Below are 55,205 nucleotides of genomic sequence, written 5' to 3'. Positions count from 1 at the left end.
CAGCAGCCAGGGCGCCAGGGCGCGGGACGGGCTAGTCGTAATAGCCATAACCGTAGTACTCGTTGCCTGGAAATCCCTTGGTCTTGTTGTAGATCAGATTGATGTGCTCGCACGATTCGATCTGGCGCAAGGCTTCCTTGACCGCATGCTGGGTGGTGGTTTCCGCTTCGACCACCATCACCACCTGGCCCATCTGGCCCACCAGCGCATGGGCTTCGCTGGTGATCAGCAGCGGTGGCGAATCGAACACGACGATGCGGTCCGAGTAGCGGCTGGCGATTTCGCTCAGCATGCGGCTCATGGCGCGGCTGGCCAGCAGCTCGGTGGCGTGCTTGTTGCTGCGTCCGGCCGGCAGGATGCTGAGCGTGGCGACATTGGTTTTCAGGATCACGTCCGACATTTCCAGGCGCTCGTCGAGCAGCACGTCCATCAGGCCAGGTTCGGCCGGCAGGCCCAGCACTTTCAGTACCGACGGGCGCGCCACGTCGGCGTCGACCAGCAGCACCGTCATGTCCATTTCCATGGCGATGCTCATGGCCAGGTTGACGGCGCAATAGGTCTTGCCTTCGCCGGGCATGGCGCTGGTGACGACGATCAGGTTGCCGTGGCGGATGGCGTCAGCGCCGGTGGCACGCGCATTGCGCAGCAGGGGCCGCTTGATGATGCGGAAATCCTCGGCCACCGCGGTGCGCCCGCCATCGTGGGTGACCATGCCCTGCGCCTGCAGCTTGGCCAGGTTCAGGGCGCGGTAGTTGGGTGCGGCCGGGGCGGTGCCGTCAACCTCGTAAGGCGCCGCTGCCTCCGCCACTTCGAGCGGGGCGCCACTGCCGGCCTGGCTTGCGTCGTTTGCATTTGTATCCATGATATCTCCCGTGCCAGAGCGGCTAGAATTTGAGCAGGGCGGCGGCCACCACGCCGCCGTACAGCATGAACAGGCTGCCGACGCAGGCGCTGAAGGCATAGCGGGCGCGGCGCTGCCGTGTCTTCTGCCGCTCGGTCCAGTTCATCGCCACCGTGCCCAATACCGTCAGGCCGGTGGCGTCGCGCAATTCGGCCGGACTCAGGAACGTCGGCCGGATCTGGCTGATCAAGAGCGCGGCGGCCACGCCGGCCACCAGCGCCGCCGCCAGCACCACGCTGAACAGCAGCGGCCGGTTCGGGCCGACCGGCGACAGTGGCACCGTGGGCGGATCGATGATCTTGAAGGCCATCATGTCGGTGGTGGAACTGAGTTCGCCCGACAGCTTGGCTGCCTCGCGCCGGCCGATCAGCTTTTCATAGTTTTCCTTGTTGATCACGTAATCGCGGTTCAGCTGGGCCAGTTGCGATTCGACCTCGGGCACGGCGTTGCTGTGCGCCAGCAGCCGTTCATTGCGCACCGTGTATTCGGCCACGCGCGCCTTGATGGCGGCTACCTTGGCGTCCGCTTCGGTCAGCGCCACTTTCAGCTGTTGCAGCATGGGGCTGTAGTTCTTGCCGGGGTCGCTTGAGGCCGCGCGCAGCTTGCTTTCGGTTATCTTGCGCTCTTCCAGCTGGGCCACCAGGCGCTTCGAAGCAACGATATCGGGATGCAATTCCGTGTATTGCAGGCGCAGGCTGTCGAGGTTCTTGTTGATCGTGGCTATGCGTTCGTCGAGCTCGGGATTGCTGATGGCCGCCGCGTTCGGCTCCAGATCCAGCACCGGTTCATCGCCCTCGGTCTGGCTCAGGATGGCCTTGCGCGACTGTTCTGCTTCCAGCAGTTCCAGCTTGGCGTTGTTGAGGCTGTCCGACATCTGCAGCAACTGGCCGCCATAGTCGATGCCCTGGCGCGGCAGCAGCATATTGTTGCGGATCTTGAAGTCCTTCATCAGGTTCTCCGCCGCGCTCAGCTTGTCTTCGTAGTTCTTGATCTGTTCGTCGATGAATTGCACCGCCTTTTGCGAATCGCCTTTCTTGCCCTGGAAACTGCCCTCGACAAAGATGGTCAGCAGGCTTTGCACCACGTCGCGCGTCACCTTCGGTTGCGGGCCGCTGTAGCTGATGGTGTAGATGTCATAGGCATTGGTGCCGCTGATCTTGATGTTGCGCATCAGGTCGTCAAGCTGGGCTTCGTGTTCGCGCACGGTGCGCGAGTCCAGGTCCAGATCCACCATGCGCATCACGCGCTCGACATTCGGGCGGCTGAGCAGGGTGCGGCTCATGATGGCCACCTGCTGTTCGGTATTGGGCACGCTGGTCATGCCGGCCATCAGTGGCTTGAGGATGGTTTGCGTGTCGACAAATACCCGCGCCGAGGTCTGGAAGTTGTCCGGCAGGCTGATCACCTTGATAAAACCGGCGATCGCCACCAGCCAGCTGACCAGCACCGCATGCCAGCGGTACTTCCAGATGCCTTTCAGGGCCGAGAGCACTTGCTGTATCAAATCCTCCATATCGCTTCCTTCAAGTAACGGTGCAGGGCATGGCCGGGCGAAAACGGCGTATTTTCTTGTCGAGTGAGCAAAGTATAGGAGGCTGCCGCCACAAAATTTCCCAAAATGATTGCTTCTTGATACTCCTCAAGAGTCACCAGCCCACTTTTACCAATCATGGGAAGTTCCGGGCCCGGCAGGTGTTGCGCGGCCGTATTTCTTGAAGGAACCAGCATGAACCTGTTACGCCGCGCCCTGATCATCCGCCTGCTGACCTGCGCCGCTGGCGCCGTGTTGCTGCCGGGCTGCCGCACGCAGCACGCGCTGGCGCCAGCCGAAGACAGCGCCCCGCTGCACGATTACCTGATCGGGCCGGGCGACTCCGTCAACATCCTGGTCTGGCGCAATCCGGAAGTATCGCTGACGGTGGCGGTGCGCCCGGACGGCAAGATCACCACGCCGCTGGTGGAGGACCTGCTGGCCAGCGGCAAGACTTCGACCCAGCTGGCGCGCGATATCGAGCAGGCGCTGGGCAAGTTCATCCAGCAGCCCGTAGTGACGGTGATCGTCACCAATTTTGTCGGGCCGTATGCGGAACAGATACGCGTGATCGGCGCCGCAGCCAAGCCGCAGGCGCTGCCCTACCGCCAGGGCATGTCGCTGATGGACGTGCTGATCACCGTTGGCGGCATTACCGACTTTGCAGCTGGCAACAAGGCCAGCGTGATCCGCGTGCGCGAAGGAGGGCAGCAGCAATTGCGCGTGCGGCTCGATGACTTGCTGAGGGATGGCGATATCTCCGCCAATATCATGATGCGTCCCGGCGATGTATTGCTGATACCGGAAAGTTTCTTCTGATCTGATGATTTATCAAAAAAACTTCTTTATTCGTCGCCGTATCGTAAAAAGCAAATATATGTTTGTACCTATGCACTGAATCGGTCAATTCTTCTGCTTTTTTTAGCGAATATGGGAACTTCTTCAGTTGTGTTCTTGTCATAAGGCATTGGCATCAGTTCGTCTCAGGGCGAACCGCCACTATTGCGAGGACAAGATGCGCTTTGAAGATGAACCCATAATTTCCTTTGACACTCCGGTAGGCCTCAGCGACATGGTCGTTGGCGAAGGCAAGATCGATCCGGCCATGGAGCATGAAATCGATTTGCAGCGCTTTCATATCCGCATGGCCAACTCGCGCGGCAGGCGCGAATCGGCCAGTTTGTTGATCCGCAAGATGTACGGCTGGCGCGGCTACGCGGTCGACCCCGCCATCGTCCATGCGCTCAATAAAATCACGCTGTTTGCCGAAACGGCCGGCGATACGGTCGGCACCATGACTCTCTGCCTCGATGACGAGGAAGCGGGCTTGCCCGCCGACGACAACTTCCGCGACAAGCTCGACGTCCTGCGTGAACAGGGCCGGCGCCTGTGCGAACCATCGCGCCTGGCCATCGACAAGGGCGTCAGCAAGCGCGTGTTTGCCGCGCTGATCCACATCTCGTATATCTACGCCCACAATATCCACCGCTTTACCGATTACGTGATCGAAGTCAACCCGCGCCACGTGGTGTTCTACAAGCGCATGCTGGGCTTCAAGGACTTCGGTGGCGAGCGCGAATGTACGCGCGTGGGCGCGCCCGCCGTGCTGCTGCGGCTGGACCTGGACTATATGGGCGAGCAGATCCGCAAGTACGGCGGCCTGATGGAACAACACGGCGGCGAACGCTCGTTTTATCCCTTTTTTTTTCCTACATGGGATGAGCCTGGCATTACCGAGCGCCTGCGGCAGGGGCGGAACTGAGCGCGTTCTTTTTCATCAGCAAGTCCTGCATATGGCGCCCCGGGATGGCATAGGCGATGCCGCTCGGTGCGGTGGCGGCTGCCTCCTTCAGCCCCTTGACGTACACCATGTTGACCATGCCGTACACCAGGCCGGTCTGCGGGTCGAACAGGGGGCTGCCGCTGCTGCCCGGATAGGCCGTCGCATCGAGCTGGAATACGGTGTACGGCGCTTTTTGCAGCTGCGCCAGCCGTTGCGGATCGAGCCGCAGCGCGTTTGCGCTGGGCAGCACCACCGGGGTCAGGGCCGACACGGTGGCGCGGTGCGTCACATGGTGCAGGCCCAGCAAGGTGCCGAGCGGAAAACCCGTAAACGCCATCGACTGGCCCTCGCGCACCTCGGCCGCGTCGCCCAGTTGCAGCGCAGGCAAGGGCGTGCCGGACAGGCGCAGCAGGGCCAGGTCGTGTTCAGGATCAAGCACTTGCACGGTGGCGGGGCGAAATTGCGCGATCTCGCCCTGGCCCGTCAGGATGCCGATGGTCTCGCCGGGGCTGGCCGCCAGCAGTTTTTCGATCACATGCGCGCAGGTCAGCACGCTCAGGCCGTCACCGCTGGCAAAGCCGGTACCGATGAACTGGACTGCCGGCGTGCGCGTCTTCTGATGGCTGCCGATGCCGACGATCGCCGGCTTGACGCGGGCAATCACCTGTTCCAGCGATTGCGGCCGGCTTTGCGCGCAAGCTGCCGGCAAGGCCATCGGTAACAATAACAATACGATCAGCAAGGTTCTCATCGCGGCGACCTTTCAGGAAGCGGGGGTGTGGCCGGCTGCAGCAGCGCGCACAGCAGCAGCATATAAAACAGCAGGGCAATACGGGGCACGTCGAGCAGGCTGTCGAACACGCCGATCACCATGAAACCGGTCAGCGCAGCGAGCATGGCGGCCGCGCCGGCGGCGTCGGCACCGGCCTGGGCCGCGCGCCGCAACAGGTGCGCTACAGCCAGCGCCGACAGGCCCACCATGGAAAGCAGGCCGAACAGTCCGGATTCAACCAGCAAGTGCAGCCACAGGTTCTTGATATGCCATGGCAGGTGATGGTGGTCGCTGCTGAAAAACCAGTAATTGTTGGCGCGGCTGAAGGTGCCGTTGGCCAGCAGCTCCTCGCCATCGGGGGCGCGCAAGCTGAGGTTGTCGACATCGATGAAGGCAGGGTCGGCCAGGCCGCTGGCGGCCAGTTCCAGTTGCACCGGCGCACGCAGCAGCCAGGCGCCGCTACCCAAGCGGGCGCTGTCGATGATCATCTGGTAATGCTGCCACTGCGGCTGCCACTGCGTTGACGCCGGCGCGGGCGGCAGCAGGCGCAAGGGCGCCTGCACGCAATATTGCGCATACAGCAGTTGCCGCTGGCACAGCTTCAGTTGCAGTACCGGCATGGGGCCGTGGCGGCGCACATCGAGCGCCAGCGCGTAGCGGGTGTCGGGGCGTACGGTGACGCGCTGCAGCACGCGCAGCAGTTCGCCATAGCCGGCGCGGTAGGCGGGACTCGTCAGGCGCAGATAGCGATTGCCTGCCTCACTGTCCTCGGCATAGGCCAGGCGCGCGGGCACGTCGCCGACGGTGTTGCGCCAGAAATAGCTGGCCGGAAAAGTACCGCTGCCCATACCGAAGACGGTGCTAGCCCAGTCGCCGGGCATCATCGCCAGCGCGCCGCGCCAGTGGCGCAGCCGGCCTTGCCAGTCGCCGGCGGTGGTGGCGAAGCGTTCATTGGCGTAATAGCTGGCCGAAACGGGGATGGCCAGCATCAGCAGCACCGCCGCCGCCGCGGCGATACTCAGGCTGGCGCGCCCTGTGCGCCACAGGGGCAGGCGCAGCCGGCTGTTCAGCAGCAGCAGGGCGGCCAGCAGCAGCACCAGCGCGGCCGGCCGCAAGGCGATGGCGCCGGCCCAGTGCCAGCCTATCCAGGCCGTATTGCAGGCCATGATGGTCAGCGCCATTATCGCCAGCGGCAGCATCTGGCGCCACAGGCACACGGCAAATAGCAGGCTGGACAACGTGAACAGCGCATACGGCGCCTTCAACGGCCCAAGGGCGAGGTCACTCGGCCACAGCGCCGCCAGGACGCCCTGCAGGGCCAGCGCGCACAGCACGCTGGCAGGCGCCAGGCGCCAGGGCAGGGCTTGCGCCGACAGCATGAAGGCGCCCGCCAGCAGCACGATGGCCGCCAGCAAGCCACGGTAGCCGGCGGCCTGGAACATCAGCACCAGCAATGCGGTGGCACCGATGGCCAGCAGCAAGCCAATGCCGGTGCGCCGCGGCGACCAGCGGTACCGGCCATGCGCCAGTTGCCAGCAAGCCAGTCCGGTGAGGGCGGCCACCGGCAGGGCGGCGTACAGGGCGCGCGAAAAGGTGGCCATCGCCGCATGCAGGGCCAGTCCCAGCAGCAGCAAGGCGGCGACTGCCGGGCGGCGCGCACGGGCGCTGGCCAGCCACAGCGCGGCAAACGGCAGCGCCAGCGCCAGGTAGCCGTCCAGCGCCGCGCCGCCCGTGTGCATGGCCGAGAACGGCGCCGTGATGCGGTAGTCACTGGACAGATTGAAGACGCCGGGAAACACCGCCCGCTCCCACAGCGCGCACAGGGCAACCAGCCCCAGGCCGCACAGCATGCCGGGCAGCGCCAGGCGGCGCAAGCCATCGGCGGCGGCGTCGCGCCGCAGCAGCGGCAGCAACAGCATGGCCCAGCACCAGGCCTTGCCCAGGCGCAGGCTGTTCCAGGGACTGAGGTAATTGTTCCAGGCATTCAGGGCATCAGGCGGCGGCAGCGAGTAGCCGCCGCGCAGCAGGGCCGCCAGCGCCGCCAGGCTGACCATCAGCAAGCACAGGCGCGTACCGGGCGCCAGCGCAAGCCGTGCGCTGGCGGGCTGCCAGTGCCAGTAGCCGCAGGCAGCGGTCAGCAGCAGCAAGAGGTCGATTTCTTCGAAAAAAAACCAGCCCGTCCATGGCGCCAGGTCCAGCACCGGCAGCAGCGCGGGCAGGCAGAACAGCCATAGCGCGGGGCGCCAGCACAGCAGCAGGAAGTAGCTCGGCAACAGGGCGTACAGCAGCCAGACCGGCCAGCCGTGGCCCAGCGGATAGAGGCGCAGCGCGCCCAGGCAGGCCAGGCCGGCGGCCAGCGCCAGCAGCCGCGCGGCAAGCAGGGCCATGGGCTAGAGCCGGGCCAGCAAGGCCTGGGCTTCGGCGCGCTGTGCGAAGTCCTTGTTGGCGGCCAGCAGCTGCTCAAGCTGCTTTCGCGCGGCCGGCTTGTCGCCGTTTTTCGCCAGCGCAGCGCCCAGGTGGTATTGAATTTCAGCGGCCTCGGGCGCCAGGCTGGCGGCGCGGCGCAGCAGCTCGATGGCGCGTTTTGTATCGCCATGGTCGAGTGTTATCCAGCCCAGGGTATCGAGCACGGCCGGATTGTCGGGCGCCAGCCGGTGGGCCTGCTCGGCGGTGGCCAGCGCGCGGCTGTCCTTGTCTTGCTGGTAAGCCCAGGCCAGGTCATTGAGCGCCACCACATTGCCGGCATCGCGCGCGAGCAGTTGCTGGTATTGCGCGATGGCGGCGCGGTACTGCTTGCTCTTGAGCTTGGCGCCGGCCAGGTACAGCCGCGTTGCCTTGTCGTCTGGCTGCTCCCTGAGCCAGGCCTCGATGCGGGCATCTGCCTGCTGCTCCATGCCGGCGGCGACGGTGGCGCGGTACAGCTGCACCTGCAGCGGGCCGATCTTGCTGATCTGAAAAGCCTGTTCATACAGCTTGATCGCCTCGCGCGGCTGCTGTTGCTCCATCAGCACATCGCCTTCGAGTTTGTAGCCGGCAGCCAGCTTCGGTTGCTGCTGTTGCACCTTGCGCGCAACCGCCAGCGCCTCGCGGCTGCGCTTCAGGTTCAGCAGCAGCGCCACTTCGACCACCTGCGCGTCCAGCAACGCCGGGTCGATCAACTGCGCGCGCCTGGCCGCCTGCAATGCGCTGGCCGGATCGCCCAACGCGAGGTGCAGGCTGGAAATGCGCATCTGCAAGGGCGCCGAGGTGGTTTGCAGCATCGCCAGCTTTGTGTAGCTGTCGAGCGCGGCCCGTGCCTCGCCGGCGCTGTACTCGACTTGCGCGCGCAAGGCCAGCGCATCGGCATCCTCGGGATGGCCGTTTTGCAAGGTCCGTGCCAGGGCCAGGGCCTTGCCGGCAGCACCGGTCTTCAAGTAAAAATTGCTCAGCAGCAGGGCCGGCGCGACGGCATCGGGATGGTCGGCATGGGCTTTTTCCAGCCAGCGCTGCGCTTCGTCGATTTGGCCTTGCGACACTGCCAGCTTGGCCAGCGCGGCGGCGATATCCGGATTTTTCGGATCCTTCGACAATGCCGCTTCGTAGCGCTGCTTCGCGCGCTGCGGCTGTTTCTCGGCCAGGTCGATCTGCGCCAGATTCGCCATGGCCGGCAGATAGCGCGCGTCGATGGCCAGCGCCTGCTCGAAGCTGGTACGCGCGGCGCGCAAATCACTCAGGGCCAGGTACACACCGCCTTTCAGGTTCAGCACCAGCGGATTGCTGCCATGCTGCTTTTCCATCGCCTGCACGGCGGCCAGCGCCTTCGCGTTGTCTTTGTTGCGCAGCAAGGTCATCACCAGCATGGTGCCGGCCTGCGGGGTTTTTTCGTCCAGCACGCTGGCGCGCTCCAGTTCGCTGACTGCGCGCGCGCTTTCGCCCTGGCCCAGCCGGCTCACGCCCAGCGCCGCATGCAGCCTGGCCGTGCCCGGCGCCAGCAGGCTGGCTTTTTCAAAGTAGCCGCTGGCCTTGTCATAATGGCCGGCGCGCAGGTGCGCCTCACCCACCTCCGACAGCAGTTCGACGTCGTCCGGAAAGGTCGCCAGCAAGGGCTGCAGCAGGTCGATCGCCGCGTCGTTCTTGCCGCGCGCCATTTCTATCGAGGCCATCATCTTGGTTGCGTACAAGTGTTTTGGATGAGCGGCCAGAAACGGCTGCAGATAATTTTCCGCCGGTTGCGGTGCACCGAGCGCCAGTTGCACGGCGCCCGCCAGCAGCAGCGCCGGCATGTGTTCGGGCGCGGCCTTCAGTACCAGTTGCAGGTTTTCCAGCGCCGCCTTGAATTTGCCCTGGCGAAAATCGAGCAAGGCCTGCGCTTGCAGCACGCCCAGGTTGCCGGGCGAGCTTTTGCGCGCGCCGGCCAGTTGCGCGGCCGCCTCGGCAAACTTGTTTTCCGTGATATCGAGATTGGCCAGGTCGATGCGCGCCTGCACCTGGTCCGGCTTGAGCTTGAGTATCTGCTGGTAGGCCAGCCGCGCGGCGCCCTGGTTGCCTTGCAGGCGTTGCAGGTCGCCCTGCAGGCGCAGCGCCGCCAGGTTGTCCGGACTGCCTTTCAATGCCTGCTCGATCAGCAATTGCGCCGCAGCGACCTGGCCGTCGAGCGCGGCCAGGCGCGCCAGCCCCAGCAATGCTTCGGCCTGGCCCGGCTGGCGTTGCTGCATGCCGGCATACAGCGTGCGCGCTTCCTCGTGGCGCCCGAGCGCCAGCAAGGCGTCGCCGCGCAGGGCCAGTACGGCCGCTGGCTGGCCCGGGTCGCCGGGCAGTTCTTTCAATACCCGCTCGAACTGGCCCAACATCAGCCGCGCCCTGCCCAGCAAGGGCAGTACCTCGGCCGGCGCCGCGCCCAGGGTTTGCGCCTTGAGCAATTCTTTCTCCGCCGACAAGGCATCGCCCGTATCGAGATAAATGCTGCCCAGCAGACGCCGCGCGCTGGCGTTATCGGGCTCTTTTTGCAGCAGGTTCTTGAGCTGGATGATGGCGGCGCGCGGCTCGCCTTTTTGCTGGTAGAGCTGGGCGTCGGCCAGCAGGCTCGCGCTGCTCTGGCCGCCATTACAGGCCAGCAGCAAGGCGGAACACAGCGACAGCGCGGCGAGACTGATCACGGGATGGGTGTGGCGCATGGAATTCTCCGGTAGCGGCGTTGGCAGGCAGGGCACAGCACAGGGTAGGAAAGTTGCGTCGCGTGCCTGTTGATGACGCTCAACACGCCGGCGATTGCACGGCAGGGCGCCGCGTCCGCTTCCGTCTTTCTTGTTCCTGCTCAAGAATGCTGCTGGACGCAACCGTAGAATTTCCAGACGGCGGCAGGCCGGCCGGCAACCAGATGGAGCGAACAACCATGGACAAGGAAGCAGGCGTGGTGGCAGTGGCAGGACTCGGTTACGTGGGATTGCAACTGGCGGTGGCGTTTGGCGCGCGCCAGCGCACCATCGGTTACGACTTGTCGGCGCGCAAGGTCGCCAGCTACCGCGAAGGCATAGACCCCACCGGCGAAGTCAGCAAGGAACAATTGCGCGCGGCGCAATGGCTCAGCGTGAGCTGCGATCCGGCCGAACTGACGCTGGCCGACTTCATCATCATCGCCGTGCCGACGCCCGTCGACAGTGCACACAATCCCGATTTTTCCGCCCTGGCCGGCGCCAGCGCCACGGCCGGACGCCACATGAAACGCGGCGCCATCGTCATTTTTGAATCGACCGTGTATCCGGGCGCCACCGAAGAGATCTGCATTCCCTTGCTGGAACAGCATTCGGGCCTGCGCTGGAAAGAAGATTTCCATGTGGGTTTTTCGCCCGAACGCATCAATCCTGGCGACAAGTCGCATACCCTGGCCAGCATCTGCAAGGTGGTCTCGGGCGATGATGCGGCAACGCTGGAGAAGGTGGCGCGGCTGTATGAAGGCGTGGTCGAGGCCGGCGTGCACCGGGCCTCCAGCATCCGCGTGGCCGAGGCTGCCAAGGTCATCGAAAACACCCAGCGCGACCTGAACATCGCGCTGATGAACGAGCTGGCCATCATTTTCGACCGCATCGGCATCGATACGTTGGAAGTGCTGCAGGCGGCCGGCACCAAATGGAATTTCCTGCCGTTCCGGCCGGGCCTGGTTGGCGGCCACTGCATCGGCGTCGATCCGTATTATCTGACGCACAAAGCGGAAATGCTGGGCTACCATCCGCATGTGATACTGGCCGGGCGCCGCATCAACGACGGCATGGCCAAATTCGTGGCCGAAAAAACCATCAAGGAAATGGTGCGCGCCGGCTTCAAGCTCAAGGGCTCGCATGTCAACGTGCTGGGCCTGACCTTCAAGGAAAACTGCCCTGACCTGCGCAATTCCAAGGTGGTCGACATGATCCATGAATTGCAGAGCTATGGCGTGCAGGTCCATGTGCACGACCCGGTGGCCGACGGCCGCGAAGCGCTGGAAGAATACGGCCTGGAACTGCTCGGCTGGGAACAGCTGCCGCGCGCCGAAGCGATCATCAGCGCCGTGTCGCACCAGGCGCTGCTGGCGCGCCCGCTGGCCGATTTCCGCGCCAAGGTGGTCGACAACGGCTGCTTTATCGATATCAAGTCAGATTTCGATTCGCTCCAGCTGACCGAGGATGGCTTGCATGTATGGCGGCTGTGATGGCCGCTATCGATGACAATGCCAGTGATTACAGCCAGGTCTGCGAGCAGTTGCGGCAAGCACCGCGGCACTGGCTGGTGACGGGCGCGGCGGGCTTTATCGGCTCGCACCTGGTCGAAACCCTGCTGGGCCTGGGCCAGACGGTGCGCGGCCTGGACAATTTCAGCACCGGCCACCGGCACAATCTGGCGCAGGTGCGCGCCAGTGTCGGCGACGAGGCCTGGCGGCGCTTCGAGCTGATCGAAGGCGATATCCGCGACGCGCAAGCGTGCGCGCGCGCCTGCGCCGGCATCGATATCGTGCTGCACCAGGCGGCGCTCGGTTCGGTGCCGCGTTCGCTGCGCGAGCCGCAGCTTTACCACGACGTCAACCTGGGCGGCTTTCTGTGCATGCTCGACGCGGCGCGCGCGGCCGGCGCCGGGCGCTTCGTGTATGCCTCGTCAAGCGCCATCTATGGCGATCATCCGGGTTTGCCAAAAGTGGAGCAGGCGATCGGCCAGCCACTGTCGCCATATGCCCTGAGCAAGCATGCCAACGAGCTGTATGCGCAGCTGTATGGCCGCTGCTATGGCACCGAAGCGGTGGGTTTGCGCTACTTTAATGTTTTCGGGCCACGCCAGGACCCGCTGGGCGCCTATGCGGCCGTGATACCGCGCTGGGCAGCCGCCATGCTGGCCGGCGAGGCCGTGCGTATCCATGGCGACGGCAGTACCAGCCGCGACTTCTGTTATGTCGCCAATGCCGTGCAAGCCAATCTGCTCGCTGCCACCACGCGCAAGCCGGAAGCGTTGAACCAGGTCTACAACGTGGCCGTCAACGCACGCACTACGCTGCTGCAATTGCATGGCGCGATGCAGCAACTGGTGCTGGCAGCGCGGCCGCAGTTGCAGCCACAATCGCCACTGCATGGCGAGTTTCGTGCTGGCGACGTGCGCCATTCGCAGGCCGATATCGCCAGGGCCGCGCGCCTGCTTGCTTATGCGCCCACGCATGATCTGCAACAGGGCTTGCGCCATACCGTTGCGTGGTATGCCGCAGGCACAGGCACGACGGCAGTGAAACCGCCCGAGTTTATTTGCTGATACGGGCAATCGCCTCGGCCACGCCGGCGCCATAGGCCGGGTCGCACAGGGTGCAGTTGCCGATATGGCGCTCCTTGACTTGCTTTGACGCGCCCGAAATGGCGCGCGCCGTGTTCTCGAACAGCGCCTGCTGCTGTTCAGGCGTCATCAGCTGGAACAGCGCTTTCGGCTGCGAGTAGTAATCTTCGTCGACGCGGTGATTCCAGTGATCGGCCGCGCCTTCCAGGGTCAACGGCGGCTCGCGGAAATCCGGCTGCTCGGCCCATTCCTGCGCGCTGTTCGGCTCGTACGACAGGGTACCGCCGTGGTTGCCGTCGACCCGCATCTGGCCGTCGCGGTGGTAGCTGTTGAACGGGCACTTGGGCGCGTTGACCGGGATCAGGCTGTGATTGACGCCCAGGCGGTAGCGCTGCGCATCGCCATACGAGAACAAACGGCCTTGCAGCATCTTGTCCGGCGAAAAGCTGATGCCGGGCACCACGTTGGCAGGATTGAAGGCGGCTTGCTCCACTTCGGCAAAGTGATTGTCGGCATTGCGGTTCAGTTCCAGCACACCCACTTCGATCAATGGATAGTCGCCGTGCGGCCACACTTTCGACAGATCGAACGGGTTGATATGGTAAGTGCCGGCCTCTTGCTCGGGCATGATCTGCACGAACAGGGTCCAGCGCGGAAAGTCCTTGTTTTCGATGCTTTCATACAGGTCGCGGTGCGAGCTTTCGCGGTCCTTGCCGACCAGTGCTTCGGCTTCGGCGTCGGTCAGGTTCTCGATCCCTTGCTGGGTCTTGAAAGTGAACTTGACCCAGAAACGTTCGTTCTGCGCGTTCAAAAAGCTGAAAGTATGGCTGCCGAAACCATGCATGTGGCGGAAAGTGCGCGGCAGGCCACGGTCGCTCATCACCACCGTGATCTGGTGCAGCGCTTCAGGCAGGGAGCTCCAGAAATCCCAGTTGCTGTTGGCGTTGCGCAGGCCGGTGCGCGGATCGCGCTTGATGGCGTGGTTCAGGTCGGGGAATTTCAGCGGGTCGCGCATGAAAAACACCGGCGTGTTGTTGCCCACCAGGTCCCAGTTGCCTTCTTCGGTATAAAACTTCAGGGCGAAACCGCGGATATCGCGTTCCGCATCGGCGGCGCCGCGTTCGCCCGCCACGGTCGAAAAACGCGCGAACAGCGGCGTTTGCTTGCCGACCTGGCTGAAAATTTTTGCGCGCGTGTAGCGCGTGATGTCGTGGGTGACGGTAAACGTGCCGTAGGCGCCGGAGCCCTTGGCGTGCATGCGGCGCTCGGGGATCACTTCGCGATCGAAATGGGCCAGCTTTTCCAGGAACCAGACATCTTGCAGCAGCACCGGGCCGCGCGGGCCGGCCGTTTGCGTGTTCTGGTTGTCGACGACAGGCGCACCGAAGGCGGTAGTGAGCTTTTTCATTGGACTCTTTCTTTATTATAAGTTCCCAGATCATACAAGCAGTGCGCCTGAATGTGCCACTCCCGAAAGATCAGGTGATCGGGCGATCAGAACCGGTTCCAGTTGTTGTGCCGGTGCTCGGTGGCTTCCTTCAGCAGATGACCGGCGCGCAGCGCATCGCCGGACTGTACCGTCATGGCCAGTTCCTGGATCGCGGGCGGGTAGTCGTGATGGGCGGACTCCTCCAGCAGCGCCAGGCTCTTGTCGTTATCCTGCTCGACGCCGCGGCCTTCGCGGTACGCGTTGTACAGCAAAAACATGGCGTGAGCATTGCCCAGCTCGCTGGACACCGCCAGCCAGCGCGCCGCCTCGACCGGATTTTTGGCCACGCCTTCGCCGTTGGCCGCCAGCAGCCCCAGCATCAGCGCGGCCCTGGCGTGACCTTGCTTGGCCGCCATGCGATACCAGCACCAGGCCTGCCCGGGGCTGGCCTGCCCGGGGCTGGATGCACGCAGCATCTGGCCCATCTCGAACGCTGCTTCCGTGTCGCCGGCGCGCGCCGCCTGCTCGAACAGGCGCAGGGCGTCGGCGCGGCGCGCCAAGCGCGGCTGGTAGACCAGGGCCAGTTCGCGCTCGGCCACCGGCATGCCTTTGCTTGCCCAGGCGCGCACCCGGCGTTCGGCCTGCTGGTCGCCGGCCTGACGCGCATGCATGGCGACCGCCTCGATTTCTGCCGTGGTGGGTGGCGGTGAAGCCTGGCAAGCCGCCAGGGCGGCGGCCAGCACGACGGCGGGGAAAGAGAGGGCGGTTTTCATGGCCAACTCCTTATTTGCTCAGGTCGATCGAGTACTTGGCAAAGCCGCTGGCGTCCAGTGCGCCTTCGGCCACCACATTGGCAACGCCGCTGCTTTTCGCCAGCGCCAGGTGGCCCGGCGCCGAACGCAGGATCACCGGGCCGGCGGTGGCCGTCCTGACAAAACTCCAGCTGCGCGCGCTGCCGTTGTCGGCCAGCGTCACCTTGCCGGCGCCCTTGCCAGCCAGGGCCAGCAGGTAGTTGCTGACCACGGCCTGGTTGGCGTCGGGCGACTTGATGATGGTCTTGCTGCCGTCGATGCCGGGCACCGCACCGCCGCCGCCGGCGCGGTAGTCATTGGTGGCAACAATAAAGTCATCTGCGTCACCGACCGCCCCACCTTTGTAGCGCAGGTTGACGATGCGGCTGCCGGCTGGCTTGGTCACGTCGATCTGGTACGTCAGCGCATTGTTTTCCGCGTAGAACACGTCATAGTTGTAGATGGTGCCGTAGGTTGGCACCAGGTCCTGCTCGGCCGTTTTGGCCGGGTCGATCTGGGCGAACTGTTTGGCCGAGGTTTCCAGCCACGCTTTCAGGTCGGCACCCTTGATCTTCACGGCTTGCAGGTTGTTGTTGCTGTATAAGTACAGGTCGCCCGGATTGCGCACCTGCAGGCCAACCGGTGCGGCCGGCGTCGCGCCGACAGCCACGTCGGTAAAATCCGATGGCCCGTTGCGGCCCGCCTTGAACGGTGCGCTGCAGGAAATCACGGGGATATTCTTGTAGCTGGCCAATGTCGCATCGGTGCTGGTGGCAATGAAATTCTTCACGTAATCAAGCTGGGCCTGGTTGACCAGCTGGATCGCGCTGACGTCGCCGACCAGCGCGAAATAGGCCGACATTTCAAAATCGGTGCTCACGCCCAGCGGTTTCTTGGCGTACGCGATGGTGGCGTCATGCTCGGTCGCCACCAGCGGCGCAATCGCCGGGTCGGCCTTGACGTTGCTGCCGTCGGCCAGCTTGAAGCCGCGCGATTCGACCGTGGTCTTGTCTTGCTGCACCACCCATTTGCCGCCCTGGTAGACCATGGTCAGCTTGATGATGCCCAGGCGGCGGCCCCAGCTTTGCGCCATGACGGTCGGCACGCCGTTCACAAAACCCTTGTCGCCATCGATCTTCGCGCTGGCCGGGAAGGCGGCAAACGAGGCGTCCAGGGCGGCCGCGCCCGCTTCCTTGCCTTTCGGGAAGATCAGGTGCGAGTGGCCGATCATCAGCGCGTCGATGCCGGTGCTGGTCAGGTGATAGCTGCCGTTTTCCATTTTCGGGCTGTAGGCGCTGGTGTCCAGGCCGCCATGCGACAGCGCCACCACCAGGTCGGCGCCCTTGGCGCGCAGTTCGGGCACATATTGCTTGGCCGCTTCCTGCACGCCGGTCACGCTGACCTTGCCGGCCAGCACCTTTTGATCCCATTCCAGGATTTGTGGCGGCACAAAGCTCATCACACCGATATTGATCTTGACGTTGAGCTTGCTGCCATCTGGCGCCACGGCGGCGAAATCGCGCGGCAGCAACACGTAAGGATTGAAGATCGGCTTGCCGCTGGCCACGCCAACCACGTTGCTCAGCACGGAAGGGAAGGTGGGCGCGCCGCAGTTGCCGGTCGGCTTGCTGACGCCGGGAATGCCGAAATCGGTATTGGTGATCTGGCTCAGGTAGCCCAGGCCGTAGTTGAATTCATGGTTGCCCATGCCGCCCGCGTCGTATTTGAGCGCATTCATGGCCTTGTGCACGGCCAGGGTCGCGGTGCAGGGCACGGGCGCGGCTACCGCCTGCAAGTCGGCCAGCAAGGTGCCCTGAATCACGTCGCCGTCGTCGAGCAGCACGTTGTTGGGGTTTTCTGCGCGGGCCGCCTGGATCAGGGTCGAAGTGCGCTCCAGGCCCAGGCTGGTGTCTTCGGCCAGCGCATAGTAGTTGTAGCTGAGCACGTTGGAATGGATGTCGGTGGTTTCCAGCAGCGCCACGGTGACCGTCGTGCCTTCGGCAATGTTGGCCGCCTTGTTCGAGCTGCCGTTGCATCCCGCCAGGCCCGCGCTTGCCAGGGCCGCCATCATGATCCAGTTTGTTTTCATTGCGATTCTCGGAAAGATTCAAAGGACGCGACTGTAGCGCTATCATATGACGGCCGAATGACAGCACACTGCCAGCCAAGAAAAATCCTCAAATGCAATTGAGCTGCATTATAATCCACAAACGCAACCAAACTGCAAAAAGGAAACCATGCTCAATCGCAAACTCCCCGTCACCGTGCTGTCCGGCTTCCTGGGCGCCGGCAAGACCACCTTGCTCAACCATATATTGCGCAACCGCGAGGGCAAGCGCGTGGCCGTCATCGTCAACGACATGAGCGAGGTCAATATCGACGCGTCCCTGATCAAGGAGGGTACGCAGGCGGCCGGCGCGGCGCTGTCGCGCACCGAGGAAAAGCTGGTCGAGATGTCGAATGGCTGCATTTGCTGCACCCTGCGCGACGATCTGCTGCTGGAAGTACGGCGCCTGGCCGAGGAAGACCGCTTCGACTATCTGCTGATCGAATCGACCGGCGTGGGCGAACCGATGCCGGTGGCCGCCACCTTTGACTTCGAAGATGAAGATGGCGTCAGCCTGAACCAGGTGGCGCAGATCGACTGCATGGTGACCGTGGTCGACTGCGCCAACCTGCTGGCCGACTTCGGCAGCGAAGATACCCTGGAGCAGCGCGGCGAGACGGCGGGCGAGGGCGACGACCGCCAATTGGCGAACTTGCTGACGGAGCAGATCGAGTTTGCCAATGTGATCGTGGTCAACAAGGTCGATATGGTGCAGCCGGGCGAGCGCCAGCGCGTGCTGGCCCTGATCAAGGCCCTGAACCCGGGCGCACGCGTGATTGAAACCAACCAGTCCGTGGTGCCGCTAGATGCCATCATGGGCACCGGACTGTTCGATTTGCAGCAGGCGGCCAATATGCCGGGCTGGGCACAAGAGCTGGCCGGCGTGCACAAGCCGGAGACGGAAGAATATGGCATCAGCAGTTTTGTCTACCGTGCCAGGGAGCCGTTTCATGCCCAGCGCCTGTACGACTATATTTCCCAGCCGATTGCCGGCGTGGTGCGCAGCAAGGGCTATTTCTGGCTGGCCAGCCGGCCGGAATGGGTGGCCAGCCTGTCGGGCGCGGGCAAACTGATGAATATCGAACCGGTGGGCCTGTGGTGGGCCGCCGTGCCGCAGGAGCGCTGGCCGACGGACGCCGAATCGCTGGCGGAAATGCGCGAAGGCTGGAGCGAACCCTATGGCGACCGCTACCAGGAAATCGTGTTTATCGGCCAGGACATGGATCGAAACGCCATCGAGGCCGACCTGAAGCGTTGCCAGCTGAACGCTACCGAGACGCGCAGGGGCATGGCCGCCTGGCGCACGCTGCCCGATCCGTTTCCGCATTGGCAGCGCATGGAAGAACTGGATGAGGTCGCCTGATGGACGATGATGTGATGCACGACCTGATCCCCGTCACCATCATCACGGGCTTTCTCGGCAGCGGCAAGACCACCTTGCTCAAGCGTATTTTGCAGGGCAAGCACGGCATGCGTTTTGCGGTGATCGAGAACGAATTCGCCGCCGAAAGCATCGACAATGCGCTGCTGGTGCAGGACAGCGATGAGCAGATCGTCGAGATGAACAATGGCTGCATTTGCTGCAGCGTGCGTGGCGACCTGATCCGTATCCTGGGCGAACTGCAGGCGAAACGCGCGGCAGGCACGCTGGCTTTCGAGCATGTGATCATCGAAACGACAGGGCTGGCCGCGCCGGGGCCGGTGGCGCAAACCTTCTTTGCCGAACCGTCCGTCAGCGCCTTTTACATGCTCGATGCGATTTTGACGGTGGTCGATGCGCGCCACGCCCAGCAGCAACTGACGGAGCACCGCGAAGCGCAGGAACAGGTGGGCTTTGCCGACCGCATCCTGCTGTCGAAAACGGATTTGGTCAGCAAGGAAGCGCTGGCGGCGCTGCGCCAGCGCCTGCTGGCCATCAATTGCCGCGCCAGCATGCAAAAGCTCAGCTTTGGCAACGTGCCGCTGCGCGATATCTTGAATATCCGTGGTTTCAACCTGAACGCCATCGTCGAGCTGGAACCCGATTTTCTTGGCGATTTGAAGCACCGCCATGGCGATGGCGTGCAATCGTTTGTGTATCACCAGGCGCAGCCGCTGGACTTGATGAAGGTGGAGAATTTTCTCGACGCCATCGTGCAGCTGTTCGGCACCCAGCTGATGCGCTACAAGGGCATTTTATATATCGCCGAATCGCCGTGCCGCGCCGTGTTCCAGGGCGTGCACATGCTGATCGGCTCGGAGCTGGGTGCGCCGTGGCGCGAGGGTGAAACACGGGCCAGCAAGATGGTGTTTATCGGCAGGGGCTTGCCGCAGGATACCTTGATACGGGGCCTGGACCGCTGCGTGGTGGGCTACCAGGCGCCAGAGCCTGCCGTTACTTGCAGCGCGGGCACAGTCCCTTGATCAGGTAATCGACGTCGCCGCCGCTGAAGCCTTCGGGCAGGGCGACCGGGGCGGGCAGCTTGACTTCATTGAAACACGTGACGGTGGCGCATTTGTTGCACTGGAAGTGGGCATGCTCATGCGCCTGGTGGCCGGCACCGGCGCTGAAGCGCCATACCTGGTCACCACCGGCGATGCGGTGCACCAGCTCGTTTTCGGTCAGCCATTCCAGCACCCGGTACAGGGTGACGGAATCGATATCGCTGTCCTGCGACAGTGCTTGCTGGATTTCATGGTGCGTCATGGACTGGCTTTGCGCCATCAGAAAGTCCAGCACCTTCACGCGCGTCTTGGTAACACGGGCATTGGTGCTGCGGATCAGCGATTCAGCTTGTTCGGTAGAAGAAGTCAACATAAGGTTTGCCTGCATGCGCATGGTCTTCAAGCGGCGCGGTCGCCGTGTCTTTGCCATGCCGTTTTACCGCATCTTAACATGCTTGCCCGCCTGCCTGTCAGGGCTTGAACGTCCAGTAGCGGCCCGCTGGCGTATCGACGCGGTCGAGGAAACGCTGGTCGGCGCGTGCCTGGTCATGTATCAGATAAAACATGTCCGACAGGGCAGAGCGCTTCTCGGCAAAATAGCTGTGCTTGAGAAAACCTGTATCGACACCGGTGGCGTCGATGGTTTCCACGCCGGCCAGCAGCAGCATGCCCTCGCCGCTGTCGCCGGCGCGCCGGTAGCCATGCACCAGCCTGGACGCCGCCAGCGCCCTGTCTTCCGACGAGGCATACAGAGTCACCGGATGCCCCGATGCCGTCAGGCGGGGCGCGATCTCCTGGCGGAACACCTCGGCGTCGATATCGGGCGCGGTCAGGATGATTTCGGCAATCCGCCCGGCCAGCTCGGGCCGGGTCTCGATCAGCCCGGCCATGGCGCGCGCCAGGCCCCGGTTGCCCATGCTGTGGCCGATCAGATAGACTTTGGCGGCCCCGCTCTTTTGCAGGAAGTCGGCAAGAAACGCCTGCAGATGCGGCGTACTCCATTCGATATTGTTTTCATCGACCGTATAGCGCGCCGTGTCGCCCTGCGACGGCCAGCTGTAGAAGACGGGTGCGCCATCGAAACCGAGGTCGTACGCCATCTGCCCCGTGCGCCGCGCCGCGTCCTCGAAGCTGACGTTATAGCCATGGACAAAGATAAAGGCGCTGCCGCTGGCGGAGGCCTTGACCTGCGCGGCGACGCCGGCAAAGAAACTGGCCGGGTCCTCCACCTCGGCCTCGAGCAGCACCACGTGCTTGGCCGGGTCAAGGCGAAATTCCAGCCGCCACAGCGAAGGCGACTCCAGCTCGCCCATGCGGTGGTCGCGCGGGATGCTGATCTCGCAATGGCCGTAGCTGAGGCCAGCGTTGTTACTAGCGCTGTGGTTGCGCTCATTATTGAAACGCTGCGCGGCCGGCTTGCCCAGGTCGCGCTGGCGGTCGGTGGCAAAGCCCACCTTGATCACCGCGTAGTTCGACGCCAGCGCGCTTTTTTCCATGCTGGCCGATGCTGCCACGGCCATGGGCGGGGGCAATTGCTCCAAAAGCGCTTGCGCCGCAAACAGGGTTGCCATGTCGTCCGGCGCTTTCGCGCTGGCCACGGCCTTTGACAGCGCCAGGCGCAATTCGGGAGAATCGGGCCCGGACTCGAGGCTGGCGATGGCGGCCAGCACCTCGGAGCCGCCGGCCAGCTGGGCAATGGCTGATTTCAGGCGCTGGTACAGCGAGGCGACGTTGTCGGGCACTGTATCGGGAGCGCCGTGGGCAATGGCGGCCGCCACCGCCGAAGTGATCAAGTCCATGCGCCACCCGCCTCTCTGAGCAATCTGAATGGTATATCAATTCATATTGCCATAAAAGCACGGAGTGCGCCAGCAGCGCGCACGGACTCAGTGCTGCTCGCCGCTGCCGAACTGTTGAGCCAGCGACTGCAAAGGCGTGACGGCCAGTCCGTCGCGGCCCGCATGCCCGGGGACCGCCACACGCACCGGTTTGCTGTTCATATTGGTTGACGACAGCACATTGGCGGTGGTGTCCGGCGCCGCGTTCCACACCGGATCGACGATGCCTTCGAACACCTGCTTCAATTGCTGGCCCCAGGTGTCGCGGATCATGCGGAAATACTGGTTTTTTTCATCGATGGTGACAAAGCGCGTGACGGCCAGGCGCTCGGTTTCATACACCAGCAGGTCCAGCGGCAGGCCGACCGAAATATTCGAGCGCAGGGTCGAATCCATGGAAATCAGGGCGCACTTGGCCGCTTCATCGAGGCTGGTTGCCGGGTTGATCACGCGGTCGATAATCGGCTTGCCATACTTGGCTTCGCCGATCTGGAAATAGGTGTTTTCATCGTGCGATTCGATGAAGTTGCCGGCCGAATAGACCTGGAACAAGCGGCAGCGCTCGGCGCCAATCTGTCCGCCAAGAATCATGCTGACATTGAAGTCGATGCCGCAGCTGGCCAGCGCCTTGGCTTCGCGCTGGTGCACGGTGCGCACGGCATCGCCGACAATGCGCGCCGCGTCATACATGCTGGTAACGTTCCAGATGCTGCGCCCGTCGCTGTCGACGTGTTCGGCAACGATCTGGCGAATCGCCTGCGAGATCGACAGGTTGCCGGCGGTCATCAGGACCAGCATGCGGTCGCCCGGATTTTCAAACACGCTCATCTTGCGGAAGGTACCGACCTGGTCCACGCCGGCGTTGGTACGGGAGTCGGACAGGAACACCAGGCCCTGATTCAGGCGCATGCCTATGCAATAAGTCATCGTAAACGATATAAATCAAAAGACGCCATTTTACACCAGGCGAGCTGGCAGGCCCCGGCCAGCCTCGCCGGCTTGCCTGATGCCACCACTAAGCGGGTACGATCTGCACGTCGACGCTCATGGTTTCCTTGCCGCCGCCCCGGCGCACGCCGCGCACGGGCGCGGCCGAATCGTAGTCGCGGCCGATCGCCAGGCGGCAATACGCATCCGTCATCAGCCGCGCATGCGTAACGTCGATGCTGACCCAGCCTGAAAAATCGCTGTCGACCACCCAGGCGTCGACCCAGGCGTGGCTGGCCGCGTGGCCGGTGGTGCCCGGATCGATATAGCCGGACACATAGCGCGCCGGGATGTCCCAGGCGTGGCAGCAGGCCAGGTACAAATGGGCATGGTCCTGGCAAACGCCGCGCCCCAGCGCCAGGGCGGCGATGGCGGTGGTGGTCACCTCGGTGGCCCCGCTTTCATAGGCGACCTTGCCGGCGATGTTTTCGGCCAGTTGCAGCAAGTGGCGGGTGGCGGCCGGCGTGCCCCGGTCGGGCAGGCTGGCGGCGGCCAGCTCGACGATCGTCGGGTCCGCTTCGGTCAGCCGGGTCGGCATGGTAAACAACAGCGGCGAGAGCGTGTCGACCAGGTTCAGCCGACCCTGGTACGGGTAGATGGTTTCCACCGAACCCTGCACCACCAGGGACAGCGCCTGGTGCTTGCCGTTGATGGTCAGCATTTGCGACAGGTTGCCGTAGGCATCCGTATATGCGTGGCACTGGCCCGGCGTGTTGATCTGCCAGGACAGCGCGCGCTGCTGCGGTTCGATGCGCGGCGTCAGGTGCAGCTGCTGGATGGTGTACGCCAGCGGCCTGCTGTAGTGATACGTGGTTTCGTGGCGTATGGTCAGTATCATCAGGCCGCCAGGGGAACGAGGAAGTCACGGCTGACGCGGTTGCCCAGTTCATAAATATTTTCCAGGAACTCGGTCAGGGTATGGTGCAGGCCCGCTTTCAGGATGTCGTCGATATGGCCGAATTTCAGTTCGGCATGCAACCGTCCCGCGAAACGCTCGGTATCGGCCGACACATCGTTGCGGATATGGTGCAGATTGTCGACCACGTCATCCATGCAGGCCAGCAGCGAGCGCGGCATGTCGCCGCGCAGGATCAGCAGGTCCGCCACGCGGTCGGGCGTGATCACATCGCGATACACCTTGCGGTAGATCTCGAAGCCCGATACCGAACGCAGCAGCGCCGCCCAGTAATAGAAATCGCGCTGTGCGATGTCTTTCGACGCATCCTTGGCGCCATGGAACTTCACGTCCAGGATGCGCGCCGTATTGTCGGCCCGCTCCAGGAAGGTGCCCAAGCGAATGAAGTGAATCGCTTCATCTTTCAGCATGGTGCCCAAGGTCACGCCGCGCGACAGGTGCGAGCGGTATTTGACCCACTCGAAAAAAGCGCTCGGGTCGGTTTCCAGCAGATTGCTCTTCAGGCGTTTCTGCAGGTCGAGCCAGGTGGCGTTCTGGGTTTCCCACACTTCGGTGGTCAATGTGCCGCGCACGGCGCGCGCGTTTTCACGCGCGCCCGTCAGGCAGGCGATGATCGAGGACGGGTTGTTCGGGTCGCGCACCATGAAGTCGAGCACGTCGCGCGTATGGAAGCGGCCGTACTTGGCATCGTAGGCGCTTTGCAGCTCGGAAATACCGAGTGTGGCGCGCCAGCCTTGCTCGGCGTCTTCCTGCGATTGCGGCAGCATCGAAGTCTGCATGTTGACGTCGAGCATGCGGGCCGTGTTTTCGGCGCGTTCGGTGTAGCGGGCCATCCAGAACAGGTGATCGGCGGTGCGGCTCAGCATTATTTGTCTCCAGCGAAAGATTTTTCCAGTACCCAGGTATCCTTGGTACCGCCCCCTTGCGAGGAGTTGACCACCAGCGAACCTTCGCCCAGCGCGACGCGGGTCAGGCCGCCCGGCACCATCGAGATGGTCTTGCCCGACAACACGAAGGGGCGCAAATCGATATGGCGCGGCGCAATGCCGGACTCCACATAGGTAGGGCAGGCCGACAGGGCCAGGGTGGGCTGGGCGATATAGCCGCTGGGGTTGGCCAGCAGGCGCTGGCGGAAATCCTCGATCTGCGCGGTGGTGGAAGCGGGCCCGACCAGCATGCCGTAGCCGCCGGCGCCATGCACTTCCTTGACCACCAGCTTGGGCAGGTTGGCCAGCACGTAGGAGAGGTCGGCCGATTTGCGGCACTGGTAGGTTGGCACGTTATTGAGGATCGGTTCTTCCGACAGGTAGAACTTGATCATGTCGGGCACGAACGGGTAGATCGACTTGTCGTCGGCCACGCCGGTGCCGATCGCATTGGCCAGCGTTACGCGGCCGGCACGGTAGACCGACAGCAGGCCCGGCACGCCCAGGGACGAGTCGGAACGGAAGGCCAGCGGATCGAGGAAATCGTCGTCGACGCGGCGGTAGATCACGTCGACCCGTTTCGGCCCGCGCGTGGTGCGCATGTAGACCGAATTGTCGTTGACGAACAGGTCCTTGCCTTCAACCAGTTCCACGCCCATCTGCTGGGCCAGGAAGGCATGCTCGAAATAGGCCGAGTTGTACATGCCCGGCGTCATTACCACCACGGTCGGGTCATCGACGCCCATCGGCGCCACCGAACGCAGGTTGTCGAGCAGCATGTCGGGATAGTGATCGACCGGTGCCACGCGGTTGCGCGCAAACAGCTCGGGGAACAGCCGCATCATCATCTTGCGGTCTTCCAGCATGTAGGACACGCCGGAAGGCACGCGCAGATTGTCTTCCAGCACATAGAATTCGCCCTGGCCGGCGCGCACGATATCGACCCCGGCGATATGGGCATAGATGTCAGAGGCGACCGAGATGCCCTGCATTTCCGGACGGTATTGCGCATTCTTGTAGATCTGCTCGGCAGGAACGATGCCGGCCTTGATGATGTTCTGATCGTGATAGATATCATGAATGAACATGTTCAGGGCCTTGACCCGCTGCACCAGGCCGGTTTGCATCTGTGCCCATTCATCGGCGGGAATAATCCGGGGAATCGTGTCGAACGGAATCAGGCGTTCCGTGCCGGCATCGTCGCCATACACGGCAAAGGTGATGCCCACGCGGCGGAACGTCAGGTCGGCCTCGGCCCGCTTGCGGGCGATGGTCTCTGGCGATTGCTGCTCCAGCCATTGATGGAATTCACGATAATGGTCACGCACCTGGCTTTCCGTGCCCAATCCATCCGCCGTCATTTCATTGAAAAAGTTCGCCATATTATGTTTTCCCCCTAGAGCCTGGTTGTAACAATACCTCAGCACGAAGCGTGCCAGAGATAATATGACAAAAAAGATCATTATCAATGCACCGTTGTGTGCACTGCACCGCATTAGTGCGCCGGCAATGGCAAGACGGGCGGAATTGGGGCTGCCGGCGCGCTGGCGTTCAGCCGGCCGGCTGGACGTAGGGGCGGCAATCGATGGGCAGGTCAAGGATGAAACTGGTGCCGGTGGCCGGCAAACTGTCGACGGCCACGCTGCCGCCGTGGCTTTCGGCGACGTTCTGCACATACGGCAGGCCGATGCCCCAGCCCGGTGCGGTGGTATGGTTGTCGCGCCGCAGGTAATCAAAGATGCGGGCCATCTCCTGCTCGGCAATGACCGGGCCGCTGTTGTGCACGTTGACACGCACCCGGTCATGCTCATGCTCCACGCGCACCTCGACGACGCCGTCGTTGCCATACTTGACGGCATTGCCCAGCAGGTTTTCCAGCACGCGGCGCAGCGAGTTTTCGCACCACCAGCCCGTGACGCCATCGCCGGCGATCTGGCACTTGCCCGGATATTGCAAATTGACCTGGTCGCAGACCGAACTGGCCAGCGGCAGCATGTCGAACTGCGTCAGTGCCAGTGGCAATTTCTGGCCCCGGTGATAGCTGAGCGTATCGAGCAGTTCCTCGATCATGGTATCGAGCCGCTTGCTGTAGTTGACAATACGCTGGCTCAGCTCGGATACTTTTTCGGGTTCCAGCCGGGCCTGGCGCTGCAGCAGCTGTGCGCTGACCAGGATGACGGACAGCGGATTGCGCATGTCGTGCGACAGGCCGGCGGCGATGCGACGCTGGAAGCTTTCGTGCATGGCAGTGAATTCGCGGATCGAGTCGCGCACGGCGATATCGATCGAGGCATGCAGGATGAGCCAGTCGCGCCGCCTCAGTGGCAAGCCCGCCGCCAGCGCCGCCTCGGCAAAGCAGTCGCGGAAGATCTGGTATTCCTGGATCACCTGTTCCGGGCCGTAGCTGGTCATGCGCGCCCGTTCGTTGCCATGCACGGCGGGCATATTGCTGTTGCTGGCGGCCGTATCGCGCGGATGCTCGTGTGACAGCGCCTCGGCCAGATGGTCGAAGAATGCCGGCATGGTATTGATCAGTATCGGCGGCAGCAACTGCGCCGCGCCGCGCACGCTGGCGCGGACGCGATGCTCCCAGTCATGCAGCACGGCTTCGCGCAAGTCGACAATGCGCTGCGTGCGCAAGCGCAGGCGCGGACGCGCCGCAAGGGTGAGGTGATTGTGTGCAAGTGACAAGCTGGCTCCGCTAAACAGGCTGCACGCAGCGGTGCAGTCCGATGCGCGGCCTTCCAGTATCCTGCAAATGCACGGCCTTATTGCCGTGCTGGCGAACTTTATTGCTGCTCCATGATATTGATCAAATGTGCGATCGATTCTGACCAGGCGGTCAGCGAAAAGTTCTGTGGATCGTCGTGGCCGTTGACATAGCCCGTATCGAGCACGGCGTGAAAAGCGGGGATCAGCCAGCTGCCCTTGCGTACGCTGGCCGTGATGTACAGCAGGGCCAGCCGTTCGTACTGGGCCGGCGTAAAACCCGGATCGGGCGCCACGCCGTCATTGCCACGCCCGCCGGCCGGATCGGACTTGCGCGGCTGCACCAGTTCCACGTGCAGGAACAGCCCGGCCAGCGAGGGCTTGTCTTTCTCCAGCTTGCTGGCGAAATTGGCGATGTCAAAACCATGCACCGTGACTGAAGCACCCAGGCGGTTGACATACACATGGCCTTTCGGCCCTGCGCCTCTGGCCGGGTTGTGCGCGGTAAAATCATTGAAATCCCAGTCGCGCGTATCGATGGCGGCGGGAATCGCGTCATTCAAAAAATTCGGATAACTGGTGTCGTGGATCACGAAATAGCGCGCCACGGGCGAGGCCAGCCGGCCTTGCGCGCGCGACAGCGGTGCATCGAGCGCGCCACCGAGGTCGCTTTCAGCTATTTGCTGCTGCGCCAGGTAAGCTTGCAGCGCGCTGCGGTGGAGGGTGATATTTTCGCCGACATGGCGCTCGAGAAAGGCGGGCAGGGCGCCCGCCGGCCCGATGCGCGCATACATGCTGACGGGGCGCAGCAGGCAGGCCGCCTGCGCGCGGGGATTGCCCTGGAAACCGCTTTTCCAGGCGGCCCAAGGGCAAGCCGCCGGTGGCGCGGCGGCAGCGGGCAGCGATAACAGCAGGGAGAGAAACAATAATGGGCGCAGTGTCATGCGCCCATTATTGCCGATCAGAACGCGACAGTGGCGGAAACCACCACCGTGCGCGGTGCGGCCAGCACCAGGCTGCCGGCGCCGAACGACGACACCGCCGAAGCCCAGTAGTTGCGGTCGGCAACGTTATCCACGCGCGCACGCAAGGTCAGGTCGCGGCCAGCCACCTGTGTCAGGTAGCGCGCGCCGAGGTCCAGGCGGGTCCACGACGGCAGTTGCTTGGTATTGGCCAGGTCCGCGTATTGCGTCGAGGTGTAGACGGCGCGCGCGTTCAGGCTCAGCCCTGGCGCACCTGGCACGTCCCATTCGCCGCCCAGGCTGAGCTGGGTTTTCGGCGCGCCGATGGCCTGGTTGCCCTGGTTGATGCCGCCGTCGGTCTTGCGCAGGTCCGTGTCGAGCCAGGTCAGGCCGCCGAGCAGGCGCACGCCGGTCATCGGCGTGCCGAAGACCGACAATTCCAGGCCCTGGTTGCGTTGTTTGCCGGACAGGTCGGCGCGCGTGCCGGCGATCACCAGCGATGGCTTGTCGGTCGAGAACAGCGCTGCGCTCATGCCCAGCTTGCCGCCGTCGTACTTGACGCCGATTTCCTTCTGCTTCGATTTGTATGGGTCAAACACTTCGCCCAGATTGGTGACCGGCGTCGATTGCGGGCCGTAAGTGCCACTCGCAACCGGTCCCTTGACCAGTGCTTCGATGTAATTGGCGTACAGCGAGACGTTCTGGCTGGCCTTGAAGACAATGCCGGCCACCGGCGTGGTGGCGCTCTGGTCATAGCTGGAATACTGCGCCGCCGTACCGTAGGCATAGGCCGCATCCTTGATCTGCTGGTAACGCACGCCGACGGTCAGCAGCAGGCGCTCGTCAAGGAAGGCCATGGTATCGGCCAGCGCGTAGCTGCTGAGAATGGTTTTTTGCGTCAGGCGCGGATCACTCATCACGCCACCCGAATTGGCTGGCAGTGTCACGGGACGGAGGGCATCGACCGGACGATAGATATTCGTCTGGAAGCCGGAATAATCGCTGATCGCGTAGGCGTTCTTCGCCTCGTTCCAGTGACCGGACCAGCTCGCCACCAGCGTATGCTTGACGGCGCCCGTATTGACCTTGCCGCGAATGCCCAGTTCGCCAGTGCGGATTTCCTGCTTGCGCGCATTGTCGAAGCGGTAGGCGCTGGCATCGCCATTGACATTGCTCAGCGATGGCTCGGCCAGGCTGTTCGATTCGCGCGTATTGCGTCCGCCAAACGCCGCCCAGGCCACCACATCTTTCGCTACGTCATATTCGGCGCGCGCGGTGCCGAACACGTCGCGTTCCTTGGAGAAACTCCATGGCTGGGCAAAGTTGCGCGAGGCGTCGGGCGCCGATGGCAACACCGCCACATTGGCGGTGCCGACCGACGGGCGCGGCGCGTCGAGGTTGAAATTCTGGTAGCCGGCATCGGCCGACAGGCGGAAACCGCGGCCGCGATAGTCGAGGCCGACGGCAAACATGCCGACGTCGTGGTCTTCATGCTTGATGCCGGTCTCGCCCTGGCGCTTGGCGGCATTGACACGCACGCCGAACTCCTGCTGTTCGCCGAAGCGGCGCGCCACGTCGATGGCGGCGTAGGTGTGGCCGCCCGTTTCCACGCCGACCGTCACTTCCGTCAGCGGCGCATTGCCGGCGCGCTTGGGCATCAGGTTGATGGCGCCGCCGATGCCGCTGCCGCCAGGCGCGGCGCCGTTCAGGAAGGCGCTGGCGCCACGGAATACTTCCACCCGTTCGAGCAATTCAGGCGACACGTACTGGCGTGGCAGCACGCCGTACAGGCCGTTGTACGCCACGTCGTCCGAGTCGAGCGCAAAACCGCGGATCACATACACTTCCTGGAAGTTGCCATAGCCGCGCGACATACGCACGGCCGGGTCGCTTTGCAGCAAGTCACCCACGCTGCGCGCCTGCTGGTCGGCAATGAATTGCTGGGTGTAGCTGGTCGAACCGAACGGCGAGTCCATCATGTCGACCGACCCTAAAATGCCGATCCGCCCGCCGCGCGCCACCTGGCCGCCTGCGTAGGCGCGCGACAGGCCTTCGGCCGAAGCGTCGGCCGAGGCGCTGACGACAACCGATGGCATGGTTTGCGCATCGTCGCCGGCGGCAGGGGCCTGTGCATGGGCGACGGAACTGGCCAGCAGGAATGCGGCCAGCGCGATGGGAGTAGGTGCAAGGCGGAAAGTAGACATGGCGACGATTGTTTAAATGTTAATGAGAATGATTATCATTATATGATAGTCCGTGAGATTGTGTGAAAGACGAGCAAAATTGTTCGTTCTTTGATCAAAAAGTACAGACATCGACGCAACACCCAAGGCAGGGGGCGTGATTCGCCAGAAAAAGTAGCGCCAGGCGATACCTTGTTGAATTTTTAATGCATTAGGGAAAGTGTGCCTAGAATGGCGGACCGCGCCCTGGCGCCACGAGGACACCGCATGCCGTCGCCTGCCACCATGATTACCCGCCGCATCAGCGTGAAAAGCGCCGCCGTAACGCTGATCTTGGCCATGCATGGCCTGGGCCTGTATTTTTTGCTGTTGCCGGCAAAGCAGCTCAAGGACTATACGGAAGTGGCCTTCATGACCCTGATCCCGCCCAGGCCCGTACCACGCACGCTGCCGGTGCCGTTGCCCGTGCCGCTGCCGATCAGCGCGCCGGCACGCAAGGGGCGAAGCTTGCCGCCCGCCGCCGCCACCGTACCTGCGGCGCCAGCCGAGGTGGCCACCGCCGTGCCGGAGGCTATCATTCCAGATAGCGCACCGGCGGCGCCAGTCGGCGATCTGCGCACGCGCGCCGTGCTCGCCGCCGGTGGCATCGACAAGACCTTGCGCGCCGAACTGAAGAAAGACAAACCTTGGCTGGCGGCGCCGCAACTGTCCGGCGAAACCAAGTTTTCGACGATGGTGGCCAGCGCCTGGCGCGGCGGCCCGGTGCTCAAACTGGAAGACTACCTGACGGCCGACGGCCGCCCCGCCACGCGCGTGGTCACCGCCACCGGTACCGCCTGCTACGCCATGCAGGCCAATCCGCTGGCCGGCGCCGACCCGTTCAATACGGCTGGCAAGGTCAAAAAAGTGCCGTGTCCATAGGGCAGGACAGACCTTGATGGCGTCAGGGTTTTAGGGCCGGCCAGCCCCGGGAGGGCGTCAAATATGCTAAGTTGCGTCTGGCTATGACACCGACCCACTCAGGACACCCATGCTCCCCGACATACTGATACTTGCCACCAGTCCCTCCGCCGCCGTCAACCAGCAACTGGAGAACAGCTATACCTGCCATCACGCCTGGCAGGTGGCGCCCGAACAGCGCGCAGCCTGGCTGGAGGAACGCGCCAGCCGCATCCGCGCCGTCGTCACCACCGGTGCGCTGGGCTTGAAAAGCGCCGAGATGGCGGCCTTGCCCGCGCTGGAAATCATCGCCGTCAATGGCGTCGGCCTCGATGGCGTCGACCTCGACGCGGCCCGCGCGCGCGGCATTGCTGTCACCACCACGCCGAACGTGCTGACCGACGATGTGGCCGACGTGGCGCTGGGCCTGCTGCTGGCCAGCGCCCGCCATATTGTGCTGCTCGATCGCTACGTGCGTGACGGCGCCTGGGAGCGCCGCGAAGCCATCAAACCCGCGTCCAGCCTGCGCGGCAAGACCGCCGGCATTTTCGGCTTTGGCCAGATCGGCCAGGCCATTGCGCTGCGCCTGGCCGCGTTTGGCGTGCAGGTGCGCTACTACCAGCCGCGCGCCAAAGCCGGCGTGGATGTACCGCGCGCCGAGTCCTTGCTGGCCCTGGCCCATGAAAGCGACTACCTGATCGTTTGTGCGCCTGGCACGCCGGCCACCCACCACGTCGTCGATGCCGAAGTGCTGGACGCGCTGGGGCCGCAAGGCACGTTGATCAATATTGCACGTGGCGCACTGATCGACGAGGAAGCGCTGATTGCCGCGCTGCAGGACGGTACGCTGGGCGCCGCCGGCCTCGACGTGTTTGCCGACGAGCCGCGCGTACCGGCCGCCTTGCGCGCCTTGTCCAATGTGGTGCTGACGCCGCACGTGGGCAGCCTGACGGTGGAAACGCGCCACGCGATGGGCCAGCTGGTGGTCGACAATCTGCACGCGCATTTCGCGGGACAGCCCTTGCCGACCCCGGTTAAATTATAAATAAAGAAAGAAACTGATGGAATTGAAAACATCGCTGCTGCGCACGCGGGGCAGGGCCGATAGCGGCAAGGTCGGCATGATCGAATTGTTTTTCGACCTGGTGTTCGTGTTTGCCGTCACCCAGCTGTCGCACGCGCTGCTGGAACACCTGAGCGCCATGGGCTGGCTGCAAACGGCCTTGCTGCTGATGGCGGTCTGGTGGGTCTGGATCTATACCTCGTGGATCACCAACTGGCTCGATCCCGAGCGCATGCCGGTACGCATCAGCCTGTTCGTGCTGATGCTGGGCGGCCTCTTGATGTCGGCCTCGATCCCCGAAGCCTTCGGCACGCGCGGCCTGGGCTTTGCCGGCGCCTACGTGGCGATGCAGGTGGGCCGGCCGCTGTTCGCGCTGTGGGCCGTGCGCCATGAAGATGCGGCGCGGCGCCGCAATTTCCAGCGCATCGCGCTGTGGGCGGCGTTTGCCGGCGTGTTCTGGCTGATCGGCGGCGCGGCCGACCCATCCGTGCGCATTTACTGGTGGGCCGCGGCGCTGTTGATCGACCTGGCCGGACCATGGCTGCTGTTCGGCGTGCCGGGCCTGGGCCGTTCATCGACCGGCGACTGGGATATCGATGGCAACCATATGTCCGAGCGTTGCGGTCTGTTCGTCATTATTGCACTGGGCGAGTCCTTGCTGGTGACGGGCGCCAATTTTTCGGGGCTGGAATGGAATGCCGGCAACTGGGCCGGCTTTATCTCCGCCTTGCTGGGCAGCATCGCCATGTGGTGGTTGTATTTCGACAAGGGCGCCGAACTGGGCCATACGCATATCGCCGCGTCGAAAGATCCGGGCCGCATCGCGCGGCGCGCCTACACCTATATCCACATGCTGATTATCGGCGGCATCATCGTCAGCGCCGTGGCCGACGAGCTGTCGCTGCTGCATCCCGACGAAACCAGCTTTGCCGGCATCTGCGCGATGCTGGGCGGACCGATCCTGTACCTGCTGGGGAATGCCTTGTTCAAATGGGTCAGCAGCGAACGCACCGGTCCGCCACTGTCGCACGTGCTGGGCATCCTGATCATCATGGCGCTGATCCCGATGGCGTTCGGCCGCCTGTACACACCGCTCATACTGGCCTGCATCACCACCGGCGTGCTCGTCCTGGTGGCGATCTGGGAACATATGGCGCTGCGCCGTCCACCGCCTGAACTTGACCCATAATGGCCCCTTGAGTTATCACGGCACTGCCGCCGCGCGCAGCTGGGCGATCCAGGCGCGCGCGGCGCTGTTCTGTTCATGGCGGCGAAACGCCACCGCAATTTCCGAAGCAATCGGCGCTCCCGCCAGTTCCCGGTAACGCACGCCGGGCAGGGTGATGCCGGTCGTCACCGACTGCGGCACGATGGCGCAGCCAGCACCGAGCGACACTTGCGCCAGTACCGACAGCAGGCTGCCCGGGCGCGACGCCACCAGCGGCGCAAAGCTGCCGCGCCGCGCGGTTTCCAGCGTTCCCCATGCCTGTTCCGGCACGATCAAAGGCAGTTGCGCCAGCGCCTGCGGCGCCACCATGTCCGCGCCTTGGGCCAGTTCACTGTGTTCGGGCACGGCCAGCACGAAACGGTCGCGCAGCAATACCACGCTGTCGACGCCTTCCGGGTAGCGTAGCGGCGGGCGTACAAAAGCAAAATCGAGCTGGCCGTGTTCCAGCATGCCGGGCAGTAATTCCATCGCCACTTCGCGTGACTGCAAGCTCACGCCGGGGTGCGAAGCGCGAAAGCGGGCAAACGCCTGCTGCAGCACGCCCGAATACACGGCCGAACCCACATAACCGATTTCCAGCCGACCCAGTTCGCCGCGTCCCGCGCGCCGCGCCACATCCTGCGCCTGCGCCAGCTGCTCCAGCGCACGCCGCGCTTCCGGCACGAACAGCGCGCCAGCGCTGGTGATCGCCACCGTGCGCTTGCTGCGCAGGAACAATCGCGTGCCCAGCAGACTTTCCGCTTCCTGTAGTTGCTTGGTCAGCGCTGGCGGCGAAATGCCGAGTTCGGCCGCCGCGCGGGCAAAGTGCAGGCTGTGCGCCACCGCCACCACGCAGCGGTAGTGACGCAGCTCCAGAGGTTTTTCAGTATTCACCATCAGGAAATTATATGCCCTGTGTCTTGTAACAAGAAATAAGCATGGCGCGCCTACACTGGCGCCATGAAACCTGCCGACAAAACCCTCCATACCTGTTCCGCCGTCTGTGCACTGATCATGCTCGACACCAATGTGGTGGCCGTCTCGCTGCCCGCCATCGCCCGCAGCCTGAACGCCAGCTTTGCCGACGTGGAGTGGGTGGTCAGCGCGTATATGCTGGCGTTTGCCTCCTTTTTGCTGCCGGCTGGCGGCATTGCCGACCGCCTGGGCCGGCGCCGCGTGATGGTCGCGGGCCTGCTGCTGTTCGCGCTGGCCTCCCTCTTGTGCGGCGCGGCCTGGACCCCGTTCGTGCTGAACCTGGCACGGGCAGCCAAGGGCATCGGCGCCGCCTTGCTCCTGACTTCGGCGCTGGCCGTGATCAGCCATACTTTCCAGGGCGAAGCCGAACGCGCGCGCGCCTGGTCGATCTGGGGCGCCGCCATGGGCGTGGCAATGACGGTGGCGCCGCTGGTGGGCGGCCTGCTGACCAGTTGCCTGGGGTGGCGCTGGATTTTTTACCTGAACCTGCCGGTGGTGGCGGTCCTGATGCTGCTGGTATCGAAACATGTGACGGAATCGGGGAATCCGGCCAGCGCCAGGTTCGATCCGCTCGGTGCGGCGCTGTTTTCGGCCGGCCTGTTCTGCCTGATCTGGGGCCTGATCGATGCCGGCGTGGCGGGCTGGTCCAGCATAGACACGATCACGCGCTTTGCGCTCGGCGCGCTGCTGCTGGGTGTTTTCGTGGTGGTGGAACAAAAGGTGCGCGCGCCGATGGTCGATTTATCGCTGTTTGGCCGGCGCGTGTTTGTCGGCGCCGTGCTGGGCATGCTGGGCTACGCCGTGTCGGCCCAGGTGATGATGACGTTTTTGCCGCTGTACCTGCAGAACGCCTTCGGCTTTTCGGCGGTGCTGGCCGGCTGCGCCATGCTGCCGTTTGCCGTCGCCATGGTGGTGGCGGCGCGCCTGGCGCCGCTATTTGGCCGCTGGCTGCATGACCGTGGCATGCTGGTGGCGGGTTTGCTGATCGTCGCCGTCGGCAATATCGCCGGTGCCCTGGTGGCCGCCAGCCTCAGTTACGGCTGGGTGGCACTGGGCATGGTGGTCACGGGCCTGGGCGCCGGCCTGCTCAACGGCACTACCCAGAAGGCCATCCTTGCCGGCATCGCGCGCGAGCGCAGCGGCATGGGCTCGGGCATCAGCACCACCACCCGCTTTACCGGCATCGTGCTGGCCGTCGGCGCCCTGGGCTCTGTTCTGGCCCAGCGCACCAGCGCCGCTTTCGACCGCCTGGCCTGGCTGCATGGCCTGCAGGCTTCGCCGCAGATGGTGGGGCGCATCGTGGCCGGCAATGCGGCGGACGCCTTCCGCCAGTTGCCACCAGACCTGCGCGCCGTCGCAGTACAAGCGGCGCGGCAGGCTTTTACAGAAGGTTTTGCCAGCGTGCTGTGGCTGGCCGGCGCCCTGGCAATATTGTCGGCGGCGCTGGTATTCATCCTGGCCCGGCCCGCCAAAAATGTAACTGTTTGACCGTATGCGCGTGCGCCCGGTGCGGCTGTAATATGATGCCATCAAGAAATACATGGCATTCATCCAACTTCCACAACGGTTACGCAGGAGGCGCATGCGCAAAAAACGCATCATTATCATCAGCGTGCTGGCGGCCGTGGTCGGCGTGGCCGCGCCGCTGGGGGTGGCTTATCAACTGTCGATGGCGCGTGCCGTGCAGGGCGAGGAAGCGCGCCTGCGGGTGTTGGCCAACTACGCGCTCGAGCGGGCCCAGCGCACGCTGGACTCGGCCGGCGCCGCCTTGCGCCGCTTCGAACCGCTGACCATGACGCCCTGTTCGGCCGCGCATATCGAAGCGCTGCGCCAGGCCACCATCACCACCCGCAGCGTCGACGATATCGGCTATGTGAAACACGGCATGCTTGAGTGCAGCGCCAGCGGCATGCAGGCCACGCCGGTGAACGTCACGCCAGCCAGCTTCACGCTTGACAATGGCATCGGCATCGATGTCGATCTGCGGCCGGTCGTGTCAGGCGGCGAGCGCATGGTGGGCCTGACCTTGGGCCAGCACAAGGCGCTGATCGCGCCCGTGCGTTTTGCCGACGTGCTGGTCGAACAGGACGTGCAGATAGCCGTGGCGCTGGCGCATGACCGCGTGCTGGGCGTGCTGCACCAGCCAGACATGGCGGTCGTCGCTGCCTTGCTCGCTGGCGGCCAGGCCACGGACGGCAAGCTGCACGCGGTGGTGGCGCGCGGCGGCTTGACTGCCGTCATGACGGCGCCACGCAGCAAACTGGAAGCGCGGCTGCGCAGCGAGCTGGTCGTGCTGCTGCCGGTGGGCCTGTTGATGGCGGCGTTTATCGTCGGCCTGGTCGCCTGGCTGTCGCGCCGCCGGCTGTCCTTGCTGGGCGAACTGGCGATCGCGCTGGAGCGGCGCGAATTTTTCGTCCACTACCAGCCGATTATCGCCCTGGACACAGGCGTTTGCGTGGGCGCCGAAGCACTGATACGCTGGCGGCGGCCGAACGGCACCATGATACGTCCGGACCTGTTCATCCCGGTGGCCGAAGAGAGCGGGTTGATACTGCCGATTACCGACCAGGTGATCGCCTGCGTGATCGCCGACCTGCGTGACGCCCTGGTGGCCGACCGCTCACTGCATGTCGCCATCAATCTGTGCGCCAGCGATATCGAAACGGGCAGGGTGCTCGATGTGCTGGGGCGCGCCCTGGCCGGTACCGGCATCGAAGCGCAGCAGATCTGGCTGGAGGCAACCGAACGCGGCTTCATCAATGTCGATGCGGCCCGCGCCACACTGGAACAGGCGCGCGCGCGCGGCCATGCGGTGGCCATCGACGACTTCGGCACCGGTTATTCCAGCCTGGCCAGCCTGCAAAGCTTGCCGCTGGACGCCCTGAAAATCGACAAGGCCTTTGTCGACACGATTGCAAAAGACGCTGCCACCAGCAGCGTCACGCCGCATATTATCGCCATGGCGCGCGAGCTCAAGCTGCAGATCGTTGCCGAAGGCATCGAAACGCAGGCGCAGGCCGATTACCTGGCGGCGCAGCAGGTCGAATTTGGCCAGGGCTGGTTGTTTGCCAAGGCGCTGCCGGCGCCTGAATTCCTGACTTTTTACAACGCCCGACTCGCTGCATCATCAATATGAAAGATTTCCCTTATCCCTTGCAGCCGTTGCGCGTACCGGGCGGCTGGACCATCTCGGTCAACACCCTGTTCGAGGTCGAGCCTGGCCCAGACACCATGCAATGGTTCAGCAGCGCACTACTGCTGTGGGGACATTGCCGCGACAGCGGATACTGCTTCAATTCGCATTTCGAACCGGAAGACGATCCCGAGGGCGAGTTCGTGCTCGAGTTGTGCAAGGTGAGCTACGACCGGCAGGGCAAGGCAGTCAAGGGCAGCGAAGTCTTCCTTGGCGACTTCCGCACGCGTAGCAAGGCGCAATTCGTGGAACGGGTGGAGCAATTCATGACAAATCCTGCGCGCGGCCAGAAGACATGACCAAGGTCACCATCAACTATCTGTGGTTATCGTTGTTCATTTTGCTGTTTGGCACGGCCGGCGGCAGCGCCATGACGCGAAAAATGGCCCACGGCAATGACGAACTGGGGTGGAGCTTTTTCTGGTGGTGGCTGCCGGCCTGCCTGCTTCTCTTCCTTTGCCAGTGCCTGGTCTTTCCCAAGGCCCGGTCCAGGCTGCTGTTTCAGCTGGTGTTCAACGGGCTGATGGGTTTTACCCTGCTGTTCTTCCTGCTGTCCATCATTCTGCCGGTCTTCTGGCTCAGCCCGATGAATGCGCTGGCCAAAGCCATCCTGGCAGCCATTTTCGCCGCCATCCTGACGTACAACCTGATGTTCGGCTGGCAAGTCGTACACCGGCGCTGGGCGGACATGGCCGCTCCCGCTTTCGAGCAGGAATTCAAACCAAAAAACGGCAGCGTCAATTGGGAAAAGGTCGTGCGGAAAATGAAGATACAGCCAGAAATCATTCTTCCCGGGGTGCCGGCAAAATGGACCGCCGCCGTCTGGATCGTTTTTATTATCGGCATGCTCGCCGGCCTGGTCATGAAGTCGACCTGGCCGGCGTTCAGCGCCTTTTCCTGGAGCATTCCCGTCATGCTGGTCAGCGCCTGTTTGAACCAGTTCAGCGGTGCGTTCTTTGCGCAGGCGCTGAAAGTGCGCGCCATCGAAAAAGACCGGCATATCGTTTTGCCGGCCTGCGGCTGATCGCCGACGGCCTGCAACTTACTCTTTGCGCTGGCCCGGTATCGCCTGGCCATTCTGGTACAGCACCAGGCCGCTAATGGCGCCGTTCGTGTCGCGCTGGAACACCAGCTGCGCATCGACCACTTTATAGAAGAAGGCATCCTTGCCGCTGGCAAACACCGGCGCTTCCTGCTGGCCGGTGGCGCCCACCAGCAAGCCCTGCGGCCCCTGGCGCACCGTCAGCACGAAGGTCGGCGCCAGCGCGTAACTGCCGACATACTCGCCCAGCGCCTGCGGCGCGATGGCCACCTCGTTGCGCTGCGTTGCCGCGCCAGCCAGCGGCGGCAGGGGGCCCGGCACCAGGCCGGCCACGCCAAGCGCATCGACGCTGGCCGAGGTATTGGTCAGTACCACCACGCCGCGCTGGCCATCCTGCGTATAGCCGGCAAAGCTGGCGTAGCCGCCGGTCTGGCCGTTATGCCAGATAAATGGCTGGCCCTTGGCCTGGTCGCGCATCCACGCCAGGCCGATACCCTTGCCGCCGCCCAATTGTTGCAGGGGCTGCACGGCCAGCACATGGGCCGCATCCGGCTTGAGCATGAACGATTGCAGGTAGGCCACCATGTCGCGCGCCGTCGACAGCACGGCGCCGGCGCCGGCAATCGCCTGGAATTGCCAGTGCTGCGCCGGCTTGCCGTCGGCCAGATGGCCGGGCGCCAGCCGCGCACGCAGCGCTGGCGACATCAGGCTGGAGGTCGAGCGCATGCCCAGCGGGCCGGCGATCTGCGTTTGCAGCAAGGTTTCATACGATACGCCCGCCCTGGCCGCCAGCGCCGTGCCCAGCAGGCCATAGCCCAGGTTCGAATATTCAAACGCGACGCCCGGCGCGCGCGCCAGCACATGGTCGGCCAGAAAGGCGCGCAATTGCTCGTTGCCATAGTCCGCATACGGGTCATTGACGTCGGCCGGCGCCAGGTTGCCGGGCAAGCGCGGCAGGCCCGAGTAATGGGTGGCCAGGTCCTGCAAGCTGATGGCCCGGCCGTTCACGGCAGGCATCTTGTAGCCGGGCAACAGGTCGGCCACCGGCTGGGCCAGCGTGAGCTTGCCCGCCGCCACCGCCTGCGCCAGCAGCAAACCGGTCATGGTCTTGGTGACCGAACCGATCTCATAGACGGTATCGGCATCGGGCAGGCCATCCTGGTTGCCGCGCCCGAAACCGTACACCGCGCTGTCCTTGCCGTCGATCACGGCGATCACGATGCTGGCGTGCTGGCCACCGTGCGTCAGTGCCTCGGCGCGCTCGCGCACGGCAGGGTCGAGCGTGGGCGCGGCGCCGGCCAGCGCGCAGGTCAAGGGCAGCATGGCGGCGGCCAGCGCACGCAGGGGCAGGGACAAGGTCATGAACGGCTCCGTAAAAATGGCAACAAAAGATCATAATGCAAAAATGATCTTCCTGGCAACTTCATGCTTCTGTCAGTTCTCCCAGGCAGGCGCTTCCAGCAGCGCGCCCAGCTTGCCGCGCATGGCGTGGCTCAGCATTGTCAGCAACTCACCGCGGCGGCGCGCATCGGCGCGTTTCCTGGACGCCACGCCGGCCAGCTCTGGCGGACGGCAAGGCAGGCAGGGCAGATGGTAGTTACCGTCCATCATCGCGATCGCGTGCAGTTCACGCCACGCCTGGTCATAGTCGGCGCCGATCTGTCGCCGCCGGCGGGGATTGAGGGCGATGCGGTTGGCATTGCTGATCAAAAACAGATAATTGCAACAGAAGAAATCGCCCAGGTCGCGCAACAGGGCGACCAGCAAGTTCTTGGGCCGGCAGCCATGCAGCGCGCGCGTGGCGTCGCGTACCAATTGCGCGCCCGTGGCCGAACGCACGCCCTGCAAGGCGCCCAATTGCAGCGCTACGCCATCGTTGCGCGGCACGAACAAAAAGCTGACCAGGTACAGCGGCACGCCATCGCGCAGCAGGCGCAGGCACAGCTCGCCCTCGCGGTAGCTGTCGTGGATCGCGCTCAGCTGCACCCGGTAGCAAGCGCCATCCTTGCCTTCGACGCAGGCCAGCACCAGCGCTTGCCGCGCCGCCTGCTCGACCAGGCCCCGCGCGCCGGCTTGCCACAGATAGCGGTAATGCCCTTCGAGCAGGGCCAGCCGGCCGGCGCAATCGAGCTGGCAACTGGCATATGGCCGAAATGGTTTGTAGCGCAGGCAGGGATGCAGGCGCGCCAGGGCCGTCATGCCCGGCGTCTGCGCCAGGAATGATTGCCAGCGCCGGTGCTGGCGCGGATAGACAAGCACGCCGAGGGCGGCTTTCAGGCGGTGGCCGTCGGTGCTGTGGCGCAAGGCGGCTTGAGCAGCGTGGATCATCTGGCATGGGTCCGGTGAGTGTGGCGCCGCACAATGCGCGCCCGACTGCAGGCATGCTAGCTGCGCATGGTGAATTTCGCGTGAAGAAGACGAGGGTTGATGGCAGAATGGGCATACCCTCAGCTGCCAACTGGTTCACTTTGCGCCAGGAACCGACCATGTCCAACCGTGTTTATTTGTGTTGCACGCATTTCTCCACGCCGCCGCAGGAAGCGGATTGGCCGGCCTTTAGCGATGAGTCCGGCATGGAATACGAGGCGGCGTACTGCGTGCCGTTCTTCTGGCTGTGCCTGTTCGGACCGCAGGACGTGCATCTGGCGCCTGGCGAAGAAGGCGTGTTCGACACGCAGCGCGACTATGCCTACCTGGCCTGCCCGCGCGAGGAGGGCCTGGCGCGCCTGAAGGCTCGCTCGGCCGTGTTGCGGCGCGCACTGGGCGAAGAGCGCCATGCTCTGTACCTGGAATGGCAGGCGCGCATCGCCCGCGAAAGCTACAGCCATGTGCTGGTGCGCACCGAAGAACTCGACATGATGGACGAAGAAGGCCAGTTGCAGCAAGATATGCAGGCGGCCCTGGCCGACCTCGATGCCGGCTGCGCCAGCGGCGCCTTGGTGATCGGCCCAGTGCTGGCCAGCCTGGCCGGTGTTCCGTATCCGCCCGAATTGCGGCGCTACAACGCCCATGTGCTGGCCGGCACGGCCATCAGCGCCGAGGGCTGGCCGCCGGCCTTGCCGGAACCGGAGCCGCAGATTGAATCCAATGACGCCGAGGTGCCTGCCACCGCGCGGCCATGGTGGAAATTCTGGTAGCTAATTCCACGCTAGGATTTTTTCTGCCGTCCTTCCTCCAGCAGCGCCAGCCGCGCCGCCATGCCGGCGTGTTCGCGCAGCAGGGTGTCGCGCTCCTGCTCCAGCTGCCGCGTGCGCTGCAAACCTGTTTCGGTCTTGTCGGCCAGCATGGCCAGTTGCCGGTCCTGCGTGGCCAGCGCCACCTTTGACTCATTAAGCGCCAGCATGGCCGCTTCCAGCTTGGCCAGCAGGGCGTCGGCCGACGCGGCCGCCTGCCCGTACTGATACTCGAACTGGTCGCGCTCGGGGCGCACCGTGGCCAGCGCTTCGCGGTCCGCCGCCGCGCTTTGCTCCAGGCGCTGCTGCTCCGCCTGCAGCTGGGACAGGCGCATGTCCTGTTGCACCAGGGTTGCCTGCTGGCCTTGAAGGCGCTGCTGCAGCTGGGCATTGTCCTGCTCCAGCCGGCTCAGTTGCTGCTGCTGGGTTTGCCGCTCCTCGCTGCGCTGGGCCGCTGACGCTTCCTGGTAATGGTCGAACTGCGAGCGCACCTGGGTCAGTTGCCGGTTCAGCGCGCCAATTTCCTCGCCCCGGTCGGCCAGGCGCTGGGTCAGTCCCGCATTATCGCTGTGCAGGCTGGCCAGGGACACCGCGCGAAAATGATGTTCCTCCTTCAGCTGCACCAGCGCCTGCTGGGTGGCGCGCAATTCCTGCGTCAGCGCGGTGCGCACTTCCGTCAATTTAAGGCGTTCCGCCTCGGTTTTTTTCAGTTTTTCCAGCGCCGCATCAAGCTCGACACGGCTTTCCTGCATCGATTGCTCCAGCTGCTGCGCCAAGTCCCGCTGCTGCTTGTGATACACGCCGCGCATCGCTTCCATCAGCTCGGCGGGCAACCCCGCTTCCGTTTTCACGGCCCCCGCGCCCTGGAATTCTTCCTTCCAGCGCTTGAGCAGGGGCGCAATGGTGCTCTTGCTGCCGGTGCTGCCCAGCGCCTCACGCACGTTGTCGACCGTGGGATTGCGCCCATCGGCGGCCACAATCTGGGCGGCTTTCATAACATCGGAGTACAAAATACCGGCGCGAGCCATAAAACCACCTATAAGCGAAATTTAGTAACGTATTACATGATACGTAATACGCGATAATATTACGATATAAATTTTCGAAAGAATGCAGAAAAATAAGTCTCGATAAGGTTGATTATCGTGGGTTATAGCGATGGTTTGCATGGTATCCTGCGTTTCGCCGAGTACAAAACCGTGTTTTTCCGCATTCCATGGCCCAGCACCCCCTGAAAAAACCGCCCTCCGCCAGCCAGTTGGCCATGCCGCCAGTACACGACACCCTGATCGATGCCGAACTGGCCGCGCGCCACCAGGCCTTCCTGGCTGCCGCCACCGCCGACAACACGCGCCGCGCCTACCGTTCGGCCATCCGCCACTTCCAGGCCTGGGGCGGGGCGCTGCCCGCTGACGAATCGGCCGTGATCCGCTATCTGCTGGCCCACGCGGATACCTTGAACGCACGCACCCTGGCCTTGCGCCTGACGGCGCTGTCGCAATGGCATGTGTACCAGGGTTTTTTTGACGCCGCGTCCACGCCCACCGTGCGCAAGACCTTGGCCGGCATCGCCCGCCTGCACGGCAAGCCGAAGAACAAGGCCAAGGCGCTGCCACTGGAAGACCTGGAAACCATCGTCGCGCGGCTGCAGCAAGAAGGCACGCTCAAGTCGCTGCGCGACAGCGCCTTGCTGCAGCTGGGGTTTTTTGGCGGCTTTCGCCGCAGCGAGCTGGTGGCCTTGCGCGTGGAAGATGTCAGCTGGGAGCCGCAAGGCATGGTGATTACCCTGCCGCGCTCGAAAACCGATCAGTCGGGCGAGGGCATCGTCAAGGCGGTGCCCTATGGGGAAGGGACGTGCTGCCCGGCCAGCGCGCTGAAAAGCTGGCTGGCGGCGGCCGGCATTGTTGCCGGGCCGCTGCTGCGCACCGTCAACCAATGGGGCCATGTCGCCGACAAGCCGCTGCATGCCGGCAGCATCAACACCATCCTGGAAGCTTGCGCCCGGCTGGCGGGGCTCGATTATGTGCCGGAACTGTCCAGCCACAGCCTGCGGCGTGGCATGGCCACCAGCGCCCACCGCGCCGGCGCCGACTTCCAGGCCATCAAGCGCCAGGGCGGCTGGCGCCATGACGGCACGGTGCATGGCTATATAGAAGAGGCGGGGCGTTTCGACAGCAATGCGGCCGGCAGCCTGCTGCGCAAGAAACCGGCGGCGGCAAAGACATGAATCCCGATAATCGCGGCCTGCCGCGCAATGCGCGCATTGACTTCCTGCGCGGCGTCGCCATCGCCTGCGTGCTGATCCTGCACTTCACGCTGGCCTTTGGCCTGACCCGGAGTCCGCTGGGCGACTTGCTCGGTGCAAACGCCATCAGGGCAGTTGCCTTCAACGGCAACTACGGCGTAACGATCTTTTTTGTTATTTCCGGCTATCTGATTACCAGCGGTATCGTGCAGCGCTGGGGCAGCCTGCGCCAGATCGATGCGCGCAGCTTTTATGTGATGCGCGCCGCGCGCATCCTGCCCAGCCTGTTGCTTGCGCTGGCCATTATCGTGGTACTGGGCGTGCTGGACATTCCCTTCTTCAATAACGGCGACGCCAATCCGCCGCTGCCAGCCAGCTACTTCGGCATCGCCATCGTCTCTGTCCTGACCTTCTGGCATAACCTGCTGATGCAGTCCAGCGGCTACTTCAACTACTGCCTCAACGTCTATTGGTCGCTATCGGTCGAGGAAATGTTTTACCTGTGCCTGCCACCTTTGTGCTTGCTGCTGCGCCGCACCTGGCTGCTGGTGGCCGTCTGCGTGGGCGCAGTCGTGCTCGGGCCGCTGTATCGCGGTGCGCACGCCGGCAATGAGCTGTATTTCATGTATGGCTATTTCGCCTGTTTCGACGCGATTGCCATCGGCTGCCTGACAGCCTTGCTGGCGCCACGGCTTGCCTTGCCACCCCTGGCGCGGCGCGTGTTGCGCATGGCCTGCGGCATCGCGCTGCCACTGATCTACCTGCGCGGCATCGCCGGCCATGAGGCATTCGGCTTTACGGCGATCGCGCTGGCCGCCGCCGGCATTCTGCTCGGTGCGCACGGCGAAGAGCAGAAGGGCTGGACCACCGGCCGGCTGGCTGCGCCGCTGCGCTGGGCCGGGCGCCATAGCTACGAGCTGTATCTGTTTCACGTGATTGTGCTCGCTGCCATGCGCAATCTCATGACCAGGGCCGAACTGGGCTACGCCATGCGATTGCCGTGGCTGGCATTGTTTCTTGCAGTCTCCGCACTGGTCGCCATGCTGGTCAGCCACCATGTATCGGAACCGGCCAACCGCGCGCTGCGTGGCTGGTATAACCGCCGTCGTGGTGCTGTCGTTGTTGTCAGCTCGGGCGGATAATCATGCAAGTGGCCGTGGCATGTGCATAGATCTTGCCGGCCTCGTCGCGAATGGTGCCTTCCGAAATAACCAGGTTGCGCCCCGCATTGATGACTTTTCCTTCCGCATACAGGGCCTGGTCGAACGGCAGCGGCCGGCACATCTTGATATTCAGGTCAGTCGTGCCATAGCTTTCGCCAGCCGGCAGCACCGTATGCGTGGCGCAACCGGTGACCGTATCGAGCACGGTGGCGGCAAACCCGCCATGCACGCCGCCCATCGGGTTGGTGTGGGTCTGATTCGCGGTGGCCGTAAACACCACGCGGCCGTGCTCGATGGTGTCGACTTCCATCGGCATCACATTGGAAATGCCGGGGCGCGGAAACAGGCCCTTGGCCAAGGCCTGCATCAATTCCAGGCCGGTCATTTGATTCGGTTGCATGGTATTACTCCTGTGGGGTGGTCGATGATGGGAAATCTTGTTGGAAGCGCAGGCCCGCCGCATGGATCAGGAAACGCGCGACGACGGCCAGTTCCTCTTCGCTGAAACCGTGTTTCAGCTGTGCATTCAGGCTGTCGAGCACGGGCAGGGCCGCCGCCAGCACCTGCTGCCCCTTGGGCGACAAATGCAAGGACCCCGCGCGCGCATCGAGCGCCGACTGGCCGCGCACGATCAGGCCGTTTTCTTCCATGCGCGACACCAGCCCGGTGACGGCGGAATTCTTCAGCTGCAACAGCCGCCCCAGGTCCTTCAGCTGGCAGCCTTCCTCGCTTTTCAGCACAAACAAGGCGACCACCTGTGTGCCGGAATAGCCCAGTTCGCTGGTAAACACGGCATCGGCCGAACGAAACAGATTCTGGCGCGCCTGGCTCAGCAGGTTGAACAGGCGCGGCGAGCGCTTGCCGGCGGGGCAGGGGGAAGGAGTATCCGGGATAGAATTATTATTACGCATGCGGAGTATACTACTACGTATGCGTAATAAATCAAGTGATAGCTTTTTTACCAGGGCTGGCGGCCGTGACTGCCGAAGAAACCGCCGGTTGGCCCGTCATTGCCGATGAGTGCCATGCGCAGCACTGTTGCGGCGCCCTCGTCGGGTGTCGCGATCCCGGTATTGTCGTTGATGTCGGTACGGACATGGCCCGGTTCCACGGCGTTGACCTTGATGCCGAACGGCTCGAGCTCCTTTGCGAAGGAAACCGTGACAGCGTTCAACGCGACTTTCGACGACGTGTAGTCGAGGAAGTTGACGGTAGAAAAAATCGAGGTCGGATCCGTGATCAGCGTCAGCGAGCCGACGCCACTTCCCATCATGACAATGCGCGCATTCCCGGCAGTTTTCAGAAGCGGAACGAACGCCTGGGTAATGCGTATCGGACCAAACAGATTGACTTCAAAAGTCGCTTTTATATCCTTCATCTGGAGCTGGCTCGGCGGCGAAGTCCTGTCCACCAGGATGCCGGCGTTGTTGATGAGAACATGCAGAACGCCCACTTCGCGGGCAATCGTCGCCGCCGCCCGCTCCACGCTGGCCTCATCGGCAACGTCGATTTCGAGTAGCCGCACATCGAGCCCCTCATCGCGTAGCTGCGCAACCGCCTTCTCGCCGCGTTCCCGGTCGCGCGCCCCCATCCACACCGACATGCCTGCCTTGGCCAGGCCCCTGGCGATGGCGTAGCCGATGCCCTTGTTGGCACCAGTCACCAGTGCTTGTCGCTTAGTCATGCTGGATTCCTGGTTCCGCCTTGTTTTCCTGCGGCTGGGCGACATGGTGGCTTAGCTCGCCGAAAAGCCGCGGTTCGATCGCGCGCGACTTGAAGTGCCACTTCCCGTTGCCAAGCTCGAAGGTATCGTTGTAGCGGCCAGTGACGATAGGCTGGAGCGGCAGGCCCGGAAGCTCTTGATGAACGGTAAAGTAGCTAACCGCCCTGGCGGTCGTGGCGGACTCGATGTCGATGATCGTATTCGAGATTGCATGCCAGGTCCGAGGCGTGCCATCCTCATGATGCTGGACGTTGGCCTTGAAAAAGCGTGCGATGTCTTCACTGCCGACCACTACGGTATCGACCACCTGAAAGCGGGTGTTGGCGAGCAGTTCCGCGTTCGCGGCGATTTTACCGTCGTCCAGGTTGTGAACATAGGTTGCGATGAGGCGATGAATTTCGCTCTCTGCGACGAGGCGGTCTAGCGGCGTGAGTTGATCTTGATTGGCAGACATGAGTTTCTTTCGGTGAAATTGATAGGGGTTGCGTGGCAGCCATCGCCGCCACAAAAAGTCAGATCTGCGAGGCGCCGCCATCGAGGAAGAGTTCAACGCCATTGATGTATCCGGACTGCTCGCTGGCGACGAACGCGACCGCACGCGCAATGTCCTGCGGCTCGCCGATCCGGCCCACCATGCTGCGTCCACGCAGGAACGCCAGGGTTTCGTCGACGCTATCGGGGAACATGCCGCGCAGCGAAGGGGTATCTACCGGCCCGGGGCTGACCAGGTTGATGCGCACGCCGGAAGGCTTGATTTCCTGGATCCAGCTGCGCACCAGATTGCGCAGGGCGGCTTTCGACGCGCCATACACGCTCAACCCCGGCCCCGGATCGATGGAGGCGGTCGATCCGATGATGACGATCGACGCGCCAGAGGGCATCAGCGGCAGGGCGCCCTGGACGGTAAACGTGACGCCTTTGACATTGGTGTTGAATATCTGGTCATAGTGGGCTTCCGTGATCGTGCCCAGCGGCGCCAGGTAACCCACGCCGGCGTTCGCCACCAGGACGTCGATTCGACCATGGATCGCCTTGATCTCGCGGTACAGCGCATCGAGTTCCACCAGGTTGGATATGTCGGCCTTGATGGCAGAGGCGTTGGCGCCGATGGACGCTACCGCCTCTGCCAGTTGCTGCTGGCGCCGCCCCGTGATGACGACCGTTGCGCCCTGCGCTGCCAAGTGACTTGCGATCCCGAAACCAAGACCGGTCGCACCACCCGTCACCACCGCAATTTTGTTCTTGAATGACATGATTCTCTCCTGTTGACAGGCATCGGCGATGCCTATATAGCGATCATTACATAAATTTGGCGTGCCGGCAAATTTTTATAGTGATCGCTATATCAAGCGACGAACAAGGGCGCTGTCGCCGGCTGGGGAGGGCGTACGCCGGGTATCGATATCAGGAATGGCGGGCGGACGGGCAGGCCGCCGCCAGGCGGGAGTGTCAGGTCGTACGGGAGTTCGCGAACTCGGCAATCAGCGCACCACCCGCAATTTTGGAACAATCGACGAGTTTCTCTTGCGAATAGCCGAGGCATGCATAGGAAGAAATTCCTCGCAAGGTCAGCAGCAGATAATCAACAATTCGCTCGACATCATGCGCCGGCGCGTGCGCGGCCACATAAGTGCGCAGGAGAGCGATTCCAGGCTCGGCAAGAGCCGAAGCGATGGCGGCTGCCTTATCATCGTCAGCACGCATCGCCTCGGTGACCATGCAACCGAGACGTGGTGGCGTGGCCGTGTAATGGATGGCAGCGGCGATGAAAAGGTTGTTAAGCACCTCGGCCGGCGGCCCCTGGCGGGAGAGCAATTCTTCCATGGGCAGCGAATAATTCCCAACGTAGTTGCGCAATGTGCGTTCAAATAATTCGAACTTGCTGCCATATGCGGCATACAGGCTGGGCGGCACGATCCCCAATGCCTCGGTCAAATCCGAGACACTCACCGCATCGTAACCACGGGCATGGAAAAGCGCTTCCGCTATATCGACACCCCGTTCTCGATCAAACGCCGGCCGACGTTGGCGCACTGCTTTCATACTCTTCTCCCAGGACTGCGCCATCATAACCGCCGCTCACTTCGTGTGCAACAATTTGTAGCAATCACTACATTCGGCTTGCACTTGGATAGTTCAACCCAGATGGTGATCGATATATATATAAAATGCGCTGAAACGAACTGGTGAAGTTCGACTATTATTTTTTCAAACCCCATCGATCTCGCTTCACCTCTTCAATCAGCATCTTCAGATCCTGATCAAGGCTATCGCATTGATTACCTTCACCTGAAGCAACGAGCTTAATCTGAATGACCCGATTTTTCCCTTTGTAGCGAATGCAGCCAATATCCTGCACTTCAAAGGCTTCGATCATCTGCCGAACCTCAATCGCGCTCGACGGCTGTTTGCTCACATAGCAATTTCCATCAGGCGCGTAAGAAAATAATTCGGGCGCTACTGTTGATGGCATGCCACACGATGTGCAGCACCCATCCTCCACGTAAAAATCTCCGCGCACGTTATGCGAGAAAGGCACGCGTACAACATCTTCATGCTCGGCCGGCCGAAGCATCCTGTCTATCCATCGTTTCATTTCATCCCCAACGTTGACTGCGATTTATGCTTGCCACAAGATTGCACCTGACTATCCTGACAGGGGTCGGTGTTCCGCGTCCTGGGCCGACCGTTTCGTCGAACACGACAGCAGTCAGAGAACTGTTCTAGTACTTGGCTTGCCTTCTGATTGCTAAGCATGGCGCCTCCGAAAAGATATCGCTTGGGGCCGGTTCTGGCCTCATATCGTAAAGTTTTATTGGCCTGGATCCATATATTTCCAGACATGTGGCCTTGGTTACGTACTTAGTTAGTTGCATCATGCTACTTCAGCCGCCAGTTCCATCGCTCAATCCGGCGTCCTTTCAGCATCGCGCTCCCGGCAACTCAAGGTCGCATAGCGCCCCGGCGCCAGCTTGTGGCGGATGCCCAGGCTGGCCAGCTCGCCCTGCAGGTCGGCGTTATCGTTCAGGCTGCAGCGATGGACACGGGCAAATTGCGCCAAAGGCTTGAGGCTGCCACTGACTTTCACGCTGAGGCCGGCGCCGGGGCTGACGCAACAGCCTATCCACCGCGACATATATTCCTCTTCGATCATCACCAGCTCATGGCCCATGAAGCGGGCCGGTTTGTTGATCAGGTAGTAATCGGTGTAGTCGGCCCGCAGGTTCGGCTTGATGTCGATCAGGCCGCCTTGCATATATGCCTGGATCGCCTGGCCGGAAGTGCCCACGCGTTCGTTGCTGCTTTTTTTCAGGTGCAGCGCACTGGCCAGGCCGTTTTCCAGTTCAGGGCCGGGATCTGCAGAAGCGAAAGAAGACGCCAAGGCGAGTAAAACAGCAGCACGCCGCGCGGCGCGATAAAAATAATGCATGGAATTGCTCCTGTCGGTTATCGGTCATTCAGCCACGCGGACCGTCGCGCAGCAGCTCGGCCAGCCTTGTCGTCAGCCATTGGCAAGTGGCGCTCAGTTTCTTGCCGTGCAAGGCCAGCCGTCGTACTGGCAGGCGCGACAGGGCCAGGGTGGGGCAGGGTACTTCTTGCAGAAAACCCTTGTAGTTGTCGTAGTGGGCGATATTGAGCGGCAAGATCGCCCAACCCAGTTCGTCGGCCACCATTTCCGCGATGCTGTAGAAACTGTCGGAATACCAGACGGTGGGGCTATACGCCTGTTCGCGGTTCAGTTCGGAATCCATGATCAGCTGGCGGTGGCGCGTGAGCTCGTTTCGGCTCACTTCCTGGCCATGCGCCATCGCGTGGCCTTTGGCCACGAATACGCCTTGCGCCACGCTGCCGATATGCTGCTGCTCCAGGATAGCCGAGACGGGCGCGCGGTCGAAGTGAAAGGCCACGTCGGCTTGCTGCTGTTCCACGTAATGCGCCACTTCGGATGCGGTGGCGTTCAGCATCACCAGTTCCAGCGCCGGATAGCGCGCCGCCAGTTCCTTGACCAGGGTGCCGACCGCCAGGTAGGGCAGTGCTTCGTCGAGGGCCAGGGTCAGCCGCGCTTCCGGCGCCACGCTCAGCAATTGCGCGCGCAGCTGCAGCCGTTCGGCCTGGCGCAGCAATTCGCACGCTTCCAGGTGCATCACCTTGCCCGCTTCCGTCAGCACGGCATTGCGGCGCGAGCGGTCGAACAGCTCCACGCCCAGCTCGGCTTCCAGCAGGCCAATGGCCGTGCTGACCACCGATTGCGCGCGGCCCAGCTTGCGCGCCGCGCCCGAAAACGAGCCGGCTGCCACTGCCGCTTCCAGGTAGCGCATTTGTTCCAGAGTCCATTGCATACGTTTCATCCATCTCATTTACAGATGGATTTTAACTTGAATGCCATTCCACGGCGACATAAACTCGATGCCATCAAATAAAGGAGTACTTATATGCAAGATACGCCCATCTTCAGCTGGTGCCACGACGCAAGCCTTGAGGACACGCTGTGCCAGCTGTACCTGGACAATGTCAGCCCCGATTATATTTCCCATTCCGAACTGCAAGGCCCGCGCGCCGAGTCGCCCGGCAACTGGCGCGCCGACTTGCCGGACGTCATACGCGGCGAGATCCGCGCCGCGCTGTCGCACGACTGGGCGCATGGTGACTCGAGCCTGCTGGCCGCTGCCAACTTGAACGGCGCCATCGTCGGCATGGCGCTGGTGTCCATCGATACGCGCCAGCGCGCCGCCAAATCGTTTGCGGCGCTCGACGACCTGGTGCTGCATCCCGATGCGCGCGGCCATGGCATCGGCTCGCAGCTGGTCGAGTGGGTGGCGCAAGAGCTGCACAGCCATGGCATCGCCCGCCTGTTCCTCGAATGCGGCGCGTACAACCTGAACGCCCAGCAATTTTTCAAGGGCCGCGGCTTTCAGCAAGTGTCGGTGGTGATGCTGCGTGAACTGGACGGCGAGGGCGCGCATCGTGGCTGAAGACCGACGACGACGTGCTTTCATCAAACTTTTTATCCATTCGAATAGCTATTCCTGAGTACAAACATGCACCAAATAAAAAAATGGCTGACGTTGGCCATCGTTTCCAGCGCCCTGTTCCTGATCGTGGTCGACATGACCGTGCTCTATACCGCCTTGCCCGCGCTGACGCGCGAGTTGCAAGCCTCATCCTCGCAAAAGCTGTGGATCATCAATGTGTATTCCCTGGTCGTATGCGCCTTGCTGCCCGGCCTGGGTACCCTGGGCGACCGCCTGGGCCATAAACCCGTCTTCCTCGCTGGCCTGGCGGTGTTCGGCGTCGCCTCGCTGTGCGCCGCTTTTTCGCCCACGCCGGCCTGGCTGATTTGCGCGCGCATCGTGCTGGCACTGGGCGCCGCCATGATGATGCCGGCCACCTTGTCACTGATACGCCTGACATTTGCCGACACGCGCGAGCGCTCGTTTGCGATCGGCGTCTGGGCCGCCATCGCCTCGGGCGGCGCCGCTTTCGGCCCGGTGCTGGGCGGTTTTTTGCTGGAACACTACTGGTGGGGCTCGGTTTTCCTGATCAATGTGCCGGTGGTGCTGCTGACCCTGGTCATGGCCGCCGCCATCCTGCCCAAACGCGCAGGCAATACCGACAAACCGTGGGATTTGACCGGCTCGCTGCAAATCATGCTGGGTTTGCTGGGTGGCGTATATGCCATCAAGGAACTGGGCAAGAACGCGCCGTCGTATGCCGTTGCGCTGGCGGCGCTGCTCATCGCCGCCGTTTTCATGACCGCCTTTGTGCGCCGCCAGAGTCGGCAAACCCAGCCGCTGATCGATTTCACGCTGTTTCGCGCCTTGCCGTTTTCCAGCGCGGTGGCTGCCGCCATGGTTGCCTCGGCCGCCCTGATCGGCATGGAATTGGCGCTCAGCCAGCATTTGCAGCTGGTGCGCGCGCTGTCGCCGCTGGACGCCGGCCTGTTGCTGCTGCCGTTGCCGCTGGCCTCCGTGTTTGCAGGGCCATTGACGGGCTACCTGCTGCCGCGCGCCGACAAGGCGCAAGTGCTGTGGGGATCGTTATTGTTATCGAGCATAGGCATGGCCAGCTACCTGTTGCTGCATGACGCTTCGGTACCGTTGCAGGTGGCCAGCCTGGTGCTGTTGGGACTGGGCTTGGGCGCCGTGATGACGGCCGCGTCCAGCGCCGTGATGCTCAACGTGTCGCCGCAGCAAGCCGGCATGGCCGCCTCGATCGAGGAAGTATCGTTTGAACTGGGCGGCGTGCTGGGCGTGACGATCCTCGGCACCATCATGACGGCGGTCTACAGCGCCAGCCTGGTGCTGCCAGGCAGCGCCGGTCTGTTGCCGAGCGCCCACGACACCCTGGACGCGGCGCTGCAGGCGGCAGAGCAACTGCCGGGCGCGCTGGGCCTGCAGGTGGCGCAACTGGCGCGCGACGCTTTCGACCAGGCATTCGTTGCCGTGCTGGCAACGGCTGCCGCCATCTTGCTGGCGGCGGCGGTCGTGATACGCCAGTTGAACCTGCGCCAGCGTAAAGCGGCGCTGGCTATTTGATCAGCGGTACGATTTTTTCGCGCAGCAAGGTCAGTTGCGCGTCGAGCACGGCCTGGTTCGGGTCGTGTCCGGCGCGCTTGATAAGCACGAAGTCCTTGTGCGGCGCGCTGATGCTGTCAAAGTACTGGCGCGCGATCACGGGGGAGGTCAGCAGGTCTTGCGTGCCCATCACGAAATAGACCGGCAGCTTGAACTGCGTGCCCATCGCCGGCAAGTTCACCTTGGAAAACATGCCATCGCCATGCATGCCCATGAACTGGATATACGAATAATCGTAATGGGTGGTTCCGTTGGCTTTGCATGGAGTTGGGTTTGTCGAGGATGGAGGGAAGAGATAATGAACGCTGGCGTCGTCTCGTGTTATTTTGCAAGAACGCGGATATTGATGTCATCAAAAATCCCAAGGCCAATTACCATATTAATGGCGATCCACGACATTTCAGGTTCTTTCATTCGACCACTCAGACGTCAGATATGCATGAGTGCATCAATCGCATACGGAATATCATCTATATCGATACTGGCCATGGCGGGCAAGCGGGCCACTGGTTGCAGCAAGAACTCATAGCCGCAAACACGGTTTTCCAGATCGCTATCTTGCCGGTCAATAAATTTGAGCACCCGCACTGCATGGTTGCCCGGTTCCAACCGGAATTCGGCATCCAGGCCCAAGCGTTCTTCTGGTGGCGGGAAGTTCAGATAGTAATCGAGGTCGAAGTCCATGATGCCGAACAGATCCGTCATGATCACGGTGCCGCTGCTGACTTTCAGTGGCAACACCACATCCAGCACGGCATCAATCAAGTGCGCTGCGGTGGAGGCCGGGCCTTCATCATTGAATACCAGTTCGTAATCCCACATGGGAATGGTATAAATGGGCAGCAAGCAGCCCTGCTTGATGGCGGTGTCGCCCACTTCCGGATAATCGTTGAAGTACTGCATCAGATCGGTGGCGTCGATCTGCTGTTCTGCGACAAAGGCGGCCAGGGTGGCGGGATCGAACAGCACCATGCCCGGCGTTTGCAGAATGATTTTTCGATGTTGGAGCATGCTCAAGCCTTGCCAGTACGCAGCAGCCGCAAGCCATTGGCCACCACCAGCAGGCTGGCGCCCACATCGGCAAACACGGCCATCCACAAGGTGGCCAAGCCGCCCAGCGCCAGGCCGAAGAAAATGATCTTGATGCCGATGGCAAAGCTGATGTTCTGCACCAGGATGCGGCGGGTACGGCGGCTGAGGCTGATAAATTCCGGCAGCTTGCCCAGCTCATCGTCCATCAGCGCCACATCGGCTGTTTCGATGGCCGTATCGCTGCCGGCCGCGCCCATGGCAAAGCCGATATCGGCCTGTGCCAGCGCCGGCGCATCGTTGACGCCATCGCCCAGCATGGCCACCATACCGAACTGGCGCTGCAGCGCCACAATTTCATCGAGCTTGTTTTCCGGCAGCAGTTCCGCCTTGACCAGCGCCACGCCCACTTCATCGGCAATGCGCTGCGCCGTCTGGGCATTGTCGCCGGTCAGCATGACGGTGGTCACGCCCATGGCAGTCAGGCGGGCAATCGCGGCTGCGGCTTGTGGGCGCAGCACATCGGCGACGGCGATCACGCCCAGCGCTTCGGTATCGCTGGCCAGCACCATCGCCGTGTACGCCTTCTGTTCCAGCAGCGCCAGTGCCGCTTGCAGTGCCGGCGTCAGCAGGTTCAGTTCCTGCATCAGGCGCGCATTGCCCAGGTAATATGTCTTGCCGGCCAGGGTGCCTTGCACGCCACGGCCGTGCAGCGCGGTAAATTGCGTTACCGCTTGCCGCTGGCCAGCCGGCGGGCCCGCCTTGACGATGGCGGCAGCCAGCGGATGGGCCGAGCCGGCCTCCAGGCTGGTGGCCAGCAACAGGATATTGTCGCGGCTGTGGCCATCGAAGGCC

53 protein-coding genes (2 of these 53 only partly in view) are annotated in these 55,205 nt (G+C 63.1%); 18 read left to right on the top strand and 35 right to left on the bottom strand.

All coding sequences use genetic code 11. From position 1 onward, the window contains the following. The 4 genes in view from AC0Z42_RS20385 to AC0Z42_RS20370 are tightly spaced (at most 22 nt apart) and all read right to left on the bottom strand, a layout consistent with a single transcriptional unit that may run on beyond the window. A protein-coding gene (locus tag AC0Z42_RS20385) for a TIGR03016 family PEP-CTERM system-associated outer membrane protein (protein WP_485470005.1) crosses the window boundary here: on the bottom strand, window positions 1–48 show its 5' end (the start). The gene continues 1,473 nt to the left of window position 1, outside the view; the window shows 48 of its 1,521 coding nt (coding positions 1–48); the start codon lies at window positions 46–48; its stop codon lies beyond the left edge, outside the window. Then, window positions 32–862, bottom strand: a complete 831-nt coding sequence (locus tag AC0Z42_RS20380; RefSeq protein ID WP_485470004.1) for an XrtA-associated tyrosine autokinase — start codon at window positions 860–862, stop codon at window positions 32–34. The genes AC0Z42_RS20385 and AC0Z42_RS20380 overlap by 17 nt, the downstream gene beginning before the upstream one ends. 22 nt (window positions 863–884) lie before the next feature. After that, entirely contained in the window at window positions 885–2,414 is a 1,530-nt protein-coding gene (locus AC0Z42_RS20375) for an XrtA system polysaccharide chain length determinant (protein ID WP_485470003.1), read from the bottom strand. Further along, window positions 2,402–2,629, bottom strand: a complete 228-nt coding sequence (locus AC0Z42_RS20370) for a hypothetical protein (RefSeq protein ID WP_485470002.1) — start codon at window positions 2,627–2,629, stop codon at window positions 2,402–2,404. Before AC0Z42_RS20370 ends, AC0Z42_RS20375 begins: the two co-directional genes overlap by 13 nt. Between AC0Z42_RS20370 and AC0Z42_RS20365 the strand changes: the two genes are divergently transcribed. Both AC0Z42_RS20365 and AC0Z42_RS20360 read left to right on the top strand, forming a co-directional pair. Beyond that, window positions 2,628–3,251, top strand: a complete 624-nt coding sequence (locus tag AC0Z42_RS20365) for an XrtA/PEP-CTERM system exopolysaccharide export protein (RefSeq protein WP_485470001.1) — start codon at window positions 2,628–2,630, stop codon at window positions 3,249–3,251. The genes AC0Z42_RS20370 and AC0Z42_RS20365 overlap by 2 nt on opposite strands. A 253-nt stretch (window positions 3,252–3,504) precedes the next feature. Then, window positions 3,505–4,194: an N-acyl amino acid synthase FeeM domain-containing protein gene (locus AC0Z42_RS20360; RefSeq protein ID WP_485470000.1), complete on the top strand. Its 690-nt coding sequence runs from the start codon at window positions 3,505–3,507 to the stop codon at window positions 4,192–4,194. On the opposite strand, the gene AC0Z42_RS20355 is transcribed toward AC0Z42_RS20360, so the two are convergent. From AC0Z42_RS20355 to prsT, 3 genes are read right to left on the bottom strand one after another with little or no spacing between them, the layout of a single operon-like run. Then, window positions 4,163–4,966, bottom strand: a complete 804-nt coding sequence (locus tag AC0Z42_RS20355) for a S1 family peptidase (RefSeq protein ID WP_485469999.1) — start codon at window positions 4,964–4,966, stop codon at window positions 4,163–4,165. The genes AC0Z42_RS20360 and AC0Z42_RS20355 overlap by 32 nt on opposite strands. Beyond that, on the bottom strand, window positions 4,963–7,374 hold the full coding sequence (locus tag AC0Z42_RS20350; RefSeq protein WP_485469998.1) for a hypothetical protein: 2,412 nt from the start codon (window positions 7,372–7,374) through the stop codon (window positions 4,963–4,965). Before AC0Z42_RS20350 ends, AC0Z42_RS20355 begins: the two co-directional genes overlap by 4 nt. A 3-nt stretch (window positions 7,375–7,377) precedes the next feature. Then, a complete protein-coding gene (gene prsT / locus AC0Z42_RS20345) occupies window positions 7,378–10,140 on the bottom strand; it encodes an XrtA/PEP-CTERM system TPR-repeat protein PrsT (protein ID WP_485469997.1) in 2,763 nt (920 codons plus the stop codon). A 218-nt stretch (window positions 10,141–10,358) separates the two neighbouring features. On the opposite strand from prsT, the gene AC0Z42_RS20340 reads away from it, so the two are divergent. Beyond that, window positions 10,359–11,651, top strand: coding sequence for a nucleotide sugar dehydrogenase (locus tag AC0Z42_RS20340; RefSeq protein ID WP_485469996.1), 1,293 nt, complete (start codon window positions 10,359–10,361; stop codon window positions 11,649–11,651). Continuing rightward, a complete protein-coding gene (locus AC0Z42_RS20335; protein WP_485469995.1) occupies window positions 11,651–12,733 on the top strand; it encodes an SDR family oxidoreductase in 1,083 nt (360 codons plus the stop codon). The genes AC0Z42_RS20340 and AC0Z42_RS20335 overlap by 1 nt, the downstream gene beginning before the upstream one ends. On the opposite strand, the gene AC0Z42_RS20330 is transcribed toward AC0Z42_RS20335, so the two are convergent. From AC0Z42_RS20330 to AC0Z42_RS20320, 3 genes are all read right to left on the bottom strand, one after another. Continuing rightward, window positions 12,723–14,159 (bottom strand): catalase, encoded by a 1,437-nt coding sequence (locus AC0Z42_RS20330; RefSeq protein ID WP_485469994.1) that lies wholly within the window; start codon window positions 14,157–14,159, stop codon window positions 12,723–12,725. The genes AC0Z42_RS20335 and AC0Z42_RS20330 overlap by 11 nt on opposite strands. An 86-nt stretch (window positions 14,160–14,245) precedes the next feature. Next, window positions 14,246–14,953, bottom strand: coding sequence for a tetratricopeptide repeat protein (locus AC0Z42_RS20325; RefSeq protein ID WP_485469993.1), 708 nt, complete (start codon window positions 14,951–14,953; stop codon window positions 14,246–14,248). A gap of 10 nt (window positions 14,954–14,963) precedes the next feature. Beyond that, window positions 14,964–17,060 (bottom strand): bifunctional 2',3'-cyclic-nucleotide 2'-phosphodiesterase/3'-nucleotidase, encoded by a 2,097-nt coding sequence (locus AC0Z42_RS20320; RefSeq protein WP_485469992.1) that lies wholly within the window; start codon window positions 17,058–17,060, stop codon window positions 14,964–14,966. A 148-nt stretch (window positions 17,061–17,208) separates the two neighbouring features. On the opposite strand from AC0Z42_RS20320, the gene zigA reads away from it, so the two are divergent. After that, window positions 17,209–18,441 (top strand): zinc metallochaperone GTPase ZigA, encoded by a 1,233-nt coding sequence (gene zigA / locus AC0Z42_RS20315; protein ID WP_485469991.1) that lies wholly within the window; start codon window positions 17,209–17,211, stop codon window positions 18,439–18,441. After that, window positions 18,441–19,481, top strand: coding sequence for a CobW family GTP-binding protein (locus AC0Z42_RS20310; protein ID WP_485469990.1), 1,041 nt, complete (start codon window positions 18,441–18,443; stop codon window positions 19,479–19,481). The genes zigA and AC0Z42_RS20310 overlap by 1 nt, the downstream gene beginning before the upstream one ends. On the opposite strand, the gene AC0Z42_RS20305 is transcribed toward AC0Z42_RS20310, so the two are convergent. The 9 genes from AC0Z42_RS20305 to AC0Z42_RS20265 form a co-directional block, all read right to left on the bottom strand. Then, window positions 19,453–19,875 (bottom strand): Fur family transcriptional regulator, encoded by a 423-nt coding sequence (locus AC0Z42_RS20305; protein WP_485469989.1) that lies wholly within the window; start codon window positions 19,873–19,875, stop codon window positions 19,453–19,455. The two genes, AC0Z42_RS20310 and AC0Z42_RS20305, sit on opposite strands and share 29 nt — an antisense overlap. A 97-nt stretch (window positions 19,876–19,972) precedes the next feature. Next, window positions 19,973–21,301, bottom strand: coding sequence for an alpha/beta hydrolase (locus tag AC0Z42_RS20300; RefSeq protein WP_485469988.1), 1,329 nt, complete (start codon window positions 21,299–21,301; stop codon window positions 19,973–19,975). A gap of 87 nt (window positions 21,302–21,388) precedes the next feature. Further along, complete coding sequence (locus tag AC0Z42_RS20295; RefSeq protein ID WP_485469987.1) at window positions 21,389–22,267, bottom strand: proteasome-type protease; 879 nt, start codon at window positions 22,265–22,267, stop codon at window positions 21,389–21,391. A gap of 88 nt (window positions 22,268–22,355) precedes the next feature. After that, entirely contained in the window at window positions 22,356–23,165 is an 810-nt protein-coding gene (locus AC0Z42_RS20290; RefSeq protein WP_485469986.1) for a transglutaminase family protein, read from the bottom strand. Beyond that, window positions 23,165–24,109, bottom strand: coding sequence for an alpha-E domain-containing protein (locus AC0Z42_RS20285; protein ID WP_485469985.1), 945 nt, complete (start codon window positions 24,107–24,109; stop codon window positions 23,165–23,167). Before AC0Z42_RS20285 ends, AC0Z42_RS20290 begins: the two co-directional genes overlap by 1 nt. Then, window positions 24,109–25,551 carry a circularly permuted type 2 ATP-grasp protein gene (locus AC0Z42_RS20280; RefSeq protein ID WP_485469984.1) on the bottom strand — a complete coding sequence of 481 codons (1,443 nt, stop codon included), beginning with the start codon at window positions 25,549–25,551 and terminating at the stop codon, window positions 24,109–24,111. Before AC0Z42_RS20280 ends, AC0Z42_RS20285 begins: the two co-directional genes overlap by 1 nt. Window positions 25,552–25,720: 169 nt before the next feature. Then, window positions 25,721–26,860, bottom strand: coding sequence for a sensor histidine kinase (locus AC0Z42_RS20275; RefSeq protein WP_485469983.1), 1,140 nt, complete (start codon window positions 26,858–26,860; stop codon window positions 25,721–25,723). Between the two features lie 98 nt (window positions 26,861–26,958). After that, on the bottom strand, window positions 26,959–27,822 hold the full coding sequence (locus AC0Z42_RS20270; RefSeq protein WP_485469982.1) for a hypothetical protein: 864 nt from the start codon (window positions 27,820–27,822) through the stop codon (window positions 26,959–26,961). 17 nt (window positions 27,823–27,839) lie between these two features. After that, window positions 27,840–30,044 carry a TonB-dependent receptor gene (locus tag AC0Z42_RS20265; protein WP_485469981.1) on the bottom strand — a complete coding sequence of 735 codons (2,205 nt, stop codon included), beginning with the start codon at window positions 30,042–30,044 and terminating at the stop codon, window positions 27,840–27,842. 246 nt (window positions 30,045–30,290) lie between these two features. On the opposite strand from AC0Z42_RS20265, the gene AC0Z42_RS20260 reads away from it, so the two are divergent. From AC0Z42_RS20260 to AC0Z42_RS20250, 3 genes are all read left to right on the top strand, one after another. Then, window positions 30,291–30,944 (top strand): hypothetical protein, encoded by a 654-nt coding sequence (locus AC0Z42_RS20260; protein WP_485469980.1) that lies wholly within the window; start codon window positions 30,291–30,293, stop codon window positions 30,942–30,944. Window positions 30,945–31,053: 109 nt separating this feature from the next. Continuing rightward, entirely contained in the window at window positions 31,054–32,007 is a 954-nt protein-coding gene (locus AC0Z42_RS20255) for a 2-hydroxyacid dehydrogenase (RefSeq protein ID WP_485469979.1), read from the top strand. Window positions 32,008–32,023: 16 nt separating this feature from the next. Then, a complete protein-coding gene (locus tag AC0Z42_RS20250) occupies window positions 32,024–33,214 on the top strand; it encodes a low temperature requirement protein A (protein WP_485469978.1) in 1,191 nt (396 codons plus the stop codon). A 15-nt stretch (window positions 33,215–33,229) separates the two neighbouring features. Here the strand turns inward: AC0Z42_RS20250 and AC0Z42_RS20245 are convergent, their stop codons facing one another. Continuing rightward, the gene (locus AC0Z42_RS20245) at window positions 33,230–34,129 is read right to left on the bottom strand and encodes a LysR family transcriptional regulator (protein WP_485469977.1); all 900 of its coding nucleotides are present in this window, start codon (window positions 34,127–34,129) and stop codon (window positions 33,230–33,232) included. Between the two features lie 63 nt (window positions 34,130–34,192). Here AC0Z42_RS20245 and AC0Z42_RS20240 point away from each other — a divergent pair, with 63 nt between their 5' ends. The 4 genes from AC0Z42_RS20240 (at window position 34,193) to AC0Z42_RS20225 (ending at window position 38,424) form a co-directional block, all read left to right on the top strand. Continuing rightward, window positions 34,193–35,695 carry an MFS transporter gene (locus tag AC0Z42_RS20240; protein WP_485469976.1) on the top strand — a complete coding sequence of 501 codons (1,503 nt, stop codon included), beginning with the start codon at window positions 34,193–34,195 and terminating at the stop codon, window positions 35,693–35,695. A gap of 94 nt (window positions 35,696–35,789) precedes the next feature. Beyond that, window positions 35,790–37,343 carry an EAL domain-containing protein gene (locus AC0Z42_RS20235; RefSeq protein ID WP_485469975.1) on the top strand — a complete coding sequence of 518 codons (1,554 nt, stop codon included), beginning with the start codon at window positions 35,790–35,792 and terminating at the stop codon, window positions 37,341–37,343. Then, a complete protein-coding gene (locus AC0Z42_RS20230; RefSeq protein ID WP_485469974.1) occupies window positions 37,340–37,699 on the top strand; it encodes a hypothetical protein in 360 nt (119 codons plus the stop codon). Before AC0Z42_RS20235 ends, AC0Z42_RS20230 begins: the two co-directional genes overlap by 4 nt. Beyond that, complete coding sequence (locus AC0Z42_RS20225; RefSeq protein WP_485469973.1) at window positions 37,696–38,424, top strand: hypothetical protein; 729 nt, start codon at window positions 37,696–37,698, stop codon at window positions 38,422–38,424. Before AC0Z42_RS20230 ends, AC0Z42_RS20225 begins: the two co-directional genes overlap by 4 nt. A gap of 18 nt (window positions 38,425–38,442) precedes the next feature. Here AC0Z42_RS20225 and AC0Z42_RS20220 read toward each other — a convergent pair whose 3' ends face one another. Together AC0Z42_RS20220 and AC0Z42_RS20215 are read right to left on the bottom strand one after the other, a co-directional pair. Then, the gene (locus AC0Z42_RS20220; protein ID WP_485469972.1) at window positions 38,443–39,804 is read right to left on the bottom strand and encodes a serine hydrolase; all 1,362 of its coding nucleotides are present in this window, start codon (window positions 39,802–39,804) and stop codon (window positions 38,443–38,445) included. Window positions 39,805–39,876: 72 nt separating this feature from the next. Next, entirely contained in the window at window positions 39,877–40,770 is an 894-nt protein-coding gene (locus AC0Z42_RS20215; RefSeq protein ID WP_485469971.1) for a DUF535 family protein, read from the bottom strand. A gap of 158 nt (window positions 40,771–40,928) precedes the next feature. Between AC0Z42_RS20215 and AC0Z42_RS20210 the strand changes: the two genes are divergently transcribed. Next, window positions 40,929–41,579: a hypothetical protein gene (locus AC0Z42_RS20210; RefSeq protein ID WP_485469970.1), complete on the top strand. Its 651-nt coding sequence runs from the start codon at window positions 40,929–40,931 to the stop codon at window positions 41,577–41,579. An 11-nt stretch (window positions 41,580–41,590) separates the two neighbouring features. Here AC0Z42_RS20210 and AC0Z42_RS20205 read toward each other — a convergent pair whose 3' ends face one another. Continuing rightward, entirely contained in the window at window positions 41,591–42,610 is a 1,020-nt protein-coding gene (locus AC0Z42_RS20205; protein WP_485469969.1) for a DNA-binding protein, read from the bottom strand. A 221-nt stretch (window positions 42,611–42,831) separates the two neighbouring features. Here AC0Z42_RS20205 and AC0Z42_RS20200 point away from each other — a divergent pair, with 221 nt between their 5' ends. Both AC0Z42_RS20200 and AC0Z42_RS20195 read left to right on the top strand, forming a co-directional pair. Further along, window positions 42,832–43,842 (top strand): site-specific integrase, encoded by a 1,011-nt coding sequence (locus tag AC0Z42_RS20200; protein ID WP_485469968.1) that lies wholly within the window; start codon window positions 42,832–42,834, stop codon window positions 43,840–43,842. Further along, the gene (locus AC0Z42_RS20195; RefSeq protein WP_485469967.1) at window positions 43,839–45,002 is read left to right on the top strand and encodes an acyltransferase family protein; all 1,164 of its coding nucleotides are present in this window, start codon (window positions 43,839–43,841) and stop codon (window positions 45,000–45,002) included. Before AC0Z42_RS20200 ends, AC0Z42_RS20195 begins: the two co-directional genes overlap by 4 nt. Here AC0Z42_RS20195 and AC0Z42_RS20190 read toward each other — a convergent pair. The 9 genes from AC0Z42_RS20190 to AC0Z42_RS20150 form a co-directional block, all read right to left on the bottom strand. Continuing rightward, the gene (locus AC0Z42_RS20190) at window positions 44,986–45,423 is read right to left on the bottom strand and encodes a PaaI family thioesterase (RefSeq protein ID WP_485469966.1); all 438 of its coding nucleotides are present in this window, start codon (window positions 45,421–45,423) and stop codon (window positions 44,986–44,988) included. The two genes, AC0Z42_RS20195 and AC0Z42_RS20190, sit on opposite strands and share 17 nt — an antisense overlap. A gap of 4 nt (window positions 45,424–45,427) precedes the next feature. Further along, on the bottom strand, window positions 45,428–45,934 hold the full coding sequence (locus AC0Z42_RS20185) for a MarR family winged helix-turn-helix transcriptional regulator (protein ID WP_485469965.1): 507 nt from the start codon (window positions 45,932–45,934) through the stop codon (window positions 45,428–45,430). Window positions 45,935–45,981: 47 nt separating this feature from the next. After that, a complete protein-coding gene (locus AC0Z42_RS20180; RefSeq protein ID WP_485469964.1) occupies window positions 45,982–46,707 on the bottom strand; it encodes an SDR family oxidoreductase in 726 nt (241 codons plus the stop codon). Next, window positions 46,700–47,200 carry a nuclear transport factor 2 family protein gene (locus tag AC0Z42_RS20175; protein ID WP_485469963.1) on the bottom strand — a complete coding sequence of 167 codons (501 nt, stop codon included), beginning with the start codon at window positions 47,198–47,200 and terminating at the stop codon, window positions 46,700–46,702. Before AC0Z42_RS20175 ends, AC0Z42_RS20180 begins: the two co-directional genes overlap by 8 nt. 58 nt (window positions 47,201–47,258) lie before the next feature. Next, window positions 47,259–47,999: an SDR family NAD(P)-dependent oxidoreductase gene (locus AC0Z42_RS20170; RefSeq protein WP_485469962.1), complete on the bottom strand. Its 741-nt coding sequence runs from the start codon at window positions 47,997–47,999 to the stop codon at window positions 47,259–47,261. Between the two features lie 196 nt (window positions 48,000–48,195). After that, a complete protein-coding gene (locus AC0Z42_RS20165) occupies window positions 48,196–48,789 on the bottom strand; it encodes a TetR/AcrR family transcriptional regulator (RefSeq protein ID WP_485469961.1) in 594 nt (197 codons plus the stop codon). 157 nt (window positions 48,790–48,946) lie between these two features. Continuing rightward, the gene (locus tag AC0Z42_RS20160) at window positions 48,947–49,342 is read right to left on the bottom strand and encodes a ferredoxin (RefSeq protein ID WP_485469960.1); all 396 of its coding nucleotides are present in this window, start codon (window positions 49,340–49,342) and stop codon (window positions 48,947–48,949) included. Window positions 49,343–49,651: 309 nt separating this feature from the next. Next, entirely contained in the window at window positions 49,652–50,176 is a 525-nt protein-coding gene (locus AC0Z42_RS20155; protein WP_485469959.1) for a hypothetical protein, read from the bottom strand. Window positions 50,177–50,204: 28 nt separating this feature from the next. After that, a complete protein-coding gene (locus tag AC0Z42_RS20150; RefSeq protein WP_485470053.1) occupies window positions 50,205–51,086 on the bottom strand; it encodes a LysR family transcriptional regulator in 882 nt (293 codons plus the stop codon). Between the two features lie 93 nt (window positions 51,087–51,179). On the opposite strand from AC0Z42_RS20150, the gene AC0Z42_RS20145 reads away from it, so the two are divergent. Both AC0Z42_RS20145 and AC0Z42_RS20140 read left to right on the top strand, forming a co-directional pair. Further along, a complete protein-coding gene (locus AC0Z42_RS20145; RefSeq protein WP_485469958.1) occupies window positions 51,180–51,719 on the top strand; it encodes a GNAT family N-acetyltransferase in 540 nt (179 codons plus the stop codon). Window positions 51,720–51,785: 66 nt separating this feature from the next. Beyond that, window positions 51,786–53,282 (top strand): MFS transporter, encoded by a 1,497-nt coding sequence (locus tag AC0Z42_RS20140; RefSeq protein ID WP_485469957.1) that lies wholly within the window; start codon window positions 51,786–51,788, stop codon window positions 53,280–53,282. Here the strand turns inward: AC0Z42_RS20140 and AC0Z42_RS20135 are convergent. The 3 genes from AC0Z42_RS20135 to AC0Z42_RS20125 form a co-directional block, all read right to left on the bottom strand. Then, complete coding sequence (locus tag AC0Z42_RS20135; RefSeq protein WP_485469956.1) at window positions 53,275–53,514, bottom strand: alpha/beta fold hydrolase; 240 nt, start codon at window positions 53,512–53,514, stop codon at window positions 53,275–53,277. The genes AC0Z42_RS20140 and AC0Z42_RS20135 overlap by 8 nt on opposite strands. Before the next feature lie 236 nt (window positions 53,515–53,750). Beyond that, complete coding sequence (locus AC0Z42_RS20130; protein WP_485469955.1) at window positions 53,751–54,293, bottom strand: hypothetical protein; 543 nt, start codon at window positions 54,291–54,293, stop codon at window positions 53,751–53,753. Between the two features lie 41 nt (window positions 54,294–54,334). Further along, a protein-coding gene (locus AC0Z42_RS20125; protein ID WP_485469954.1) for a heavy metal translocating P-type ATPase crosses the window boundary here: on the bottom strand, window positions 54,335–55,205 show its 3' end. Its footprint extends 1,421 nt past the window's final position; 871 of the gene's 2,292 nt are visible here — the last part of the coding sequence; the start codon falls outside the window, past its right edge; it ends in the stop codon at window positions 54,335–54,337.

It is taken from the genome of Janthinobacterium sp. 1L-D-8-B-C4, from assembly GCF_057291295.1.
The sequence above is the reverse complement of the archived record's forward strand: the minus strand, read 5'-3'. Positions and strand labels throughout refer to the sequence as shown.

Bases quoted from the DNA above. Each gene is read 5' to 3' on its own strand.
- AC0Z42_RS20380 (WP_485470004.1), bottom strand. From the start codon at position 862: ATGGATACAAATGCAAACGACGCAAGCCAGGCCGGCAGTGGCGCCCCG.
- AC0Z42_RS20375 (WP_485470003.1), bottom strand. From the start codon at position 2,414: ATGGAGGATTTGATACAGCAAGTGCTCTCGGCCCTGAAAGGCATCTGG.
- AC0Z42_RS20365 (WP_485470001.1), top strand. From the start codon at position 2,628: ATGAACCTGTTACGCCGCGCCCTGATCATCCGCCTGCTGACCTGCGCC.
- AC0Z42_RS20370 (WP_485470002.1), bottom strand. From the start codon at position 2,629: ATGCTGGTTCCTTCAAGAAATACGGCCGCGCAACACCTGCCGGGCCCG.
- AC0Z42_RS20360 (WP_485470000.1), top strand. From the start codon at position 3,505: ATGGTCGTTGGCGAAGGCAAGATCGATCCGGCCATGGAGCATGAAATC.
- AC0Z42_RS20355 (WP_485469999.1), bottom strand. From the start codon at position 4,966: ATGAGAACCTTGCTGATCGTATTGTTATTGTTACCGATGGCCTTGCCG.
- AC0Z42_RS20350 (WP_485469998.1), bottom strand. From the start codon at position 7,374: ATGGCCCTGCTTGCCGCGCGGCTGCTGGCGCTGGCCGCCGGCCTGGCC.
- prsT (WP_485469997.1), bottom strand. From the start codon at position 10,140: ATGCGCCACACCCATCCCGTGATCAGTCTCGCCGCGCTGTCGCTGTGT.
- AC0Z42_RS20340 (WP_485469996.1), top strand. From the start codon at position 10,359: ATGGACAAGGAAGCAGGCGTGGTGGCAGTGGCAGGACTCGGTTACGTG.
- AC0Z42_RS20335 (WP_485469995.1), top strand. From the start codon at position 11,651: ATGGCCGCTATCGATGACAATGCCAGTGATTACAGCCAGGTCTGCGAG.
- AC0Z42_RS20330 (WP_485469994.1), bottom strand. From the start codon at position 14,159: ATGAAAAAGCTCACTACCGCCTTCGGTGCGCCTGTCGTCGACAACCAG.
- AC0Z42_RS20325 (WP_485469993.1), bottom strand. From the start codon at position 14,953: ATGAAAACCGCCCTCTCTTTCCCCGCCGTCGTGCTGGCCGCCGCCCTG.
- AC0Z42_RS20320 (WP_485469992.1), bottom strand. From the start codon at position 17,060: ATGAAAACAAACTGGATCATGATGGCGGCCCTGGCAAGCGCGGGCCTG.
- zigA (WP_485469991.1), top strand. From the start codon at position 17,209: ATGCTCAATCGCAAACTCCCCGTCACCGTGCTGTCCGGCTTCCTGGGC.
- AC0Z42_RS20310 (WP_485469990.1), top strand. From the start codon at position 18,441: ATGGACGATGATGTGATGCACGACCTGATCCCCGTCACCATCATCACG.
- AC0Z42_RS20305 (WP_485469989.1), bottom strand. From the start codon at position 19,875: ATGTTGACTTCTTCTACCGAACAAGCTGAATCGCTGATCCGCAGCACC.
- AC0Z42_RS20300 (WP_485469988.1), bottom strand. From the start codon at position 21,301: ATGGACTTGATCACTTCGGCGGTGGCGGCCGCCATTGCCCACGGCGCT.
- AC0Z42_RS20295 (WP_485469987.1), bottom strand. From the start codon at position 22,267: ATGACTTATTGCATAGGCATGCGCCTGAATCAGGGCCTGGTGTTCCTG.
- AC0Z42_RS20290 (WP_485469986.1), bottom strand. From the start codon at position 23,165: ATGATACTGACCATACGCCACGAAACCACGTATCACTACAGCAGGCCG.
- AC0Z42_RS20285 (WP_485469985.1), bottom strand. From the start codon at position 24,109: ATGCTGAGCCGCACCGCCGATCACCTGTTCTGGATGGCCCGCTACACC.
- AC0Z42_RS20280 (WP_485469984.1), bottom strand. From the start codon at position 25,551: ATGGCGAACTTTTTCAATGAAATGACGGCGGATGGATTGGGCACGGAA.
- AC0Z42_RS20270 (WP_485469982.1), bottom strand. From the start codon at position 27,822: ATGACACTGCGCCCATTATTGTTTCTCTCCCTGCTGTTATCGCTGCCC.
- AC0Z42_RS20265 (WP_485469981.1), bottom strand. From the start codon at position 30,044: ATGTCTACTTTCCGCCTTGCACCTACTCCCATCGCGCTGGCCGCATTC.
- AC0Z42_RS20260 (WP_485469980.1), top strand. From the start codon at position 30,291: ATGCCGTCGCCTGCCACCATGATTACCCGCCGCATCAGCGTGAAAAGC.
- AC0Z42_RS20255 (WP_485469979.1), top strand. From the start codon at position 31,054: ATGCTCCCCGACATACTGATACTTGCCACCAGTCCCTCCGCCGCCGTC.
- AC0Z42_RS20250 (WP_485469978.1), top strand. From the start codon at position 32,024: ATGGAATTGAAAACATCGCTGCTGCGCACGCGGGGCAGGGCCGATAGC.
- AC0Z42_RS20245 (WP_485469977.1), bottom strand. From the start codon at position 34,129: ATGGTGAATACTGAAAAACCTCTGGAGCTGCGTCACTACCGCTGCGTG.
- AC0Z42_RS20240 (WP_485469976.1), top strand. From the start codon at position 34,193: ATGAAACCTGCCGACAAAACCCTCCATACCTGTTCCGCCGTCTGTGCA.
- AC0Z42_RS20235 (WP_485469975.1), top strand. From the start codon at position 35,790: ATGCGCAAAAAACGCATCATTATCATCAGCGTGCTGGCGGCCGTGGTC.
- AC0Z42_RS20230 (WP_485469974.1), top strand. From the start codon at position 37,340: ATGAAAGATTTCCCTTATCCCTTGCAGCCGTTGCGCGTACCGGGCGGC.
- AC0Z42_RS20225 (WP_485469973.1), top strand. From the start codon at position 37,696: ATGACCAAGGTCACCATCAACTATCTGTGGTTATCGTTGTTCATTTTG.
- AC0Z42_RS20220 (WP_485469972.1), bottom strand. From the start codon at position 39,804: ATGACCTTGTCCCTGCCCCTGCGTGCGCTGGCCGCCGCCATGCTGCCC.
- AC0Z42_RS20215 (WP_485469971.1), bottom strand. From the start codon at position 40,770: ATGATCCACGCTGCTCAAGCCGCCTTGCGCCACAGCACCGACGGCCAC.
- AC0Z42_RS20210 (WP_485469970.1), top strand. From the start codon at position 40,929: ATGTCCAACCGTGTTTATTTGTGTTGCACGCATTTCTCCACGCCGCCG.
- AC0Z42_RS20205 (WP_485469969.1), bottom strand. From the start codon at position 42,610: ATGAAAGCCGCCCAGATTGTGGCCGCCGATGGGCGCAATCCCACGGTC.
- AC0Z42_RS20200 (WP_485469968.1), top strand. From the start codon at position 42,832: ATGGCCCAGCACCCCCTGAAAAAACCGCCCTCCGCCAGCCAGTTGGCC.
- AC0Z42_RS20195 (WP_485469967.1), top strand. From the start codon at position 43,839: ATGAATCCCGATAATCGCGGCCTGCCGCGCAATGCGCGCATTGACTTC.
- AC0Z42_RS20190 (WP_485469966.1), bottom strand. From the start codon at position 45,423: ATGCAACCGAATCAAATGACCGGCCTGGAATTGATGCAGGCCTTGGCC.
- AC0Z42_RS20185 (WP_485469965.1), bottom strand. From the start codon at position 45,934: ATGCGTAATAATAATTCTATCCCGGATACTCCTTCCCCCTGCCCCGCC.
- AC0Z42_RS20180 (WP_485469964.1), bottom strand. From the start codon at position 46,707: ATGACTAAGCGACAAGCACTGGTGACTGGTGCCAACAAGGGCATCGGC.
- AC0Z42_RS20175 (WP_485469963.1), bottom strand. From the start codon at position 47,200: ATGTCTGCCAATCAAGATCAACTCACGCCGCTAGACCGCCTCGTCGCA.
- AC0Z42_RS20170 (WP_485469962.1), bottom strand. From the start codon at position 47,999: ATGTCATTCAAGAACAAAATTGCGGTGGTGACGGGTGGTGCGACCGGT.
- AC0Z42_RS20165 (WP_485469961.1), bottom strand. From the start codon at position 48,789: ATGAAAGCAGTGCGCCAACGTCGGCCGGCGTTTGATCGAGAACGGGGT.
- AC0Z42_RS20160 (WP_485469960.1), bottom strand. From the start codon at position 49,342: ATGAAACGATGGATAGACAGGATGCTTCGGCCGGCCGAGCATGAAGAT.
- AC0Z42_RS20155 (WP_485469959.1), bottom strand. From the start codon at position 50,176: ATGCATTATTTTTATCGCGCCGCGCGGCGTGCTGCTGTTTTACTCGCC.
- AC0Z42_RS20150 (WP_485470053.1), bottom strand. From the start codon at position 51,086: ATGCAATGGACTCTGGAACAAATGCGCTACCTGGAAGCGGCAGTGGCA.
- AC0Z42_RS20145 (WP_485469958.1), top strand. From the start codon at position 51,180: ATGCAAGATACGCCCATCTTCAGCTGGTGCCACGACGCAAGCCTTGAG.
- AC0Z42_RS20140 (WP_485469957.1), top strand. From the start codon at position 51,786: ATGCACCAAATAAAAAAATGGCTGACGTTGGCCATCGTTTCCAGCGCC.
- AC0Z42_RS20135 (WP_485469956.1), bottom strand. From the start codon at position 53,514: ATGTTTTCCAAGGTGAACTTGCCGGCGATGGGCACGCAGTTCAAGCTG.
- AC0Z42_RS20130 (WP_485469955.1), bottom strand. From the start codon at position 54,293: ATGGTGCTGTTCGATCCCGCCACCCTGGCCGCCTTTGTCGCAGAACAG.